The sequence below is a fragment of the Larkinella sp. C7 genome (genome assembly GCF_006149005.1).
Classification (GTDB): Bacteria; Bacteroidota; Bacteroidia; order Cytophagales; family Spirosomataceae; genus Larkinella.
This window is the reverse complement of the sequence record NZ_VBSL01000003.1, coordinates 346,030-403,700: the sequence shown is the minus strand read 5'-3', so window position 1 is coordinate 403,700 and position 57,671 is coordinate 346,030. Positions and strand designations below refer to the sequence as shown.

Genomic DNA, 57,671 nt, shown 5'->3' with positions numbered 1-57,671 from the left:
CCAGTTGTCGCCGTCGTTGAACGACACATACACACCGTGTTCCGTACCGGCATACAGCAAACCGGGCTTCGTAAGGTCTTCCCGAACCGTGTGGGCGTAATGCCCCGCACCAATGCCGGTCACGATTTTTTTCCAGGTTTTTCCGTAATCATCCGTTTTCCAGAGATACGGCGCGCGGTCGTCCATCTGATACCGTTTGGCAGCAATGTAGGCCGTTCCGGGCTTGTGCCGTGAGGCATCGATGATGCTGATCCGGGTGTGTTTCGGCAAATCTTTCGGCGTAATGTTCTGCCAGGTTTTGCCGTGATCGCGGGTGATGTGTACCAGACCATCGTCGGAACCGGCCCAGATCGTGTTGACATCATGGAACGAAGGCGCGAGCGCAAAAACCGTCGCGTAGATTTCCGGGCCGTTCATGTCCATCGTAATGACCCCGCCACTTTTTCCGAGGGAGGCCGTATCGGCCAGCGTCAGGTCCGGGCTGATTTTCTGCCACGACTGTCCTTCGTTGGTCGACATCCAGACGTGTTGCGAACAAACGTACAGGCGGTTCGGATCGACCGGCGAGAACACGATGGGGTACGTCCACTGCCAGCGTTCGGGCAACGCACTGGAGGGTTCGCCGGAGAAAAACCGGGGATACACCTGCACATCCCGCACCTGACCGGTGGCCCGGTTATAGCGGGTCAGCAACGCGCCCTGGCTACCGGCGTAGAAAATGTCCGGGTTTTTCGGGTCCTGGGCAATGTAGCCACTTTCCCCTCCCCCAACGTCGTAATACCGCTCCGATTTCTTGAGTGAATTGGACCGGGCCTGCATGTGATTCCAGCCTTCGCTGGCCACGGCCACAGTCGAGTTATCCTGCTGGGCACCCGCCACGTGGTACGGAAAATCATTGGTCACCGTGATGTGGTACAACTGCGCCGTCGGGAAGTTTTCGTCCGTCCAGGTTTTGCCGCCGTTGACCGAAACCGTTCCTCCGCCGTCGTTGGACGACACCATCCGCATCGGGTCAGTCGGGTCGATCCACAGATCGTGGTTGTCACCGTGGGGCACCGTAATCGTTTTGTCAAATTTCACCCCGCCGTCCGACGATTTGAAGAAACCGACATTCAGGCAGTATACGCCGTCTTTGTCTTTCGGATCGGCGTAGATGCGCGAGTAGTAGAACGCCCGCTGACGCAGTTTCCGCTCGGAGTTGACGTATTTCCAGGTCATCCCGGCATCGTCCGACCGGTACACCCCGCCGTCGTTGGCTTCCACAATGGCCCAGACGCGGTTGGGATCGACCGGCGAAACCGTCACGCCAATTTTACCGACCGGCCCTTTGGGCATCCCCGGTTTGTTGGTCAGTTCGGTCCAGGTGTCGCCCCCGTCCGTCGATTTGAACAACCCGCAGGCACCACCGCCCCCCCACATTTTGTAGGGCGTGCGATACACCTGCCAGATCGACGCGTAGATCACTTTCGGATTCGTGGGGTCGATGATGAGGTCGGCCGCACCGGCTTTGTCGCCTTTATACAGGACTTTTTTCCAGGTCGTACCGCCATCGGTTGTCCGGAAAACGCCCCGCTCTTCGTTCGGGCCGTAGGGGTGGCCCAGAGCCGCTACGTAAACCGTATTCGGGTCGGTGGGATGCACGCGAACCCGGGCAATGGCCTGCGTATTTTTCAGACCAATGTTCTTCCAGGTTTTGCCCGCGTCGGTGGTTTTGTAAACGCCATCACCCTGCATGATGTTGCCCCGGAACTGGGTTTCGCCGGTTCCGATGTAGACCACATCCGGGTTGGTTTCCGAAACGGCCACCGCCCCCACCGAGGAACTTTGCAGTTGACCATCGGTAACGGGTGCCCAGGTATTCCCGCCATCGACGGTTTTCCATAAGCCACCACCAACTGCGCCAAAATAGTATTCCTGTTTGCGCGAGGAACTCCCCGAAGACCCCAGGGAGCGCCCCCCCCGGTTAGGGCCAATGTTGCGCCAGGTCATTCCTTTAAAATGCAGGGAGTCGGTCGCCAGCACGGGCGAAGACGACTGAGCCGCGGCCGGCTCGGTCAGCAGAAGCCCCCCTAAAGCCGTCAGAATGAGACAGTGGTGTAATTTCATAGACTGTTTTTCAAAAAAGTATGTAGGGTTAATTTAACGCTTCATCAGGAGATCAGGATGGGTTATTTATCGAGCGTCCAATTCCGGGCCGATTCTCTAGCGGTAGCCTTCATTCTGATCCAGATTCTTATTGGAATCGATGTCTGCCAGGGGAATCGGGAAAACCTGCCGGCCCGCGTTCGTCAGCGTAATCGGCGGACCGTTTTTCCGGGCCACGGCCACCAGTTTGGTCAGGGCCTGGTTGGTCCGGACCAGATCAAAGAAGCGGTGGCCTTCAAACGCCAGCTCAATTTTCCGTTCCTGCCAGATGGCCTGCAAGGTCGGCTGCAAACCGGTGACCGTTGAAGCAGCCAGCCCGGCCCGCGTCCTGATGCGGTTCAGATCGGCCAAAGCACCGGTCAGATCCCCGGTCTGGGCCAGGGCTTCCGCCCGGTTCAGATACACCTCGGCAATCCGTAAAATATGAACGTTATCGATGTTACCGGCTTTCTGGTATTTCGTCGAGTAATACACGCCGACCACATTGTCACGGGCCGTCATTTTGCCCCGCACATCGTTCGGATTGGCAATCAGTTCAGCATAGAAACCTTCGTGAATGGCAATGTCGCCCCGGCCACCCAGGCTGGAAGGGAAATACCAGTTGCGAAGACCGCTCTGGTCCGTCGAACCAAACGCCAGTTCGAAGATGGATTCGGTGGAAAAAGCGCCCGAGAAAATCGATTCGTAGGAACCCAGCAGCGCATATTTGCTGTCGTTGATGACCAGGTTGGCATACTCGATCACTTTCTGTGGCTTGTTGGTATACAGATACAGGCGGGAAAGCAGCGCCCGGGCAGTTCCCTTCACGGCCTGCGAACGGGTGGTTGTGATGTTCGCGTGCGTTTCCGGCAATAGCTCAAGCGACTTCAGAAGATCGCTTTCGACCTGCGCATAGGACTCCACCAGCGTAGCCCGGCTCGGAAACAACGAATCGTCGACCTGTTTGGAAGGCTTCAGCACCAGCGGAATGCCCATCGTCCCTACCACACCCGGCACACCCCCATATGACCGGGTCAGATCAAAAAACGTCAGGCCCCGGATAAAATACGCCTGCCCCAGAATGGCGTTCTTGGTGGCATCCGGAATATCCGTCAGGGTCGGAACGGCTTCGATCAGCGTGTTGGCGATGTTGACCGCGCGGTAGGCCCGGGTCCACATGGCGGCATTTTCGCGGTTGGCCGGTGCGGTCACGTAGGTGTCCATTTCCCGGTAAAAATCCCAGGTTCCTACGCTCTGTGAAATGTCGGCTGCGACATCGCCCATCAGGACGAAGTTTCGCCCGTAATAGTTGCCGTCCTGGAGCTGGTTATACATCCCGGCCATGGCCGCCGTGGCACCTTTCAGGTTGGTAACGGCCACGCTTTCCGACACCTCGGCCTGCGGTTCCTGATCCAGCACATCACAGGCCGTCAATACACTGCACAAAGCAGTGGTCAGAAGAATATGATTCAGTCTTTTCATGGCGTCAATTTTAAATGGGTACATCCTATCAGTAGCGGTTGAGAACGGTTAAAAACTCACGTTGATACCAGCCATATACACCCGCGGTTGCGGCATTGTGTAGAACTCGATGCCCTGCGTGAGGTTGGTAGCCGCCGTTCCGGTCAGCTCCGGATCCAAACCGGTGTACTTCGTAAACGTCAGGACATTCTGACCGGACACGTAAACCCGCGCACTCGACAGCTTGATTTTGCTCAGCAGCGTAGCCGGCAGGCTGTAGCCGATCGAAAGGTTTTTCAGACGCATGTATGAACCATCTTCCAGAAAGCGCGAAGGGCGCAGGTTGCCGGAATAGTTTTCCGCCGTCATTTTCGGGATCATCGTTTCATCACCCGGTTTTTGCCAGCGATCCAGTTGGCTCGTCATGAAGTTGGTGTTCCGCGTACCTCCGTGTTCCTGGAAGAAGCGGTTCCAGTGCAACTGCATGTTTCCATAAGAATACTGGAAGAAGAACATCAGGTCGAAACCTTTGTAAGCCAGTGTGTTGGTGATCCCGCCGAAAAAGTCCGGGTTGGCGTTGCCCACGATCTTGCGATCGACGTTGGCGTCAAACTTGCCATCTGCATTCACATCGGTAAAGATGGGGGCTCCCGTTTCCCGGTTGACGCCGGTTTGCTCGTGGAAATAGAACGAATACATGGAGTAACCCTCTTCGTAGCGGTAAATATCCCGGTTGTAGACGGTGAACGGCGCGGCCAGCTTGGTCAGGCGGTTTCTGTTTGTGGCAATGTTAAAGTTCACATTCCAGTCGAGCTTATCCGCTCCACCGCGCATGACGTCGGCATTGATGCCCAGTTCGACCCCACTGTTCTGCACCGAACCGTAGTTCTGCACCAGCGTATTGAAACCGGACGTCCGGGGGACCGGAACGGCCAGCAACAGATCCCGCGTATTCTTGACGTAATAGTCGGCGGTGATTTTCAGACGGTTTTTCAGCAAACCCACATCAAGCCCAACGTTGGTTTGCTCCGTGGTTTCCCATTTCAGATTGGGGTTGGCCAACTGCACGGGTGCCGTTCCCGGCAAGTTCACGTAAGCCGAAGAACCGGACACATCGCCCAGGTCGTTCAGGTTGCCACCCCAGAGGCCCAGGGATTGAAAATTCGTAATCCCGCTCTGGTTCCCCGTAAAACCGTAGCTGGCCCGGAGTTTCAGGACATTGATTGCCGACACCGATTTCATGAACGACTCCTCGGAGAGCAGCCAGCCCACGGCCACCGACGGGAACGTTCCCCAGCGATTGGCCACCCCGAACCGGGAAGAACCATCGCGCCGGACATTCACCGTTGCCAGGTATTTGTTTTTGTAGTCGTATACAAACCGGCCAAATACCGAAGCGATTCCCCAACTGGAGCCTTCAGACGTACCGGTTTGAACAGCCGCCGAGATGATTTTGCGGAAGTCGTTGCTGGGAAACTGCTGGCCCGTAGCCGACGTCCGGCTGAAAACCGATTCCTGAACCGACGTTCCCACCAGCGCATTGATCGAGTGGTTGCCGAAACTCCGCTGAAACGTCAACACGTTCTCCTGCACCCAGTTATCATCCCGCGTGTTGACAGAACGGGCCGAGCCGTTGACTGCAGCACCGTTGTTCAGAAACGTGTCGTCGTAAAGATCTTCCTGGATGTTGCTGTAGTCCAGACTGAAGCTGGACCGCAGACTCAGACCCGGTATGATATCGTATTGGGCGTATACATTGGCCAGAAACCGGTTGGTCGACATCGTGATGTCGTTGTGTTCAACAGCCGCCAGTGGGCTTTCGAAGGTTCCGAACTTGGTATATGATCCATTGGCCTGGTAGAAAGGCAGGTTGGGCGGCAGAAAGAAGGAGCCTTCCAGCGCACCGGAAATGTTGTCGTCGTTCCGGACCCGGTTCCGGAAGTTGCGGGAGAACAGAACGCTGGTTCCGACTTTCACTTTGTTGATGGGCGTAAAGTCGAGGTTGACCCGACCGCTCGTCCGTTTGAAATCCGAGCCTTTGATGACGGCTTCCTGAAAGAAGTTGTTGACCGAAACCAGGTACTGGATTTTGTCGGTACCACCCGTAATCGACAGGTCGTGGTTGCGCAGGAGTCCGTTCTGAAAAACCGGCTCTCTCCAGTCGGTGTTGATGGTTCCGGCCGGGTTGGCATACGGAGCCTTCTGCCCGTTGTTGACCGACGCTTCGTTGATCAGCGTTTCGAAGGTCGTTCCGTCGACCACGGCGGGTTTACGCCACAGGTTCTGCGTACCGATGTAGGTACCGAAGCTGATTTTCGCTTTTTTGTTGGCACCGCGTTTGGTGGTAATCAGCACGACGCCATTGGCCGCCCGCGCGCCGTAAATCGCGGTGGCAGAGGCATCTTTCAGAATTTCCATGGAGGCAATATCAGCCGGGTTGATGTCGGCGATGGGGTTGGTAGTGCTTCCGCCCAGGCCAATCGCCGAAAGGCTCCCCGACTGAATCGGAATACCGTCGACGACGTAGAGCGGATCGCTGGAGCCATTGATGGAAGTCGTTCCCCGTACCCGGACCATCATGCCGCCCCCGGGCGTACCGGAGTTGGCGCTCACCTGCACCCCGGCGGCCCGGCCCTGCAGGAGTTGGTCGCTGCTCGGTGCCGGAATGTTTTCGATGGCTTTGCCGCTCACCGACGCAATGGAACCCGTGATGGTTTTCTGGGCCTGCGTTCCGTACCCGGTCACAATCACTTCCGATAAGATCTTGGTATCGGTCACCAGGGCCACATCGATTTTCGACTGGTTTCCGATGACCACTTCTTTATTCTGGAATCCAATGGACGAAAAAACCAACGTTCCGCCTTTGGTACTGATGCTGAGCTGATAGGCCCCATTGGCATCGGTGGTCGTGCCGATCGAAGTGCCTTTCAGCACCACATTCACGCCCGGTATGCCGGTATTTTCTTCCTGGCTGTTCACGATTCCTTTCAGGATGCGGTCCTGCGCATGCAGCAGATGGGCGGAAAAAATAAGAATAAGAACAGTAGCAATTTGCTTCATTTGATGAGTTGATTTTGGGTTACACAAACTCCGGTGGAGGTGGGCAACGGACGTAGCAGCCTTCCCGGATTTACTAGTCCGGTGATTGGGGTCGATTCATTTCCGTTTGCAAACAGGTTACGCTCTCGCCGGACACACGTGGCACACAGGCCAGCGTACCGGGCAGGCAGATCGGACGCCGTAGACGAGTCGGTATTCGTGTATTTGAAAAACCAGCGGCTGTTAGTGTGCCGGCCTGGCAGCGGTATGTAAGAAAGTAGTAGCCATGATAACTTGTGGTTAGAAATGGGAAACTCCGTCTGAATTGGTTCCAAACGGCTACTTTTCTTGCTTGACTGGAAGGGAATAAACAGAGTTGGCGGATGAAGCAAACCCTGAGAATGTGCTTGGAGAGCTACGAAGAATATTCTTTGGCAAATTTAGGAAAAAGCCAATTTTAATACAAAGAAAAAGATCAATAATATTTTCTTTTATTTCAACTTGAAACAGTGTTTTTTATTGTTAAAACAAAATTTAGCTTATTATTTTCTCCACCCATTGTCAAATAGACGGAATATATTGTACATCGAAACAATTGGATTGGTGAGCAGATATATTGGTTTTTCCCTGAATATCCAAAACAAAGCAAACCGAATTTTGCACTATTCTTTTATATTGTTTTTTCTATCTGCGAAAATCATTACTTGTCAAAATTAAAATACTATTAAACTTGACATCGGTTGGATTGCTTCTAATATTTGGGAGGAGTTTACGAAATATTTACAAGGCTTACCACCCGCTACCCGCTTCCAGCCGCACTCGAAGCCTGTAGCGAAACCAGCAGTTGAAATAACAACTGTATCGGGTTGTCATTGACAATCCAGATCATTCATCATTGCGTATTGTAACGGGTTTTTACAACCTGAACGGTTTTTCTGTGTGCATTGCCATTCTGGAAGGGGAGTTGCAGGAAGGCACGGAAAAACGGTTTGGGGTCTGTAGCAAAAAACCTGAAGATCTTGCTTGATTGGTATACCGGCCCGACTGTCTCCGACCGACGTGTTATGTGCGGCCTGACCCGGCGTGTTCGGAGCAGTCGTTGCCCGGTGTTTTACCAGAAAATACGTCCCACAGATGTCGTGCTCTTGGGCCTATGCCCGACTTGTACGGCCCTGCACAACTCTTATCTTTCGTTCATGAAAAATCATTTATCAGCATCTTTTTTGGGCAATCGGGCCTCAGCCGCCGTTGCGTGGGTCGTGCTGGGTTTGCTCCTGAGCCCCGACCTGGCCGTGGCCCAGCGAAAAGCCAAAACCGCTTCCCCCTCCCCCGCCGTTTCTCCACTTTCGGAAAGCCTTTTCAACGGCTTGCGGTGGCGTAACATCGGGCCGTTCCGGGGTGGGCGCTCCCTGGCGGCAGCCGGTCACGTCGACCAACCCCTTACTTACTACTTCGGAACTACCGGCGGTGGCGTCTGGAAAACCGTCGATGGCGGGGCCAACTGGCTTTCGATTTCCGACAGCACATTCAAATCCAGTTCGGTCGGTGCGATTGTTGTCGCCCCCTCCGATCCGAATATTATTTACGTCGGCATGGGCGAATCCGACATTCGCAGCAACATTTCGTACGGCGACGGCGTCTACAAATCGACCGATGCCGGCAAGACCTGGAAACACATGGGCCTGAAGATGGCCGACGCCATTGGTAACATCGAAGTCCATCCCCAAAACCCTGACATTGCCTACGTTGCGGCTCTGGGCAATCCGTTTGCACCCAACAAGGAACGCGGTGTTTTCCGGACGACCGACGGCGGCAAATCCTGGAAACACATTCTGGCCAAAAACGACAGCACGGGTGCCGCCGTGGTGGAACTCGACCCCAACAATCCGTCGATCGTTTACGCGTCGATGTGGCAGGCCTACCGCAATAGCTACATGATGAGCAGCGGTGGACCGGGTTGCGGTTTATACAAATCGACCGACGGCGGTGACACCTGGATCAGCCTGCACGACAAACCGGGTATGCCCAAAGGTCTGCTCGGAAAAATTGGCATCACGGTTTCGCCGGTCAACTCCAACCGCCTGTATGCGATGGTCGAAAATGCCAAAGGCGGTTTGTACCGTTCCGACGATGCGGGCATGACCTGGCAACTGATCAACGAAGACAAAAACCTGTGGCAACGCCCCTGGTATTACATGATGCTGGCGGCCGACCCGCAGAACGAAAACGGCCTGATCATCCTGAACGTGAATGCCTTAAAGTCGTACGATGGCGGTAAAACCTTCTCCCGGATTCCGGTTCACCACGGCGATACGCACGACATCTGGTGGAATCCGAAGAACCCGCAAAACTTCATCATTGCCGACGACGGCGGGGCTGAAGTGACCTACAACGGCGGGGCAACGTTCTCCGACATCGACATCCCGACGGCGCAGTTTTACCACGTTTCGCTCGATAACGACTTTCCGTATAACCTCTACGGTGCGCAGCAGGACAATTCGGCGATCCGGATTGCCAGCCGCACGACGGATTTCTCAATCGGTGCCGGAGCCTGGTATCAGGTGGCTGGTGGCGAGTCGGGCTACATTACGTCCGACCCCAACAATCCCGAAGTGACGTTCGGGGGAAGTTACGACGGTTTGATCACCCGCTACGACAAGGCGACCGATCAGAACCAGCGCATCAACGTCTACCCGGACTACAGCATGGGTGCGCCTTCCGCCGACCGGAAATACCGGTTTCAGTGGACGTTCCCGATTGTCTTTTCTCCGCACGACCCCAAAGCCCTGTATGTGACCTCGCAACACGTTCACCGCAGCTACGATTATGGACACACCTGGGAAGACCTCAGCCCGGATTTGACGCGCAACGACCCGAAAACGCAGGGTGATACGGGCGGGCCGATCACGAAAGACAATACCGGTGCCGAGACGTTTCCGACGGTTTTCACCTTTGCCGAATCGCCCATCGAGAAAAACGTATTCTGGGCAGGCTCCGACGACGGGTTGATGCACATCAGCCGCGACGGTGCCAAAAGCTGGCAGAAAATTACCCCGCCGACTTCGCAACTACCGGAATGGGCCATCATGAGCATGATTCACCCGTCCGAGCACACGACCGGTAAGGCGTATCTGGCGGCCAAACGCTACATGTCGGGCGACCGGAAACCGTATCTGTTCAAGACAACGGATTACGGCAAAACCTGGACGGCAATCACGGCGGGCATTCCGGCGGACGAATATTGCCATGTGGTTCGGGAAGATCCCAACAAAGCCGGTCTGTTGTATGCCGGTACTGAACGCGGTGTGTACGTGTCGTTCAACGATGGAACTTCCTGGCAGAAGCTGAATCTGAACCTGCCCATCACACCCATCCGCGACCTCCAGATTCACAAACGGGAGAAGGACCTGGTGGTGGCCACGCACGGCCGATCGTTCTGGATCATGGACGACATTACGCCCCTGCACGAGATCGCCGATCAGCAGGCCAAGGGAACGTTAGCGGGCAAATCGATCCATTTGTTCAAACCGCGCCCGGCCTACCGGATGGACGGCGGAACCGAAAACCTGCGCAGCGGTCCCTCGCTGGACGAAGGCGAAAACGCGCCCAACGGTGTTCTGGTGCGGTATTACCTGAAAAACAAACCAGCCAAAGAACTGAAGTTACTCTTCATGACCACGGCGGGAGACACGATCATCACGTATTCCAATACCAAAGACAAAAAGGGAGCCCCACTGAAAATCGCAAAGGAATTTTACGACGATGCGACGGCGAAAAGACCGGGAACGGCCCCGGCTTTAGCAGGCATGAACGCCTTTGTGTGGGACATGCGGTATCCGGATGTAACCCCGGTCGATGGCATCAACGTGATGTGGACCGGCCGTGGAACGGGCGCCAAAGTGGTGCCGGGACAATACAAAGTCCGGCTTTTGCTGGGTGATTCGCTGGTGGCCGAACAACCGTTCGAAATCCTGAAAGACCCCCGCCTGAAACTGACGGATGCGGATTACAAAGCGCAGTTTGACCTGTTGTCGAAGATTAACAACAAGCTGTCGGAAACACACAAGGGCATCAACCAGATTCGCCAGATCCGGAATCAGGTGAGCGGTTACATGAAGGACGTAAAAGACCCGGCGGTGGCGGCAAAATTCAAGAAAGTGACGCAGCCCATGCTCGAAACGCTGGACAAACTGGAGTCGGAGCTGATGCAGCCCAAATCAAAAGCGCAGCAGGATGCACTGGCGTATCCCATCCGGTTGAATGACAAACTGGCGGGCGTTAGTTCGGTCGTTTCGTCGGCTGATACCAAACCAACCAAATCGTCTTACACGGTTTATGAAGCCCTGGAAAAACAGGTCGACGGTTCGCTAACCAAACTGAAAGACATTATTAATCAGCAGGTTCCGGAGTTCAATCGACTGGTAACCGAGCAACGCATCCCGGCCATTACGCCATAATGATTTTGTGCGATGTGAGAAGAAAGACGGGAAAGAAAAGACCAGTTTTCCTATCTTTCACGACTTTCTTCTTTTTTCACACTTGTTTTAAAGCGGTTTCCTGACAAAACGCCCCCATTTCTCCTCTCTTGAGGTCGCCTGGCGACCCGTAAGTTCCGATTCTGACCAAGATTTGTTCACCGGAAATCATTCGTTTTATTGGATTTCTTCCTCAGGCATTTCCTGGCGAAAACCGCCTGAACGAACTCAAAAAACCAGTACCAGATCCTCTTTGTCCTGTTTCCGTTGAAACCGTTTGCTTTCTCCAGGAAGGACTTACCCAACGGTTTTGCATTCGCTTTGTCTACTCGATTACCCTCTCTTTACCGGCATTTTGACACGTTTTGCCGGGTCCTGCCCAATACGTCTAGAAAAAATTTCTGTCAGTCGGTAAGACCGAAAGCGAATTCAGATTATATTCCTGACAATTAAAATAAAATCAGCAATATTAATTGAGTTTTATCCATTATATAAGTTAAAATCGTTTATTATTTAGATTTGTAAAGAAAATTATCAAAAACATCTTGTCCTCTTTTTACGCTCGAACGACTTCATCAACAACCCTTTTTCAGCTTTCTGAGACCACACGTACATGAAGCGAGACACTATTTTACTGATCGGAGCCAACGGACAAATCGGTACGGCTCTGCTCCCCAGTCTGCAGGACTGTTTCGGAATCGACTCCGTGATAGCGTCGGATTTACGAATGCCGACCCTGCCGCAGGGGCCGTTTGAAATCCTGGATGCCACGCAACCGGACGAGCTGGCCCGGTTGGTCCGAAAATATAACATTACCCAGATTTACCACCTGGCTGCCGTTCTCTCGGCCAAAGGCGAATCCGACCCGATCAGTGCCTGGAACCTGAACATGCAAACCCTGCTGAACGTCTTTGAAGTAGGCCGGACCTATCAACTCGACAAAGTGTTCGTTCCCAGTTCCATTGCGGCTTTCGGCGATCATTCTCCCAAATACGAAACACCGCAAACCGCCTACATGGACCCCTCGACGGTGTACGGCATCAGCAAAGTGGCCGCCGAAAACTGGTCGATGTATTACCACAAACGATACGGGCTAGACATTCGCTCTCTGCGCTACCCCGGCGTCATCAGCTACCAGTCCATGCCCGGCGGAGGAACCACGGATTATGCCGTCGACATTTACCACAAGGCGGTTCAACACTTGCCGTTTGAGTGTTTTCTGGCCGAAAACACCCGGTTGCCTATGATCTATATGGACGATGCGATTCGGGCCACGATGGAACTGATGGAAGCGGATGCGGATCGGGTTCGGGTTCGGACGTCGTATAACCTGACCGGCATGAGTTTTACGCCCGCCGAACTGACGGCGTCCATTCAAACGTATTTTCCGGATTTTGTTGCCCGTTATAAACCGGATTTTCGGCAGGAAATCGCCGATTCGTGGCCCAAAACCATCGATGATTCGGCGGCCCGGCACGACTGGGGCTGGCAACCACACTACGATCTGCCCGCCATGACCCGCGAAATGATTGCCCAACTCACCCAAATTTACGATCCACAATCCCAATTGAACTAATATGATCCCTTACGAAACCACCCGCGAATCCTTTCAGCAGGAACTGGATGCCATCAAGGAAGCCGGTCTTTACAAGTCCGAGCGAATTATTGTCTCCCCGCAGTCGGCGATTATTGCCGTGAAAGACGGACAAAAAGTGTTGAATTTCTGTGCCAATAATTACCTGGGACTTTCCTCCCACCCCGACGTGATCGAAGCCGCTCACCAGGCCCTTGAGAGCCACGGTTTCGGCATGTCGTCGGTGCGGTTTATCTGCGGAACCCAGGACATTCACAAGGAACTGGAGCAAAAAACCGCCGAGTTCGTCGGTGCGGAAGACTGCATTTTATACGCGGCTGCCTTCGACGCCAACGGGGGCGTTTTTGAACCCTTGCTGAACGAAGAAGACGCCATCATCTCGGACGAGCTCAACCACGCGTCGATCATCGACGGAATCCGGTTGTGCAAGGCCAAACGGTTCCGGTATAAACACAACGACATGGCCGATCTGGAAGCTCAGCTACAGGCCGCATCCTCGTCACGCCGTAAACTGATTGTTACCGATGGCGCTTTTTCGATGGACGGAACCATTGCCCAACTGGATAAAATCTGCGATCTGGCCGACCAATATGGTGCCATGACGATGATCGACGAATGCCACGCCAGCGGTTTTCTGGGCCGGACGGGCCGTGGCACCGCCGAATACCGCAACGTTCTGGGGCGAATCGACATCATCACCGGCACCTACGGAAAAGCACTCGGCGGAGCTTCCGGCGGTTTTACGGCAGCCCGGAAAGAAATCGTCGAACTGCTCCGCCAGCGGTCGCGGCCTTATCTGTTTTCCAACACGCTGGCGCCATCGATTGTCGGCGCGTCGCTGAAGGTGCTGGAGTTGCTGAATGCATCGACGCACCTGCGGGACAAACTGGAAACCAACACCAGGTATTTCCGGGAAGCGATGACTGCGGCCGACTTCGACATCATCCCCGGCGAACACCCGATTGTCCCGATCATGCTCTACGACGCACCGCTGGCGCAGGAGTTTGCCGCCCGGTTGCTGAAAGAAGGCATCTACGTCATCGGTTTCTTCTACCCGGTTGTTCCCAAGGGCAAAGCCCGGATTCGGGTTCAGATTTCGGCGGGTCATGAGCCGGAGCACCTGGAAAAAGCGGTGGCCGCCTTCACCAAAATTGGTCAGGAACTGGGCGTGATTCCCGCCTGATCGAATTCATTCCCCTATCATACAGCCTGCGGCCGGTCGGAACATACCGGGTAGGGGGATTTGTGTTCATGTCATTGCGTTGCGTTTCGGCAGAAAGAATACAACCCACTGTAAATCAATGACAAAAGAAAGCAAAACCGTTATCCAGGCCATTGCGCTGGGATTGGTCAGTAACCTGTTCCTCTCCGTTGGACTGATTGTCAACAGTCTGATGGCTTTTTCCGGTTCACACTGGGCCTGGACGGCTTCCCTCCGGTATTGGCTCCTGCTTCCTTTTCTGTTGATCATCGTTGCCGGTAACCGTCAGTTAAAACCGCTGCTGGTGGCCATGAAACAGATGCCCGGCACGTTTCTGATCTGGGGCAACATCGGCTTCGGCATTTTCTACGCCTTTCTGACATTTGCCTCGCTTTTCGCACCCGGCTGGCTCGTAGCGGCCGGTTTTGAAATCACCATTCTGGCGGGTTTACTGCTGGCACCGTTCATTTATTCGGATCACCGGGCCATCATTCCCCGAAAAGCCCTGCTGCTTTCGGCCCTGCTCGTGGTCAGCATTGCGGTGATGCAGCTTGAGAAAATGAAATCTTTCCACCTGGGTGATTCAACCCTGATTAGCCTGGGCTTAACGCTGGTGGCCGCCTTCCTGTGGCCGCTCGGTAACCGCAAACTGATGCTGGATCTGGAACACCGAAACATTCACCTGAGCGCCTGGCAACGTGTTCTGGGCATGTGTCTGGGGAGTCTGCCGGTGTTGATCCTCCTGGCGATGTACGGTTTTTACGAATCCGGCCCGCCGGCCAAAGTGCAGGTGTTTTCGTCTTTGATGGCCGCCCTTTTTTCGGGGGTTCTGGGCAGCGTTTTATTCTTCAAAGCCATTCAACTGGTTCGGAAAAACCCCACGGCCCTGGCCACGGTCGAAGCGACGCAGGTCACCACCATCTTCTTTACGCTGATCGGTGAGATCCTTTTCAAAGGCGTCGGCTGGCCCGGTTTTTACGGCAATCTGGGTTTTCTCATCATGCTGCTCGGGCTGGGTTACTACGTCTTTCTGTCGGTCAAAAGCAACAAATCCAAAAAAATCCTGCAACCGGATCACGCTCTCTAACATTCCTGTACGGTTTTACCTACCCCGCCCAACGACAGAGCGGGGTAGGCGTCGTTGCCTTTATTGCCAGGTATTGGTAAATGTCACCGATTATTTGTTCGGATTCCCCTGTTGTTAACTCGCGTTCCTGCCCGCCGAATTTCCTGCCTAGTTTTACGCCATCGTTACGTTCTCCACACCATTTACTTTTGAACATCATGAAAAAATCTACGTTTATTCACCTCGTTCTGGGGTGCTGGCTCAGCCTGATTGGCACTTTTTCGGTTCAGGCCCAGCCCATTTCCCTTAAAAGCTTCCCGGGCGGCATTACCGAAATCATTCAGTACAATGGCGCCATTTATTTCAGCGCCAACGACGGCATCAACGGAGCCGAACTCTGGAAAAGTGACGGAACAGCCGCCGGAACCGTGTTGCTGAAAGACATCAATCCCGGCGCGGCCAGTTCGTCACCCGTGCGCATGATCGTGGTCAACAACACCCTGTTTTTTGCGGCCAATAACGGCACCAACGGCCAGGAACTGTGGAAAAGCAACGGAACAGCCGCCGGGACCGTGCTGGTGAAAGACATTCGCAGCGGTGGCTACGAGTCGATTCCAGCCTGGATGACCGATGTCAACGGTACGCTGTTTTTCCGGGCCAACAATGGCACCCATGGCAGTGAAATCTGGAAAAGCGACGGCACCGAAGCCGGAACGGTGTTGGTCAAAGACATCAACTACGGAGTCGCTGATGGCGACCCGCAGTACCTGGTCAACGTCAATGGAACGCTTTTTTTTAAAGCGAACAACGGCACCAACGGTTCCGAACTCTGGAAAAGCGACGGCACCTCCTTCGGTACGGTTCTGGTGAAAGATATTTATGCCGGTGCCAGTGGGTCCAACATTGCTTACTCGGCCAACATCAACGGCACCCTGTATTTTGCGGCCTGGACTTCGGCCACGGGCAGCGAACTCTGGAAAAGCGACGGCACAGCCGCCGGAACCGTGCTGGTGAAAGACATCCATCCCGGCCCCTCTCCTTCCGAAGTCTCCTTTCTGACCAACCTGAACGGTGTCGCTTATTTTAAAGCCTATGAACCGAATGCCGGGATCGAACTCTGGAAAAGCAATGGTTCGGCCCCCGGAACCACGCTGCTGAAAGACATTTTTCCCGGCGCACCAGGCGAAGCCAACGGCGTACCGGGTTTTCTGACGGTGGTCAACAACCAGATCTTCTTTACTGCCAATACATCAGGAAAGGGTCGGGAACTGTGGAAAACCGACGGCACGACGGCCGGAACCGTGCTGGTGAAAGACATCAACCCCGGTCAGGAAGCATCGGATGCAACCAGTTTCGCCGATATGGGCGGAGTGCTGTACATGAGTGCCAAAACCGCCACAACCGGTTTCGAACTCTGGAAAAGCGATGGCACCGAAGCCGGTACGCTCCCGATTGCCGACATCAATCCCGGCGTTCCCGATTCATCACCGTATGAATTAACGCCCCTCAATGGTGTGCTGTATTTTGCCGCTACGGGTTCAAACGGCACCAAGCAATTGTTCCGTCTCAATCCCTGCGCCAGTCCGCCCGCGCCGAACCTGGCTTCCGGTGGTCAAAACAAGGTAACCGTTACTCAAAATACCCCGGCGGTGGTTCTCACGGCGTCCAACTGTTCGGGACAATTGAACTGGAGCGGACCAAACAATGCGACCGGCACAGGCACCATCACCGTTCCGACCTCGGTCACCGGCACGTTCGTTTACACCGCCCAGTGCGTCGTCAGCGGCTGCATCAGCCCGCCGTCCAGCGCCACGGTCATCGTTCAGCCCGCCGTCAACAACCCCGGTCCCGGGCCGGTGGTAACGGGTAATTTCGAAGGGTATCTCGACAAGGTAGAGTGCGGTACGATGCGGGGCTGGGTTTGGGATAAAAACCTGCCAAATACAGTCATGAAAGTCGAATTCTTCGCCAATGGCAATTCCATCGGCACCATCGACGCCAACATTTTCCGGCAGGATCTGAAGGATTCGGGCAAAGGCAACGGGATTCACGCCTATAGTTTCCCAACCCCGGCAAGTATAAAAAACGGGCAAACCTACTCGATCAGCGCCAAGGTCTTCAACAGCAATTACGTGCTGAAATGGGCACCCAAAAACCTGAGCTGCCCGAACGGAAGCCGGATTGCTACCGAATCAGCCGAAACGCAAAAACCGCTCGACGTGGTCGTACTCGGCAATCCGATCCAGGGTGATCAGCTTACTTTCGAAGTCCGGGGGGCGGAAGGCGAACCTTTGCGGTGGCTGCTAACCGACGTGCAGGGCCGGGTGCTGGCCGAAAAAGAGGTTGTTCAGGCCGCTGCGGTGGAGCACCAAACGCTTTCCGTTCCTGCTACCGCTCCGGGAGTCCTTCTGCTCCGGGTTGCCAGCGCCCGCCAAGCCCAAACCATTAAAATACTGAAGGTTCAATAATTCTATCAGCAGTTGATACCGATCCGTCATAAAAACAAACCTGAAAGGCTTAACCCATTGCCCCGGGTATAACCCGGGGCAATGGGTTACCGGACCAAGGCGAGACTAAAGATGGTAAAATCAGATGACCAACTTCTTTAGTGAGCCGCCTGCAAAGCTTCCAGCGCCCCGGCCAGATACACCAGTGGAGCGTTCCAGTTGATTGCAATTTCGTTGGACGCGTAGGAACAGGACGCGTCGATAAACATCTCATCCGCCGACGTGGCCGTGTAGCCTTCGCATTTATCCTGTTTGGGTGCATTGCCATTGGGACCGCCCGACAACAGGCCCGGAACCGGGGCTTCGATGCCATCAGCTACCGAGGGCCGGTGGTGCGGATTCATCACCGGCTTGTCACCAAAACCGGTGACGAAGCAATAACCGGTGGCGTTCCGCCCCAGCAAATAATCGAAGTTGGTCAGGGCATTGCGCAGGTATTTTTTGTCGTTCGTCAAGCGATACGCCTGAACCAGCGCAATACCCTGATTGGCCGCGACCGCGCTGCTCCCCCAGATGTAATCCTGTGCCGACTTGCCCATGACCGTTTGGTACGCCTGCTGGTCAACGCCCTGAATCAGTTCATCGGCAAAACCGGTCAGCCGCTTTTTTAGTTGCGGGAGGTCTTTCTGACCCAGTGGCGTCAGGCTTTTTTCGAACCGGGCCAGGGTGTAATACCCCAGCAGCCGAACCTGCGCCCAGGAAGGCAACGGCATTTTTTCGTCCGGAAACAGGTTCACCGTCGTATAATAGGCGTCGTTCTTCGTGGTTACGTACAATTCGGCGGCCGCCCAGATCCACTCGTCGCTGGCGTCGCGGTCGCCATATTCGCCGGTCACCACATCCGGGTCAAACGCTTCATTCATCGCATTCTGGCGGTAGTATAGATTCGGGTTTTTCCTGGCCCACTCCCACGCCCGAACGGCAGCCGTCACGCAGGAATCCGATAAACCAAGCATTTCCCGGCTCAACGGTTTGAAAATCCGCCCGGCCTGCGCCATCACAGCCGCAAAATCGAGAGCAGCCGTCACGCTTTTCTGAACGACGTACCGTTCCTTCGTGGCTTTGTCGGGCATCACCATGCCGTCGAACCGGGCATTGGTCAGTTTGTGGTAGACCCCGCCATCGGCCGGGTCCTGCATGGTCAGCATCCAGCGGAGGTTCCAGAGTGACTCGTCCAGAAGGTCCGGTATCTTGTTCTGGCTTTCGGGAATTGCGGTTTTGAAGGTCTGGCAAAACTGGGGAAAGTCTTCGTAAAGGGCCAGCAGCGTTCCCGTCGTGATGCCCGAATTGACAATGTATTTGTTGTAATCTCCGGCATCATACCACCCGCCCGGCGACGACAAGACCGTACCCGCCGGACGCCCTTCCGAAACCGCCGACGGATGCACCAGCACCTGGGTATCTTCCCTCACATGACCCGCCGGACGGCGCCACTGTCCGGCGTATCGGGCGGGCAAATCCGTCGAAACCCGCTGGTAATAAAAGCCTTTCAGCGAACCGGTGGCCACGGCGCGGTGAACGTTGGGTTTGATTTCGAAAGGATAGGAATGCCCCAGACCGGGAATCAGGACGACAAACGTACCGGTGGTTTTCAGTGCGGAGAAATCCGCCGACCGGGCGGTTTTTCCCGAAATGGCATTTTGGCGGGCTTTGCTCAGCGTGCCTTTAAAAACCGTTTTCTTCAAATCCGGCGTGGTAATCCGGAATTCTCCCGAAGCATCGCCAACGACTACAGCGACTTTGGCGGCAGTCGGGTAAAAACCGACCTGATTCAGGCGGATGTTGGTAGAAAGCGGCTGGGTTTGGGCAAAACCGGCGTTCAGCACCAGCAAAAAAGACAGTAAAAAAGAAAGTTGGGCAGGTTTGGGGAATCGCATGGACGTAGATTTTAGTCAAATCTACAACGATTCCGGGCGTTTAGGGTTTCTTCAGGTCCAAAATTGGATGAAAAAGCAGGCTGTGAACCCGATTCTTATCTATTCTTTAAACCGCCCCTACATAGTCTTTCAAATGACACCGGAGCGTTCGCAGCGATTGCATGATGTGGTATTCGACGGTTCGTTCCGGAATGCAAAGCTGAAGCGAAATTTCACGAACGGAGTGGTTTTCCATCCGGTTCAGCCGGAAGATCTGCCGGGTTTTGTCGGGCAGATGCGCAATGCCCAGTTCAAGAGCCTTGGTTAGATCGTCGTAAGCCAGCAAATTTTCGGTATGGCAATCGTGGTCGGACAGGCTGGCAATCTTGAAATTTTCGTATTTCTGCCGGATCAGCACAGCTTTGATCTGATTCAGTATTTTGTATTTGACCGCTCCGAATAAATAATTCTTCAGATCATCGATCTGAATGGTTTGTCGCCGTTCCCACAAATCCACGAAAAGATCCTGAATCAGCTCTTCAGCGTTCTCCTGCGAGTACAATTTTTTCCGGGCTACGGCAAAAAGCGGATGCCAATACTTGCGGTAAATCGCCTGAAAAGCCTCTTCGTCCCCAGTTTGGAAGAGTTTTACCAAAACGGCATCACATAAAACCGAGTAGTCCATAGAAGATAGCGATAGTGGGTCTGCCTTGACGTTTTTGTGGAGAACACTCCCCGAAAAGAATAAATTATTATTCTAAGATTCCCATTTTATGCCTACACGCTATCCTGTACTTACCTGTGTTTACGTACCCGTAAAGTAGGCCACAATAAGTCAACTCTTAGATTAGTCCTATTTTAACCCCGCACGCCTTGAAGGGCTGTCCGTGGCTTACGTTTACCTATAACAAAACAAAGAATTTTTAGAAATTATCCACACAATAATATAAATATTTAATTATTTAACAGTACGATTTGCGGTTTATCTTCTCAGGATTGACGTACCGGTATAGTCAATTCCTTTCCCTATACTGACGATTCCGGATTTGTGACTGAGAATGCAAACGAATCACAAAAACTTTTTGGAACTGCTCCAGCGCTACATGGATGGCGTCTGCTCATCTGAGGAAAAACAGATGATGGACTACTGGTATAGCTTGCTGGATCAGGATCAGGAAGAAAAAACCGGTAAGCTCTCCAGACAACAACTGGAAGAACGGTTATGGACAAAAATTCAGCACCGAGTTCAGCGGGAAAATGAATCCGAAAATCACACAATCCATTTCAAATGGTGGCAGCACGATGGATAATGTGCCATGGCCCAGGACCTATCTTTTTTCACTAAACCCAAGACTGATGCGTAAAATTCTCTACCGATGCTCCCGAAAGTGGCCGAACCGATCCTGATCGGCACTGCCATGATTTGAGGTTAGCCCGTCTGGGCAACCACCCCGCTGCCACACAATCAGGCAGCGTGTAAACCGCAAAAAAAGTATCCATTGTTCTACTTCCTTAACAAAAAAGCAATGAAAAAACGCTTACAATTCATACCCATACCGGGTACTTTCATTCGGGCTTCGTTCCTGCTGTGCCTGCTGATGCTGGCCGTAACGAGTCTGTATGCGAATGAAAATGTCCCGCTCGACCGGACCGTTACCGGCACCGTTAAAGATGAAAAAGGTGAAGGTCTGCCGGGTGTCAGCGTCGTGCTGAAAGGCTCCACCAAAGGAACCTCTACCAACGCCGATGGCAGCTACCGTCTGGATGTTCCGGAAAACAACGCGACCCTGATTTTCTCCTTTGTGGGGTATCTGTCGCAGGAAGTGGCCGTCGGCAACCGGACCCGGGTCGATGTGCAACTTTCCGTAGGCGACCGCTCCCTCGATGAAGTGGTCGTGGTGGGGTACGGTTCGCAGCGGAAACAGGATATTACCTCCGCCGTATCGGTCATCAACATGAAAGACATCGGCGAACAGCCTGCTAACAACATGAACCAGATGTTGCAGGGCCGGGCCGCCGGGGTCGTTGTGAAGCAGAAAAGCGGAACACCCGGCGGCACCTTCGAGGTGCGCGTACGGGGGGTGGGTTCGCTGGGTGCGGGCAGTAATCCCCTGTATGTTGTCGACGGATTTGCCGTTGGAACGGACATTGGACCGAACCTGAACCCCAACGATATTGAAAGCATATCGGTGTTGAAAGATGCCGCATCGACGGCCATTTACGGAGCCCGGGGATCGAATGGGGTGGTTTTGATTACGACCAAAAATGCCAAAGAGGGAAAAACCAATATCAATTTTTCACTGGATTACGGGATTCAGACCCTGCCCGACTCCCGGCGGGTGAAAATGCTGAATGGCGTAGAATTTGCCCAGTTTAAAAAGGAAATCTTTGAAGATCAGATTCGTATCCTGCAGAAACGGGAGCCAACACTGGAAGAAGTGCCGATCGGTTTCCGCTATCCGGAACAGACGAAATACTCAACCGACTGGTATGGCCTGATCCTGAACAACAACGCGCCCTACACCGATGCCAACCTGACGATTTCCTCCGGTCAGGGTCCCCTCAAGGCACTGTTGTCGGTCGGCTATTACAAGGAAGATGGCGTCGTGAAGAAAACGGATTACGACCGGATCTCGGTGCGCTCCAACCTGGGCGGACAGGTCAACAAGTTCATCAATGTAGGTTTGAACATCAACGGAACCTATACCCGGCAAAACCAGGCGAACACGAATGGCCGGAGTGCCTTGCTGGGCGGTGCGCTGCTGATGGACCCGCGGGATACACCCTACAATGCCGACGGGAGTCTAAAACCGTATAGCAACGGCGTCGATGGTGTTTTTGGCTTTCCGAACCCGCTGTATGTGCTGGAAAACGTACTTCGCAGAAGAAGCATTGCCGACCTGCTGACCAACGCGTTTGTCGAGGTATCGTTTCTGAAAAATTTCAAGTTCAGAACCTCGGCCAACGTCAAACTGAATAACAACACGTACAAGGAATATATTCCGTCCACCATTGGCCTTTCCGTAGCATCCGGTACGGCTGGCGCCCCTCCGCGGATTGCCACCTCAACCAATACGACCGAAGAACTGGTCAACTACTCGCTGGATCAGTTGCTTACGTATAACCCCCAAATTGGCGATCAGCATTCCCTTGACTTTCTGGTCGGCTATACGGCTCAGCAGGAGCGGGTGCGCGGGTTTTCCGGCACCGGAAATACGTTCCCCGATGACCTGGTTCCCTACCTGGGCGCGGCCTCCATCCGGTCTTCCAATTCGTACGAATTCGGCTGGGTCAACCTGGCCGCACTGGCCCGGGCCAACTACTCGTTCAAAGACAAATACCTGTTCTCGGCTTCGTTTCGCCGGGAAGGTAGCTCACGGTTTGGGGCGAAAAACAAGTACGGAACCTTCCCGGCCGCTTCGATCGGCTGGCGGGTAACGGAGGAATCGTTCATGCCGAAAACCGACTGGTTAACCGACCTGAAACTGCGCGCCAGCTTTGGGGTGACGGGAAACAACGACATCGGTAACTACCCGAGCCTGGCGTTCGTAGGAGCCAATAACTACATTTTGGGCAACTCCTTCGCAGCCGGTAAAGTGGTAAGTTCGTTTGCCAACTCCGAACTGAAGTGGGAAAAATCGAACCAGTTGGACATCGGGATGGACCTGGCCCTGTTTAACAACAAGCTGACGTTGAATCTCGAATACTACAAGAAGATTACCAACGACATGCTGCTGCCGATCTCGATTCCGGCCGTATCCGGTTTTACCACCAGTTTGGCCAACATCGGGAAAGTACAGAACAAAGGGGTTGAAATCGGGGCTGATTTCCGGACCAACATCGGGGCGGTTAATTTCCGCACCAATGCCAACATTACGTTCAACCGCAGTAAAATCCTGGAGATCAAAGGCGCGAACGACATGCTCTGGTATGGTGGTTTCTACGGTGGCTACAACGTTCAGAAAGTGGGCCGCCCCATCGGGATGATTTATGGCTACCGGAAGTTGGGCATCTTCAACACGCAGGCCGAAATCGACGCAGCACCGAAACAGGATGGGGCCATTCCGGGCGCCATGAAGTTCTTCGATGCCACCGGCGATGGCGTGATTTCTTACGACACCCAGGACATGGTGGAAATCGGCAACCCGAATCCGGCCTTCAACTGGGCCTGGACCGTGGCAGCAGACTACAAACGGTTTGACGTGAACGTTCTCTTTGTCGGTGCCCACGACTTCGATGTGTATCGGAATATCGAGGCTTCGACCATGAACATGGACGGCGTTTTCAACGTGCTCGACAAAGCGAAAGATCGCTGGCGGTCACCCGAAAATCCGGGTTCTAACCCGAACGCGAAAAACTCGCAGGGTGGTACCAGTTACTTCAAATGGTCGCGGGAGAGCAGCGAACGGTATGTTTACGACGGCAGCTATGTCTGGCTGAAAACCGTCACGCTGGGTTACACCCTGCCCAAAGTCAAATCGGTGCTGAGCGACGCCCGGATTTTCGTGACGGCGAACAACCTGTTCCTGTTTACCAAATACCCTGGTAACAACCCGGATGCCGGGGTTCGGGGCGGAACCGAACTCAACAACGACGATGAGTCGTATCCGATTCCGAGAACGTTTGCCGCTGGTCTCAAACTGAACTTTTAATTGACACAGACATGAAAAAAATAACGGTTATAGGTACAATTCTGCTTAGCATAGCCCAGTTTTCGTGCTCGGATGATATGCTGGTAACGACCGATCCCACCCGGATTGGTGCCGACCTTTTTTACAAAGACGAAACACAGTTGCAACAGGCCCTGAATGGCGTATACGGTCAATTACAGACCATTACCAGTACGGCCTACATCTTTCAGGAATTTCCGTCCGACAACACCACCCTCGACTTCAACCCGCTCGATCGCGGGGGCGCGGCTGGCTGGGAAGCCTTCGAGTTTTCGACCGTCAACCAGGGAAATGGTGAAATTTCCAACGTCTGGAACCAGTACTATTCCATGATGTACAACATCAACTATGCGCTGGAGAAAATCGCGGGAAGTACAGTCGATGCCGCCATCAAAGCCCCCATCGAAGGCCAGTTGAAGTTTATCAGAGCCTACGGCTACTTCAATCTGGTGCAGTATTTTGGCGATGTCGTGCTGGTTACCCAGACACTGGCCAACCCGGATGCAGCCTTTGATCTGACGCGTTCTCCGCAGGCCGAAGTCTGGGCGCAGATTGAAAAAGACCTGAAAGAAGCCGTTGCGGTTCTACCGGCGACCTACCCGGCGGCTCAACTGGGGCGGGTGACAAAAGGGGCTGCCCTGAGTCTGTTGGGCAAATCGTATCTGACCCAAAAGAAATACGCCGATGCCGTCACGACACTGAAACAGGTGACCGGTTACACGTTAAACCCGCTGTATGCCGACAATTTCAATCCGGCCCGAAAAAACGGTCCTGAATCCATTTTCGAGATTCAGTACCAGGGCGGAAATGACCTCGGCGAGTGGAGCAACTTTGCCTATGTCTTTGCCCCCCGGCTGTCGGCTGGTGCTGTGACCGGTTTTGCCAATACGCCCCCCTCAGGTCGGAACATTCCGACCAACGACATGATTGCAGCCTACGAAACCGGCGACTTGCGCAAAGATGTTTCGCTGAAAACCAGCTACACCTTGAATGGCACCGTGGTTCCAATCCCGTACGTCATCAAGTTTACGCATCCCCACACGATTACGGGCCGGACAGACAACAACTGGCCGGTGTTGCGGTATGCCGACGTGCTGCTGATGCTGGCCGAGTCGATCAACGAAGCCACCGGACCTTCGGCGGAAGCGTTCGATTACCTGAACCAGGTGCGCAAACGGGCGGGTCTGGCGGCCAAAACCGGTCTGGACAAAGTAGCCCTCCGCGATGCGATCATGAAAGAGCGCCGGGTGGAACTGGCGTTTGAAAACCACCGCTGGTTCGATTTGCGGAGAACGAAAACGCCCGCCGAACTGACCGCCTTCATGAACGCTTATGGTGCGAAAGAAAAAGCAAAACCGACGGTCGACCGGGGCGGTATTGCGTTCAACGCGCTGGATTATGTGTTTGCCGACAACGAGTATTACCTCCCGATTCCGGCCCCACAAATTCTGATCAGCAGCAAACTGACTCAAAATCCGGGGTACTAAAGGAAAGTGCAGGATAGTTAATCGTAAAAAATGCACCTTATTGGACGGAATACTGTTAAAGTAGGATTGATCCGTGCAGTAAGGTGCATTTCCTATAAAACCCTCAACTAATCCCTATTACAAAGTGACCATTTTGACAGAATCCTTTTGGCTTTGGCAATTTCTGGGTCGTCTGCATCCGCTGATCGTCCACTTTCCGGTTGGTTTGCTCTGCGTGGCCCTGTTGCTGGAAATCATTGGCTGGTCCCGCAAGTCCAACGACCTGCGGTCCGGTATTACGGCCCTGGTCTGGATCGGTGCCATCAGTTCGGTAGTGGCCGCGGTCTTTGGGCTCATTTTGATTAACCAGGAAGAATACGGCGGAGACACCGTCACCATCCACCAGTGGTCGGGCCTCACGACCATGGCCCTGGCCCTTGTCACCGGGTTTGCGCTCCGTTCGGGTCGGCTGGCGTTGTACCGGAGCCTGCTGTTTCTGACGGTTTTCGGCGTTAGCATTGCCGGCCATTACGGCGCCTTGCTGACCCACGGCGAAGACTATTTGACCAGCGTTTTGCCCTTCGGCAAGGACGCGAAAGCGCCCTCGACGACGGATCCGAATCTGGCCTTCATCAGCAACACCAATCAACCGCTCACCGACAAGCAGATCGAGGACCTGAACCTGGAAGTCCGGTCGATTCTCGCCCACAATTGCTACAGTTGCCACAGTGCGACCAAAACCAAAGGAGAACTGCGGCTGGATAAGAAAGAATTGCTCTTCAAAGGGGGCGAAAACGGCGTTATTCTGAAAGCCGGTCACCCCGAAGACAGCGACATGATCCGGCGGGTCAAGCTCCCGGCGGGTCACGACGACGCCATGCCCACCAAAGGCAAGCGACTGACGGACAAAGAAATAGCGATTCTTGAATTCTGGATCAAACAAGGCGCACCCTGGCCCAGCGGTGCCGAAAAAAGCATTTACCGCGTGGCCGCTCTGGAACCCCGCATGCCCGCGATTCCGGCCGCTACCGGCGATCTGACCAACCCGGTCGACCGGTTTGTCAACGTCTATTTCCAGAAGAATAAAGTGGCCTGGAAAACCGTCGTCGACGACCGCACCTACCTGCGCCGGGTATATCTGGACGTAGTGGGATTACTGCCAACACCCGACAAAATTGCCTCCTTCACGGCGGATACCCGCCCGAACAAGCGGGAAATTCTGGTGACCGAACTGCTGAACCGCAACGAAGACTACGCCCAGCACTGGCTCACGTTCTGGAATGATGCGCTGCGCAATGACTACTCCGGAACCGGTTACATCACCAAAGGACGCTTCGACATTACGAAGTGGCTCTACAATTCCCTCAAAACGAATAAACCGTACAACCAGTTTGTACGCGAGCTGATCAGCCCGACCGAAGAATCGGCCGGCTTTATCAAAGGCATCAAATGGCGCGGAACGATCAACTCGAGCCAGAGCACTGAAATGCAGGCCGCCCAGAACGTGTCGCAGGTGTTGCTGGGCCTGAACCTGAAGTGCGCTTCGTGCCACGACAGTTTCATCAGCGACTGGAAATTGGCCGACGCCTATGCCTTCGCCAACGTGTTCTCCGATACGACACTGGAAATTCACCGCTGCGACAAACCGACGGGCAAAATGGCCGGCACGGGCATTCTGTTCAAAGAACTGGGAACCATCAACGGAAAAGCCCCCACCGAACAACGGCTCCGCGAACTGGCCGAGTTTATGGTGCAACCGAAAGATGGTCGGCTCTACCGGACGCTCGTGAACCGGATTTGGGCGCAGTTGATGGGCCGCGGTCTGGTCGAACCGGTCGATATGATGGACAACGAACCCTGGAGTCAGGATTTGCTGGACTGGCTGGCGTCTGATTTTGCGGCCAATGGCTACGACATCAAGCGGTTGATGACCACCATACTGACCTCGAAAACCTACCAGTTGCCATCCATCAGCGTGAAAGATCCGGCCCTGCTCACCGCTCCGACCTTCGTGTTCGAAGGCATGGTGCGCCGTCGGCTGTCGGCCGAGCAGTTTGCCGACGCCGTCAGCATTGCCTTCAACCCGGTTTACGGGGATTCTTCCCTGGCTACCAAGCTTTTACCGGAAACCATCAAGCAGGAAATTCCCTTCCCGCGGGCGTCGCTGGTGAAGAACGACCCCTTCCTGACCGCTTTGGGACGACCCAACCGCGAAACCGTCAGCACCAGCCGAACCTCGCAGGCCAACCTGCTGCAGGCCCTGGAGTTGACCAACGGGGCCAAGTTCAACGACGCCCTGAAAAAAGGCGCGCAGATCTGGAAAGCCAAATATCCGTCGTCGGACCAGATCGTTAAAGAACTATACCGAAACGCCCTGGGGCGCGAACCACAACCGAAAGAACTGGCGGTTGCCGAAAAAATTGTGGGTAAAACCCCGAGCATCGAAGGCATCCAGGATCTGGTCTGGGCCATTAGCTTACACCCTGAATTTCAGTTAATTAATTGATCAATACGACCATGAAGAATAGTTGGAACAGACGGGAATTTCTGCAACGCGCCAGTGCGGCAACCATGGCAGCTCTGGCGGCAGGCGCTCCCATGGCAAGCCTCCTGTCAGGCTGTAAAACCAAGAAAATCGGCCAGACCGACGGAACCGCCGACACGGTTATCCTGCTTTGGATGGCTGGTGGCATGGCCCACACCGAAACATTCGACCCGAAGCGGTATACGCCTTACGAAAAAGACATGGAAGGCAACCGGGTGCTAAGCACGTTCAAATCGGTTCCTACGGTTTTGGACGGTATTCATTTTTCGGAAGGACTTCAATCCATTGGCAAGGTGATGGACAAAGGGACGCTGATTCGCTCGTATGTTTCGGCCGACCTGGGACACATTCTGCACTCGCGTCACCAGTACCACTGGCATACCTGCTACGAACCGCCCCAAACCGTGGCGGCTCCGCACATTGGCTCCTGGATTGCCAAGGAACTGGGGCCTAAAAACCCGGTGATTCCGGCCTTTATCGACATCGGCCAGCGGTTTACGGTGGGTGAAGCGGAAGAACTGAAGGCGTTTCATACCGCCGGTTTTCTGGGAAATGAGTTCGGTCCGTTCTTCATTCCCGACCCCAGCCAGGGACTGGAAAGCGTTCGACCACCGGTGGGGATGAACGCCAGCCGGTTCGAGCGTCGCAACCAGCTCTACAACGACCTGGTGAGCAACAGCCCGATTGGGGAGTTTGGCAGTGATTACCAGAAAGAATCGCTCAAACGGTCGATGGAACAGGCGTATATGTTGCTGAATTCGCCGGAAGCCAAGGCGTTCGACCTCAGCACCGAGCCGAAGGAAAGTTATGACATTTACAACACGGGCAAGTTTGGGCTGGGGTGTCTGCTGGCGCGTCGGCTGACGGAACAAGGAGCCCGGTTTATCAGTGTAACCACTGAATACGAACCGTTTAAAGGATTCGATACGCACGAAAACGGCCACACCCGGATGGTCGATATGAAAAAGTTGATCGATGGTCCCATTGCTCAACTTATCAAGGATCTGGACAAAACCGGGCATCTGGACCGGACGATGGTAATTCTGGCCAGCGAGTTCAGCCGTGATATGATGGTGGAAGGCCGCCCCGGCGAAAAAGTGAAGGAGCAGGTCAACCAGCCGGATATTCTCTCCGACATGAAATTTTACGGGATGCACCGCCATTTTACCGACGGGGCCTCCGTGCTCATGTTTGGTGGCGGCATCAAAAAAGGGTTTGTATACGGAAAAACCGCCGACGAACGGCCCTGCAAAAGCATCGAGAATCCGGTCAAAATCGATGGCATTCACCAGACCATCTACCACGCCCTGGGCATTGCACCGGATACCCAGTACGAAATCGAAAAACGACCGTTCTACACGACCCCCGACGGAAAAGGGAAAGCCGTCATGGAGTTACTCGCCTGATACCCGGCGTTCTTTTACGCGAATCCTGAGGCTTCGGGATTCGCGTAAAAAATCCCTTCAGCTAAAAAAACAGGCTTTTTTACTCAAAACAGTAGAGTAAAGGATAGTCATTGGCCTGTCTTTTTGTTAATTGAACTAATTTTATAAATACTTGCAATTTGCTCATTCAATTTATTGGATGATAGTGATTTTTCCGCGTCATTTAATCACGCTATGTCAAGACCATCCTTATAACCTGAAATGTACATTCAACCACTTACTACCATGTCCTAATCAAAACCCGTTAGAAAAACCCATGATCCGGAATCGCAGTGGTTTCAGCGACCGGACCGATGCCAGACAAACGTAATTTTTTGAACCCTGGGACTTTGAGACCCCTAAACCTTCCAACATCTCTATTATGAAAAAATGCATTACCTCATTGGGCAATTCCCAACGCTATGCAAAACAGCTCCTGGTACCGTGCCTGTTTGCCAGCTTATTCACCACGCCCGCCTGGGCTAATCCCGACGGCAACAAGCATGGCCCGGAAAGCCGGTCGACGATAAACCGGGACGTTCTTCTGGCCGATGTTACCGGTACGGTAACCGATGAAGCCGGCACCGGTTTACCGGGTGTCAACGTCGTGGTAAAAGGTTCCAGCTCCGGAACGACCACCGATGCCGAAGGCCGGTTTAAAATCTCCGTACCCAACGAAAGAGCCGTTCTGGTGTTCAGTTCGGTGGGGTATCTGAAACAGGAAATCACCGTTGGAAGCCAGACCAGCCTGACCATTAAACTGGTTCCGGATGATCAGACACTGTCGGAAGTCGTTGTCGTGGGCTACGGTAGCCAGTTGAAAAAAGAAGTAACCGGTGCCGTTCAGACCGTTACGGCCAAAGAATTGAAGGACATTCCGGTTTCGCAGGTGACCCAAAAATTGCAGGGTCGTCTGGCGGGGGTTCAGATCAACCAGGCCACCGGTAAACCGGGGCAGGGAATGTCGGTTCGGATTCGGGGCCAATTGTCGGTTTCGGCCGGTAGCGAACCCCTGTATGTGGTCGACGGCTTCCCCATTACCGGGAGTATTGGTGCCATCAACCCGGATGAAATTGAAGATATTTCCGTTCTGAAAGACGCGTCATCGACTTCGCTATACGGTTCGCGGGCGGCCAACGGCGTGGTGCTGATCACAACCAAACGCGGAAAAGTCGGCCAGACCAACATCAGCTTCAACGCTTTTGCCGGCGTGCAGCAGGTGCCGGAACGGGGTCGGATCAAAATGCTGAATGCCGTTGAATTTGCGCAGTTCAAAAAGGAATTCTACGAAGACATGAACCAAGCGGTTCCGGTTGAATTCCAGAACCCTTCGCAATATGAAGGCAAAGACAACGACTGGTACGGTGCCTTGCTGCGGACCGCACCCGTTCAGAGCTACAACCTTACCATTACGTCCAATACGGAAAAATCCAGAACCGCCATTGTGGGTGGGATTTTCAACCAGGAAGGGGTCGTTCTGAATAACAAGTACCTGCGGTATTCGCTGCGGATGAATACGGATTACGACATCTCCCAGAAAGTACGCGTCGGGTTCAACATCGCTCCGCAGTACGTTTTTGACAACACGCCCCGCACCGATGGTGACCGCGGAACCGGGATTCTGTTCAACGCCCTGCACACCTGGCCGGTGATGCCCATTCGGGATGCCAACGGCGAACTGACCAAGTTCAACCAGTTTCCGGGCAGCACGGGGAACATCTTTGCCTATCCGAACTGGGTACGCGCTGCGGAAGAGCTGGTCAACGAAACCAAACAGACCAAGTTGCTGAGCAATGCGTATGTTCAGTACAGCCCGATCAAAGGGTTGAACCTGAAATCGACCATCAACATCGAATATGAAAACAACAAGTTCTTCTTCTTCAACCCGTCGACGGCCACCAGCGCCATCAACGTACCGATTCCGACCACGGCGGTTTCGATCCGGCAAAGCCTGGAAAACATCGGCTGGCTGAACGAAAACACGGCGACGTATTCGCGGGCGTTCGGCGATCATAACTTCGAGGTGCTGGGTGGTTTTACCAATCAGCGCTACCGTCAGGAATTCTCCCGGATCCAGGCCGACACCTACGCGGATGACCGGCTGCCAACGATCCAGGGCGCGCTCAACATCAACCGGGGCGGCACCCAAAACGGGATCAACGAATGGACGCTGACCTCGCTGCTGTCGCGGTTGAACTACAACTACAAAGGCAAATACCTGTTTACAGCCGCGATCCGTCGGGATGGTTCGTCGCGATTCGGTGCAAACAACCGCTGGGGTACGTTCCCATCCGTTTCGGCGGGATGGGTCATTTCGGATGAAGACTTCCTGAAAAGCACCCCACAAATTTCGTTTGCCAAACTGCGGGCCAGCTACGGGGTAATCGGGAACAACAACATCGGTAACTACACCCAGTATGCCCTGGTCAACAACACCGTCAACGCCGTATTTGGCAATACCGTTGCTACCGGTGCCGTCGTTACCTCACTGGCAAACGCAAATCTGGGCTGGGAAACCACCAAGCAGTTGGATTTAGGGCTGGACCTGGGCCTGTTCAACGACCGGATTCAGTTTACGTATGACTACTATCAGAAGAACACCACCAACCTGCTGTACAGCGTTCAGATTCCGCAGGAAGCCGGCTTCGGGAACTTCTTTGACAACATTGGTGAAATTAAATTCTGGGGTCACGAATTTGCGCTGAACACCCGCAACACCGAGGGCAAACTGAAATGGACGACCAACGCCAACATCTCCTTCAACCGCAATGAGGTTGTCGCCCTGGCTCCGGGCATCGACCGGGTCTATGGAACCTTCCACATTACGCAGGTGGGGCAACCCTTCGGTCAGTTCTATGGACTGCAAAAAGAAGGATTTTACCGGAGTGCCGAAGAACTCGCCAATTCGCCGATCATTCCGGGCCGCTCGGCCATCGGAACCATCAAAATGAAAGACGTCAATGGCGATGGGGTTATTACCTACGGTGGTGATGCCGACGACCGGACCATCATCGGTACGCCGTTCCCGAAATTCACCTACGGTATTGTCAACAACCTGACCTATGGCAACTGGGATCTGGCGGTCGTTGGTTCCGGCTCGTATGGCAATCAGCTTTGGATTCGTCACCTCTACAGCACGGCCAACCTGGACGGTGTTTTCAACATGGTAGCGGGTGTGAAAGACCGTTTCCGGGTTAAAAATGTGACGAATGCCGCTGGTCAGGGCGTGGCTACAACCGTGATCACGGAAGGAAACGGCATGTTTGGCGCGACGAACAATGGCGGGAACTTCACCGGAGTTGAACGCGACTGGAACAGTTCGCACTTCCTGGCCGATGCCTCGTTCTTCACGATCAAGAACATCACGCTGGGCTACAACATGGGCGCGGTCAATAAATTTTTCAAATCCGCCCGGATCTATGCCTCCGTTCAGCAGGTGTATGTCTTCACGAAATACTGGGGTGGCCCAAACCCGGAAACCAGTGCGCAGGGGGATGGCAACGGCGATGGCGGAAACCTCAGCCAGGGTGTCGATCTTTCGAACTACCCGGTTCCGCGTACCTATACACTGGGTGTTAACCTGAATTTTTAAAAGACAAAATTCAGATCAACTTTCGACCATCTTTATCGCCTTTACCGGAATGAAAAAAACAATCATACTCTTTGGTCTTCTGGGGCTTCTATCGACGGGCTGCCAGGACGATTTTCTATCGGTCGTTCCCGAAACAAGTCTGAGTTCGGCCACCTTCTTCAAATCACAGGCCGATTTTCAGCAGGCTGTTAATGCGGCCTACGTGCCGCTGCGGCAAATCAACAACGAACGGGCCTGGGTGTTGGAAGAAATGCACTCCGACAACACGTATTACGCCCGGAATATCCTGTTTGGCGCGGTGGACAATACCGAAAACGTGGCCGACTTCGCGATCCCAACGGCCAATGGCGTGACTGCCAATGACAACGTACTCCAGATTTACCGGCTTTATTTTCAGATCGTTGCCCGCGCCAACCAGATTCTGACCCTGATCGATGGTGTGGAATTCGATGCGGCCGTTAAAAAGAATCTGAAAGGACAGGCGCTGTTTCTGAGATCGTACGCGTATTTTGAACTGGCCCGCCTGTTTGGGAAAGTGCCGCTGCATTTAACGCCGGTTACGAACCGCGAAGAAGCCGCCCTGCCCCTGGCTACGACCGACCAGCTCTACGCCCAGGTGGAAAAAGATGCGACGGAAGCCGGGAGCCTGCTGCCGAACAAAGCCACTCAGGAAGCCGGCCGGGCCACTTCCGGAGCGGCCAAAACGGTTCTGGCCAACCTCTACATCGTTCAGAAGAAATGGGCACAAGCCGAAACCGTGCTGCGGGATGTTGTCACCAACGGTGGTTACGCCCTCGTTCCGGATTATGCCAACACCGTTTCTACGACCACGGCCAACAAGAATAACTCGGAGTCGATCTTTGAAGTGCAGTATATGGAAGGAGCTTCGGGTTTCAATGGCAACCAAATTTACCGCTTTATTCCTGCGCCCATTACGATCGCCGAGTTGGCTCCGATAACCGGCACCTCGAATCCACAGGCGATTTCGGGCGAAAACAACAACATTCCGACCCCCGACCTCATTGCGGCTTACGAAACCGGCGACAAACGGAAGGATCTTTCCATCGGTTATGTTACCCTGAGCCAGAGTGCCCGCGAAAACAAGGTGTATCCGTACATCAAAAAGTACGCAAAAACGCATTCGGTTCACAACAACACCGGCCAGAACTGGCCCGTTTACCGGTACGCTGAAGTGATCCTGTTTATGGCAGAAGTATTGAACGAACAGGGGAAAACCGCCGAAGCGGCTCCCTTCCTGAACCAGATCCGGACGCGGGCGGGGCTCCCCGCAACCACAGCCGCTAACCAGACGGCCATGCGGGAAGCTATTTTCAAGGAACGCCGGGTCGAACTGGCGTTTGAAAACAAACGCTGGTTCGATCTGGTCCGGACGGGCCGGGTGAAAGAAATCATCGGTGCGTATGGCGCCCGGGTGAAAGCCAATCCGCTGGATTATTATTTTCCGAAAGGGGCCGTTCCTCCGCCAAATGCCTTCACGGTTTTGGACGATTACTATCCCCTTCCGGCCGTTGAAGCGGCTTTGACTCCGCACTTTTAAGATTGGTTATTCTGCCGGTTTCGCTTCTGAAACCGGCAGAATAGTTCATCGTACGCTTGACCTGAATGTTGTTGGTGCTTTCTTTTTTATTCAATCAGTAAGAAGGCTTTTCTTTTACCTTATTACACCACGGCTTAGCCACCGGGGAATACGTTCAACGCCAAACCCGAAATAATTCGGAGCCGCGAGGCCCATTTTATCAAGTCATCAGTACCGTATAGAATTGAACCATCTCGAAGAACTGATACCCTACTCAACGGCTTTGCCCGACGTCCGGGTCGACAAGCATTTTTTTACTGTATAAACCCTAATTACTTATGTTTTCTACGTACAGATCGGTCAAGTTAATGCTATCGGTCTCGGCACTTGCTTTAGTAGGCGCTTCGTGGGTCGGTTTAAACTACCCGGAAACGAACCGGCAGGGGGCCGAAAGTCCGAAGGTCGACAAACTAAAACTACTGCCCGGTTTCAAGGCAGAACATTTGTACAGCCCTTCCGAAAATAACCAGGGTTCCTGGGTTTCGATGACATTCGACGACAAAGGTCGTATGATCACTTCCGATCAATATGGTGGACTTTTCCGGCTTAAAATTCCGGCAATCGGTTCCGGTTCGACCAAACCAACTGTCGAAAAACTCAGCGTTGGCAAGGATACATTAGGAATGGGTTACGCGCAGGGGCTGCTGTATGCGTTCAATAGCCTCTATGTCATGGTGAACAACCGGTCGAATCCCCGGTTTCCCAAATCGAGCGGTTTATACCGCCTGCAGGATACCGACAACGACGATCAGTTCGACAAGGTAACCTTGCTGAGAGAATTGAAAGGGGAAGGCGAACACGGTCCGCACAGCATCGTGTTGTCACCCGATAAAAAATCGCTGATTGTGGTGGCGGGTAACCACACCGACGTACCACCGATGGACGCGTATCGGCTTCCTTCCAACTGGAAAGAGGACAATCTGTTTCCGCTCATCAAAGACCCACGCGGCCACGCAAACGACCGGATGGCCCCCGGCGGCTGGGTCGCTACAACCGACCCCGAAGGGAAGCGCTGGGAACTGCTCGGAGCCGGTTTCCGGAACGAGTTCGATGTTGCCTTCAACGAAGCAGGCGATATGTTTACCTATGATTCGGACATGGAGTGGGATTTTGGCACGCCCTGGTACCGCCCGACCCGGATCTGCCACGTTCCCAGTGGGGCCGAATTTGGCTGGCGCACCGGGAACAGCAAATGGTTACCCGGCAATCCGGACAACTTACCACCCTTGCTGAACATTGGGCAGGGTTCGCCGACCAACGTGTTCTACGGAGCGAATGCGAAGTTTCCCCAAAAATACCGCCAGTCCCTGTATGCGTTCGACTGGAGTTTCGGAATCATCTATTCCATCCATCTGAAACCGAAAGGTGCAACCTACGAGGGCGAACGGGAAGAATTTATCTCGGGTTCACCGCTCCCGCTCACGGATGGCTCGATTGGCCCCGACGGTGCCATGTATTTTTTGGTGGGCGGTCGCCGGCTGGAGTCCGATCTGTACCGGGTTTATTACAACGGTTCTGAATCTACTTCAACCACCCCGCTAACAACAACCATTACGGCTGAGCATAAACTCCGGACCAGTCTGGAACAATACCACCTGGAGCCCAACCCGGCAGCACTGGCAGCCGCCTGGCCCCACCTGAGCCACCCTGACCGGTTTGTTCGCTATGCGGCCCGGATTGCGGTCGAACACCAGCCCGTTGCACAATGGCAGGATAAGGCACTGAGCGAAACCAATCCGCAACGGGCCACACAAGCCATTGTTGCCCTGGCCCGGCAAGGCAGTGAATCTGCCAAAAGTGGAGCCATCAATACCTTGCTGAAAATTAACTTCGCTCAGCTTCCGGAGTCGCAGCAATTTGATGTTCTGCGGGCCTTTGAATTGATTTTCCTGCGGATGGGTGCTCCGGCCGATGCCGACAAAGCCAAAGTCATTGCGTATCTGAATCCTCATTATCCGGCCAAAACCGCGTTGATGAACCGGGGTTTGAGTAAGGTATTGATCTACCTGGAAGCGCCGGGCGTAGTTGCCAAAACCCTGGCGTTGATGGACAAAAAAGACGAGCCCGGTATGGCCGACCTCAATCTGACCCCTGCGACGGCCTCTTCGGACCTCATTCTGCGCAACCCCCAGTACGGACTGGATATTGCCAAAATGCTGGAAAAAGTACCACCGCTGCAACAGACCTATTATGCCGTCATGTTGAGCCGCCAGGAAACCGGCTGGACACCTGAACTGCGGAACAAATACTTTACGTGGTTTGGCAATGCCTTCAAATACCAGGGCGGTCGCAGCTATGTAGGCTTTATCGACCGGGCCCGGAAACTGGCGCTGGCACATGTTCCCAAAGATCAGTTTGAGAAATACAACAAAATGTCGGGAGCGGATTTGCTAACGACGAACGGAAATGATCTGGCAATGGGCTACGCTCCCAAGGGACCGGGTCGGCGCTGGCAGCTCGACGACGCCGTTGCGGCTGTTGGAACGGAATTGACGGGACGTAACTTCGAAGAAGGCAAAAAAATCTACGGGGCCGTTCTGTGCAGCCGGTGCCATTCGATTCAGGGTTCGGGCGGTGACATCGGCCCGGATCTGACGCAACTCGGCACCCGGTTTTCGAACAAGGACATGCTGGAAGCGATCATCAACCCAAATAAAGCGGTTTCCGATCAGTATGCGTCCACGATCTATTACCTGAAAAACGGACAGTCGGTACTGGGTCGGCAGCTTTCGGAAGACAAGACAAGCTACACCATTTCGCAGAATCCGTTTGCGCCGGATCAAACCCGGAAAATTCTGAAGAAAGACGTAACCTCCACCAAGTATTCCACCGAATCGGTCATGTTACCGGGTCTGATCAACAGCCTGAACCCCGAGGAACTGAAAGACTTGATGGCGTATCTGAAAGCCGGTGGCAATCCCGAAAATCCCGTCTACAAGGGCGGAACCGGAGCCGCAAAAGGAGATAAGTAACCGCTTAACGCCCCTCGATCCTGATGCATCGGGACCGAGGGGCATTATTCTTTCAAGTGTAAAAATTAAAAATGCGATGTTGAAAAAAGCAAAGTATAAATTCCTTCCAGTTGGATTTCTCCTGGCGGCCGTCCTAACCGGCGGTTTGACCACCGGCTGCGTAGGGCAAACGAAGAAAGAAAAGAAAGAGGGTTTCGTAAAAATATTCGACGGAAAATCCCTGAAAGGCTGGGATGGCGACCCGGTTTACTGGAAAGCTGAAAACGGCAATCTGGTGGGTGAAATCACGCCAACCACCCTTCTGAAAACCAACTCCTTCATCATCTGGAAAGGTGGCCAACCGGCAGACTTTGAACTGAAAGGCGAGTTTAACATCACCGAAAGTGGCAACTCCGGCATCAATTACCGCAGTGAACAACTGACCGACATTCCGTTTGCCCTCCGGGGCTATCAGGCCGACATCGACGGTGCCAACCGCTACACCGGTCAGAATTACGAAGAACGCAAACGGACAACGCTGGCGTATCGCGGTCAAAAAACCACCATCAAACCGTATACCGGTCCCGCAACCCCGGAAGGAATTCGGTCCAACGTCAGCAAAAATGCCTGGAATGGCCTGACCGTAACCGGTTCACTGGGTAGTTCCGACTCCTTGAAGACTTTAATTAAGAAGGAAGACTGGAACACGTTTCACCTGATTGTGAAAGGAAATAAGCTGCAGCATTACGTCAACGGGGTTTTGATGAGCGAAGTGACGGACGAAGATACCGTCAACGGAGCCACCAAAGGTCTGCTGGGTGTCCAGGTACACGTCGGGCCGCCCATGAAGGTGCAATACCGCAACCTGATGCTGAAGCAGTTGTAGATTTTATGGTATTCGGTTTACGGTTTACGGTTTACGGTGGCTAACGCATGCTTTTCTCTCGCGTCAGCCACCGTAAACCGTAAACTGTAAACCGTAAACAATTTGTAATTTTGACATCACCAAACTGGCATAAAAAACTTTCTCATCCGGCCCAATGGGGAGGCATCGAAACCGCCGTGCTCGACAACGGCGCCGGACGAGGCACCCGAATCGCCTGGATCAATACCGGCACGGGACTCCGTTACAAAGTGGTGATCGACCGGGCAATGGACATCGCCGACGCGTTTTACAACCAGCACGGTCTGGCCTGGCTGAGTCATTCCGGGATCACCCCCCCGCAACCGTTTTCGGACAAAGGCATCGACTGGCTCCGCACGTTCAACGGCGGACTGCTCACCACCTGCGGCCTTACGCACGTGGGCGGTCCCGAATCGGATGCCTACGGCGAACGCGGCCTGCACGGTGAAATCAGCAACATTCCCGCCGAAATTGTCTCCATCATTCAGCCCGACCCCGCCCTGGGGAAGCTGGACATGAGCATAACGGGCATCATCCGGCAGACCCGGGTTTTCGGCCCCAGTCTCGAACTCCGGCGCACGATTTCGGGCACGCTCGGCCAGCCGACGATCCGGATTCACGACGAAGTGATCAACCGGGCCAACACCCCGGCCCCGCACATGCTGCTGTACCATTTCAACTTCGGCTGGCCGCTGGTCGATGAAGGAACGGAACTGGTGTGGCAGGGGCCGTGGCAACCCCGCCACCCGGATCAGGAATACAAAATTTTCGTAGCAGGAAACGACTTCAAAAAATGCCCGGCCCCGCTGGACGACCACAGCGGTTTTGGTGAGGAAGTCGCCATCATCGACCCCATGCCGGACGCCGACGGCTGGTGTACCGCCGGGCTCTACAACGCCCAACTCGGTTTTGCCCTGTCGATGCGGTTTCAGAAGGCGCAATTGCCCTGGCTGACCAACTGGCAACACTGGGGTGCGGGCGAATACGTAACGGGCATCGAACCGGGAACCCACGCGCCCATGGGACAGGCCAAAGCCCGGGAATTGAACGAACTGATCTTTCTGGCACCGGGCGAAAGCCGCCAGTATGAAGTCGAACTGTCCATTTTGACCGAACCGGACCCCATCACGCGTTTTTTAGGAAAATAAGTTTAGGTAGATTAAAAAGTGACCCTTTCATGGAAACAACCGAAAAAGTGAGTGTAGCTCAAAAAGCATTAGAACAGGGACAAGGCATTCTGCGGCTGGCTCCGACCTGGGTGCCCCGCTCCTTCTGCGTACCCGGACGCCGGATCAAGTTGCACCCCGATGATTATTACGTGCTGGGCGGTGAACGTGGTGGCATCGACGAACGCTGGCTGTCTTCGACAACCCCCGCCAAAAATGGCCCGCTGACCGGCGAAAACGAAGGCTTGAGCCAGGTGGTGTATTCGGATGGAACCACCGAAGAGAAAATCTTGCTGAAAGACGCCATCGACGAGCTGAAAGGCGAATTGATCGGCGACCGGCTGTGGGACGAATACGGTGCGTGGCCGATGTATTCCAAGTTTTTCGATAACATGGGGCCACTCCCCCACCACCTCCACCACAACGACGAGCAGGCTGCGCTGATCGGTCAGTTGGGCAAACCGGAGGCCTATTATTTCCCCCCGCAACTGAACAACCACGGCGGTGATTTTCCGTATACATTCATCGGTATTGCCCCCGGCACCAGCAAGGAGCAGATCAAGGAATGCCTCCAGAACTTCACCAAAGGCGATAATAAAATCACGAATTATTCGATGGCCTACCGGCTCGAACCGGGAACCGGCTGGGATGTTCCGCCCGGACTGCTCCACGCACCGGGCAGTTTGTGTACCTACGAACCGCAGAAAGCATCGGACGTTTTCGCGATGTATCAGTCGCTGGTCAACGAAGCCATCATTCCGGAAGAACTGCTCTGGAACGGCACCCCGAAAGACCGCATCGGCGACTACGACCAACTGATGGAAGCCATCGACTGGGACCTGAACGTCGATCCGCAGATGATGGCCAACCGGTATATGGTTCCGAAACCGGTGAAAGATACCGCCGAAATGGAAGCCGAAGGCTACCGCGAAGTCTGGGTTTGCTACAAATCGGACGCATTCAGTGCCAAGGAATTGACGGTGTTTCCGGGCCAAACCGTGACCATCAAAGACAGCGCGGCTTATGGCATTATCGTGATGCAGGGACACGGTAAAATGGGCGTTTGGGACATCGAAACCCCGGCCCTGATCCGCTACGGCCAATTGACCAACGACGAATTTTTTATCAGCGAAAAAGCGGCTACAGAAGGTGTTACGATTGTTAACCCCTCATCAACCGACCCCATCGTCATGCTGAAACACTTCGGCCCGGCGAATCCTGATTTAGTTTTATAAGTTTCTAAACCCAACTTTATTCATGAGCACGAATAATTATCCTAAACTCCACAACGCCACCTGGCCTGGTGTTGTCGGAAAAGGACCGGATTCTGAACCACTGATTCCAATCGACACGATGCTTGAACTGACAGCGGCTGCGGAAGTAGACGGGGTAAAGTTCGATGGCGTCGATGTCGGTCTTTTCGATCCCAGCATCGACATCAATGACCCGAAAGAAGGTGCCAAAAAACTAGCTGATAAAGTAGCCGCACACGGTCTGGTGATCGGTTCGCTGGTGGCTCCCATCTGGGGAGGCCCGGTTTTGGGTACGAAAGAAGACCGCGCCGTTTTTGTTGATATGGTTCGCAAAGCCTGCCAATACGGTCAATACCTGAAAGAAATCGGCATTCGGCCCTACGGCGTCATTCGCATCGACTCCGCCAGCTCACCCGAAGCCTGGGCGGCCGATCCGGTTGGAAACACCAAAATCATTGCCGAAACGTTCCGCGAAGCCTGCGATGTAGCGGCCGAATACGGCGAAAAACTGGCCGCCGAGGGTGAAATTTGCTGGGGTGGTATGCACAGCTGGCGGGCCATGCTCGACACGCTCGAAGCCGTTGACCGGCCAAACATGGGCTTTCAGGCGGATATGTCACACACCTTCCTGTACCTGTTAGGCTATAACAGCCCGCAGGACCGGATTTTGCCCGCCGATTTTGAGTGGAGCGACCGGGCCACGCTGGAAGAAGGTCTGAAAAAACTGACCAACGCCCTGCGCCCCTGGACCATCGACTTCCACGTTGCGCAAAACGACGGAACCGTTCACGGAACCGGCTCGCACGACAAAACCGGTCGTCACTGTCTGGCCACCGACCCCAACGGCAAACTCGACATCGCCCACGACGCGGGCTACTGGCTGCGCGACGATACCGGCCAACTGACCAAGGCCTTCAAACACATCTGCTGGGACGGTTGTATGTTCCCGAATGAGGTTATGTATAAACAACAGACCTGGAACGACATCCTCGCGGCTTTGATCAAAGTCCGTAATCAGCACGGCTGGAGTGAATAAAAAAGTTTAAGGTTTAAAGTTTGAGGTTTAAAGTTTGCTCATGCCTGTGTTTTAGCGGACTTTAAACCTAGGCTTTAAACCTTAAACGCTACACCTTAAATCATTAACGTTTAAATGGCAACGAAAAAAGAACTCAGAATTGGATTGATCGGGACCGGTTTCATGGGCCGGACGCACTCCAATGGTTATAATCGCGTACCCAATTTTTTTCCTGAACTGGAATACAAGCCGGTTTTGAAAGCGGTTTGCTCGCGCAACGCCGAAAAAGTGCAGGCTTTTGCCGATCAGTGGGGCTACGAATCCATCGAAACGGACTGGAAAGCCCTGATTGCCCGGGACGATATCGATGCCGTGGACATCTGTACCCCGAACGACACGCACGCCGAAATCGCCATTGCTGCGGCTGCTGCCGGGAAAATGATCCTGTGTGAAAAACCGCTTGCCCGCAGCCTGGCTGAAGGCGAGAAAATGGTGGAAGCCGTTGACAAAGCGGGCGTTGCCAACACGGTTTGGTACAATTACCGCCGTCTGCCGGCGGTTTCACTGGCGAAGCAGATTGTGGCTTCCGGGAAACTGGGCCGGATTTTCCACTACCGCGCCAACTTTTTGCAGGACTGGACCATCAATGCCGACGTTCCGCAGGGCGGCACCGGCACCTGGCGCATGGACCTGGAAGCCGCGGGTTCGGGCGTAACGGGTGATTTGCTGGCGCACTGCATCGACACGGCCATGTGGATCAACGGCGGCATCACGGATGTGTCGGCGGTGACCGAGACGTTTGTGAAAGAGCGGATGCACGCCCTGACCGGGAAAGTGCAACCGGTCGGCATCGACGACGCCTGTATTTTTCACTGCCACTTCGAAAACGGTTCGCTGGGTTTGTTTGAATCGACCCGCTATGCCCGTGGCCATAAGGCGTTGTATACGCTTGAAATCAACGGTGAGCACGCGTCGATCCGCTGGGATCTGCACGACCTGAACCGCCTGGAATACTTTGATCACTCCGACGAGTCGATTGTGCGCGGCTGGCGTTCCATCCACGTCACGGACGGCGACCAACCCTACATGGACAAGTGGTGGGTTCCGGGTCTGGGCATTGGCTACGAACACGGTTTTGTGCACCAGGTAGCCGATTTCCTGAAAAGTCTGGAAACCGGTGAGCCCTGCAATCCTACGTTCAAAGACGCGCTGGAAACCCAGAAAGTGTGCGAAGCGGTGATCAATTCCGCCAAATCGCGAAGCTGGCAGGATACCGGCGTTGAATGGACGGAGAAATAACACGTATTTATAACAGCCCCCGGTTTTAACCGGGGGACCAATCACCGAATCATACCGTACAAACCAAACCGTTTTAACGGTTTCCGAATCATACCGGAAAACCGTTAAAACGGTTTTGATTTAGCCATTGTTTATCCCTCATTCCCACGGTTTAAACCGTGGGCTGTTCGTTATGAATCCCGATTACATTCTCACTGTACGCGGATTGACCAAAACCTTTTCGGGTGTCAAAGCGCTGGATCAGGTGCAGTTGGACCTGCGCAAAGGCGAGGTTCATGCGCTGATGGGCGAAAATGGAGCCGGGAAATCCACCTTCATGAAGATTCTGATTGGGCTTCATACACCCGATTCCGGGGAAATCATCTTCGAAGGCAGTGTCCTGAAAGCCAGCGATGTGAACGAGATTCTGAAAAAAGGAATCTCCATGATTCACCAGGAAATCCTGATCGTTCCGGAACTGACCGTTGCCCAGAACATCTTTCTGGGCCGGGAGTCGAACCGGGGCTTCTTTAGCTGGATCGACGAAAAAAAACTGAATCAAAAAGCCGGTATTCTGCTGGAGCAGATGGGCGTCACGATTTCGCCCACAACTCCCATGAAATACCTGAGCGTTGCCGAAATGCAAATGGTGGAAATCGCCAAAGCCATTTCCAACGACGCCAAAGTGATTATCATGGACGAGCCGACCTCCGCGCTGTCCGACAAAGAAGTGGCTACCCTCTTCGGCATCATCCGGGATCTGAAGAAAAAAGGCGTCGCCATCATTTACATCTCCCACAAAATGGACGAAATATTTGAAATCTCCGACACCATTACGGTTTTGCGGGATGGCAAATACATCGACACCAAACCGGCCGCCGAACTGGACACGCCGACGCTGATCAAACTGATGGTGGGCCGGGAAATTGACAGCCTGTTTCCGGTTTCGGTTGTGCAGAAAGGTGCTGAAATTCTGTCAGTTAAAAACCTCAGCCGGGCTGGAAAGTTTTCTGATATTACGTTTGCGGTTCACGCCGGGGAAGTGCTGGGTATCGCCGGTTTGATGGGCGCGGGCCGCACCGAAATTGCCCGTGCCATTTTTGGCCTGGACTCCGTTGACAGTGGTGAAGTATATTTAAAAGGAAAACAACTTATTATCAAGACTCCACAGGATGCCATTCGATCCGGTATTGGGTATGTTAGCGAAGATCGGAAAAAACTGGGGTTTATTCCCGGCATGTCGGTGAAGCACAACATGACGCTGGCGAGTCTGCCGAACCACGCCAAAGGCCTGTTTATTCAGGACAAAAGCGAGACGGCAACGACGGCCCAAATGATCGCCGACCTGCGGATCAAAACCGCCGGGGCGGATCAAAAAGTAACGTTTCTGAGTGGTGGAAACCAGCAGAAAGTTGTGATCGGAAAGGTATTACTGGCGTCACCGGACCTGGTTATTCTGGATGAACCGACGCGCGGAATCGACGTGGGGGCCAAATTTGAAATTTATAAACTCATTAATCGGCTGGTTTCCGACGGCATTGCCGTGATCATGATTTCGTCCGAATTACCCGAAATTCTGGGCCTGAGTGACCGAATTCTGGTGCTGTCGAAAGGAAAACAAACCGCTTTATTAACCAAGGCGGAAGCGACGCAGGAGACCATCATGCAGTACGCCGTGCATTGAATCATTACGCATCCTAAACCCGAATGGAAAACCCTGTTCAAACCGACCGAAAACCGGTTGGGATATCGACCAAAAACCGCATCCGGGGCATCGGCCAATACGGCATTTTCATTGCCTTTATCCTGATTTGCCTGGTTCTTTCGGTCGTCACGCCCAAGTTTCTGACGGTTTCCAACCTGACGATCGTCGTCACGCAGGTGTCGATCAACGCCTTGCTGGCCTTTGGCGTTACGTTTGTGATCATTACGGGCGGCATTGATTTGTCCATCGGTTCGACCGTGGCCGTTACGAGTGTGGTAGCCGCGTCCTTCGCCCACCCGGACACGTATCCCGTTGTCGTACCCATTCTGACCGGTTTAGCCGCTGGTTTGATCCTCGGTGCTTTCAACGGTTTGGTCATTACCAAAAGCAAGGTTCCGCCGTTTATCGTCACGCTGGGAACGATGACCATCGGCCGTGGGCTGGCGCTGATTCTGAGCAAAGGTCGCCCGGTGTCCAACCTCTCCGATTCCTTTAATTTCATCGGCGGAGGGCAACTGCTGGGCATTCCGACCCCGATTCTCATCCTGATTGTGTTCTTTATCCTCTGTTCGGTGGTGCTCAAAAAAACCGTTTTAGGCCGGTACATGTACGCAGTTGGTGGCAATGAACAGGCCGCTCAGGCATCGGGCATTCAACTGAATAAAGTCAAAATGGTGGTATACACGCTCTGCGGAGGACTCGCGGCTCTGGCCGGTATCTTGCTGACGTCGCGCATTACTACGGGGCAGCCCAACGCCGGTGTCGGTTTCGAACTGGACGCGATTGCGGCCGCCATCATCGGCGGAACCAGTACCTCGGGTGGAACCGGCACCATGACCGGAACGCTGATCGGGGCGTTGCTGATCGGCGTCATCAGCAACGGGCTGGATTTGATGAATGTTACCTCGTATTACCAGCAGGTCGTGATGGGCGTTATCATCATCGGAGCCGTGGTTCTGGACAGTTTGAATCAACCGAAAAGCTAATAGTTTAAAATCCCGGAGGGGTTCAATGTTAATAACCAATTGAAAAAGTTCATGTTCAAAACCCCGGCAGGGACGTACTGAAGGCAAGTCCATTTTTAGGACGCCCCCGCCGGGGCTGTGAGATTTATGGAAAACGTTCTATTGACATTGAACCCCGCCGGGGTCTAAACTGAATCAGTTTAACAGAAATCAACTTTACAAACCTTCCAGGGAATAGGAACAATAAAACAAGATGAAACAAATTACCTTCTTTTCTATTTTTGTTATCTTCTTCACTACCAGCCTGCTAACCGGTTGCAACCAATCTTCATCGGGCGAAAAAACCGGCGAAACCGGCGCTAAAAAACTGACCGTGGGCGTGACGATGCTCAGCATGCAGAACGAGTTCATCGTCAATGTCAGCGACGAGATTGAGAAGAAAGCGCAGGAATCGGATGTGGAGTTGATCACCGTCGACGCCGAGCGTTCGGCTTTGAAACAGATCGAGCAGGTGGAGAGCTTCATTGCGCAGAAAGTCGATGTGATCATCATGAATCCCTGCGAAGTGGAAGCCAGTTCGCCCGCCGTGACGAAGGCGTTGGCCGCGAACATTCCCATCATCAATGTCAACTCCGAAACCACCGCCAAACCGTCGGCATTCATCGGTTCCGACGACGTGGAATCGGCCCGGATTGCGATGAAATTTATCGCCGAAAAACTGGGTGGAAAAGGCAATGTGGTGATGATGCACGGCTACATGGGCCAGGCTGCTCAGATCAAACGCGAACAGGGCGCGCGGGAAATTCTGAAACAGTATCCAAACCTGAAACTGATTGCCCACCAGACCGGCGAATGGGACCGCGCCAAAGCCATGTCACTGATGGAAAACTGGATTCAATCGTACGGCACGACCATCAACGCGGTTTTTGCCCAGAACGATGAAATGGGCATGGGCGCCGTCAAGGCATTAACCGACGCCGGATTGAAAGACAAAGTGATCGTGGTCAGTATCGATGCCATTCCCGATGCGTTGCAGGCTGTCAAGAAAGGAACACTGGATGCGACGGTTTTTCAGAATGCCGAACAGCAGGGCGCCAAAGCCATCGAAACCGCCATCAAAATTGCGAAAGGGGAAGCGTATGAGAAGGAAACGTTGATTCCATTCCAGTTGGTAACCAAAGAGAACTTGGCTAAATTTATGAAATAATATCACTATGGCACCAAATTGTATCATCTATTGTTACATTATTTCACGAAATTGGACGCGTTTTTAGCGTAACACCAACGCTTTACATCTTCCTAAACCAGTAGGATTCTTCAACTACTACCGAACTAATTTATTTCCTATGCTTAAGCAGTCCTTTTATTTGATCGGTGTTTTGGCAAGTGTTCTCGGGGTGATCCAGGCCTGCAATACGGGTTCAACGCATGGCGTTGAGGACGAAAAATTGCCGGATGTCGTCAGTTATAATTTCGATATTCGCCCCATTTTATCGGACAAATGCCTGGCCTGCCACGGCCCGGATGCCAACAAACGGGAAGCCGGCTTGCGGCTTGATGTCGCCGAAAGTGCCTTCAAGGCCCTGGCTGAAAACCCGTCGGCCCACGCCCTGGTAGCCGGGAAACCCGAATTATCGGCGGCTTTTCTGCGCATCACTACGCAGGACACGTCCCTGCTGATGCCGCCACCGTCGTCGAACCTGAAGCTCTCCACCCGCGAAATCAACCTGATCGAAAAGTGGATCAAGCAGGGAGCGAAATACGAAAAACACTGGGCGTTTGTAGCCCCTAAAAAACCGGCCATTCCGGAAGTTGACCAGACCGACTGGCCCAAAAATGAGATCGATCATTTCATCCTCCACAAGCAGGAACAGAAGGGATTGGCGCCCAATGAAGAGGCTGATAAAGAACGGTTACTGAAACGGTTGAGCCTGGATTTGACCGGTTTGCCGCCGTCGCTGCCCCTGATGGATCAGTTTCTGGCCGACAACAGTCCGAATGCCTACGAAAAAGCCGTCGATCAGTTGCTGAAAAATCCGGCCTACGGCGAGAAAATGGCCCTGCACTGGCTCGATCTGGCCCGCTACGCCGATTCGCATGGTTATCAGGATGATGGCTACCGGACGCAGTGGCCCTGGCGCGATTGGGTGATCCACGCGTTCAACAAAAACATGCATTACAACGATTTCGTCACCTGGCAATTGGCCGGGGATCTGTTGCCCAATGCCTCGAAAGAGCAACTGCTGGCGACCGGTTTTAACCGGAATCATAAAATCACCGAAGAAGGCGGGGTTATTCCGGAAGAATACCGGATCATGTACGTCACCGACCGGACCGATCTGTTCGGAAAAGGACTCATGGGCGTGACGATGGAATGTGCGCACTGCCACGACCATAAATATGACCCCTTCTCCCAGAAAGAATACTACCAGCTTTTTGCGTTCTTTAATAACGTGAAAGAAGTGGGGATCGAGTCGGTGATTGGTGGCCCCGAAACCTACGCCAAGAAACCATTGATGGAAATCAGTGATGACGAAGTCAAAAACATCCTGACGTTTGTCAACAAACCGGATACCAACCGCCTGATTGTGTCGGTCATGGGCGATATGGACCCCGATACAATGCGCAAAACGTACATCCTCAAACGGGGTGTCTACGACGCGCCGGGCGATGAAGTGGAACCCGGAACGCCGTCGTCCATTCTGCCTTTCAACAAAAACTATCCTAAAAACCGCCTGGGCCTTTCGCAATGGCTGTTCGACAAAAAGAATCCGCTGACGGCCCGCGTGTATGTCAACCTGCTGTGGCAGGAATTCTTCGGGAAAGGCATCGTGAAAACCTCCAGCGATTTCGGGATGCAGGGCGATCTGCCGTCGCATCCGGAATTGCTGGACTGGCTGGCCGTCGATTTTATGGAACACAACTGGGACATCAAACGGCTGGTGAAACAGATGGTGACGTCGGCTACCTACCGCCAGTCGGCGGTGGTGACGCCCGAAAAGTTGAAAAACGACCCTGATAATGTCTTGCTGGCGCGTGGCCCCCGCTACCGGATTCCCGCCGAATTTATCAAAGACCTGGTGTTGTCGAGCAGCGGTTTGCTGAACAAGAAAATTGGTGGCCCCAGCGTAAAACCGTATCAGCCACCCGGCTTGTGGGAAGGCGCGACCTCGGGCCGCGGGCTGCTGTCGACCTACAACCAGGATCACGGGCCGAGTCTGTACCGCCGGGGCATGTACACGCTCATCAAGCGAACCGTCCCGCCCCCATCGATGGCTATTTTCGACGCCAGCAACCGGGATTTGTGTGAGGTGAAACGGCTGAAAACCAACACGCCTTTGCAGGCTTTGGTGATGATGAACGACCCCACGGTGCTGGAAGCCTCCCGCGTGCTGGCGGCCAACCTGCTGCAGGAAAACAGCGCGTCAAAGGATAAAATCAGCAAGGCTTTCCGCCTGATTGTGGGTCGAAAACCGAAAGAAAAGGAAATCGACATGCTGACGGCCTATTACGAAAAAGGGCTGAAGGAAATTAAAAAACCGGTCGCGGAAAAGGCCCTTGCGGTGGGCGAATATCCGATTCCGGAGAAAGTGGACAAGACGAAACTGGCCGCGATGATGCGGGTGATTTCGACAATTTATAACCTGGAAGAAACCATTACAAAGACGTAGTGATCATGGAAAAGGAAATCTTAGAACACGGCTTTAATTTCAACCGGCGTCGCTTCTTATCCCGATTGAGTTTAGGACTGGGCAGTGCGGCTTTAGGATCGCTGATGATCCCCGATCTGTTTGGCGGCAATAATACGGATGAAGAAGGGCTTACGCCCGGCATCCCGCATTTTGCACCCAAAGCCAAACGCGTTATTTACCTGTTCCAGAATGGCGCACCGTCGCAGCAGGAATTGTTTGATTACAAACCCAAGCTCCGGGAAATGCTGGGGCAGGAAATTCCGCCGTCGGTGCGGGGAACGCAGCGGCTGACCGGGATGACGGCCAACCAGGCGTCGTTTCCGCTGGTGGGTTCGTTCGTCAATTTCAAGCAGTATGGGCAGTCGCGGGCGTGGGTGAGCGATTTGTTTCCGTATACGGCTAAAATCGTGGATGATCTGTGCATTGTGAAATCCATGTACACGGAAGCCATCAACCACGATCCGGCGCTCACGTTTTTGCAAACCGGTTCGCAGCAGGGCAACCGCCCGAGCATGGGCTCGTGGCTGAGCTACGGACTGGGCAATGAAAACAAAAACCTGCCGAATTTTACGGTGCTGCTGTCACGCGGCATCGGCAACGGGCAGGGGGTGTATTCCAAGCTGTGGTCGAACGGTTTTCTGGATTCGATTCACCAGGGGGTGCAGTTCAGCAAGGGCGAAGATCCGGTGCTATACCTGCGCGATCCGGAAGGCATGGACCGGCACGCGCGCCGGGATATGCTGGACAATCTGGCGGAACTCAACGATCTGGCGTACCAGGAGTTTGGCGATCCCGAAATTACGGCCAAGGTGAAACAATACGAAATGGCGTACCGGATGCAAACCGCTGTGCCGGAAGTGATGGACCTGTCGAAAGAGCCGGACGACATCATCAAGCTCTACGGCCCGGACTGTCTGGTGCCCGGCACGTTTGCCGCCAACTGCCTGCTGGCCCGGAAGTTGTCCGAAAACGGCGTGCGGTTTGTGCAGTTGTATCATCAGGGCTGGGATCAGCACGGCAACCTGCCGTTCGAAATTGCCAAGCAGGCCAAGGACGTCGATCAGGCGTCGGCGGCTCTGGTGACCGACCTCAAACAACGTGGTTTGCTGGACGAAACGCTGGTGATCTGGGGCGGTGAATTTGGGCGAACCAGCTACACGCAGGGCAAGCTGACGGCCGACAACTACGGCCGCGACCACCACCCGCGCTGCTTCACGATCTGGATGGCCGGGGGCGGTATCAAACCCGGAATGGTGTACGGCGAAACGGATGAACTGGGCTATAACATCGCGCAGAATCCGGTTCACGTCCACGATTTTCAGGCGACGGTTTTGCACCAGTTGGGCCTGAATCACGAAAAATTGATTTTCAAGCACCTGGGCCGCCGGTACCGTTTGACGGATGTTTCCGGCAAAGTGGTCCGGGATATTCTGGCCTGATCAGTACCCTACTATTCCTAACCCACTGGATTCCTTGTTGTGATGACTAAAAAGGTCAAAAGTCTGGCCGAGCAGGCGTTGTTTGCTTCAGCCATTTTTATTCTGTTTCTTCTGCTTTTCGAGAGTAAAATTGTGGTGCCGACCTGGGTGCAGCCCATCGGGCGGATGCACCCGCTTTTCCTCCATTTCCCCATCGTTATCCTGTTGCTGGCGATGGCGATGGAACTGTTTCGGTTCAACGCTTCCTATGCCGCTAACGAATTTTACCGCGGTTTTTTATCCAACTTGCTCCTAGTTGGCGTCCTATCGGCCGGTATTACGGTCATCATGGGTCTGTTTCTGTCCAAAGAAGACGGTTATTCCGGGGAAGTGTTGCAGTGGCACAAATGGTCGGGCATCGGCCTGTTCTACCTCTCCTGCCTGATTTACTGGAGCCGCAACCGGGATTGGTACCAGGCCACGGTGGCCCGATCGGGGGCCATTCTGGCCGTTGTTTTCCTGATTGGCGCGGGGCATTACGGGGCGGTTTTAACGCACGGCGACAACTTCATTACCGGCCCGATCAGCAACCCGAGCGTTGAACCGGTGGCACTCGATCAGGCGCTGGTATTCGATCACGTCATTCAACCCATTTTTCAGCAAAAGTGCATCAGTTGCCACAATCCCGAGAAGCTGAAAGGCGAACTGAACATGGCCGACGTCGATGCCCTGCTGAAAGGCGGCAAATCCGGCAAACTGTTCAAAGCCGGTTTTCCCGACCAGAGCCTGTTGCTCCAGCGTATTCACCTGCCGCTGGAAGAGAAAAAACACATGCCGCCGACGGGTAAAACACAGTTGACGGCCGACGAAATGACGCTGCTGGCCCTCTGGGTGAAAAGCAAACCGGATTTCAAGAAAAGGGTCATCGATTTACCGCCCACCGATTCATTACGGCGCATTGCTGCCACCCTGCTCAAACCCGCCGAACAGCAGGAAGTGGTCTATGAATTCGATGCGGCTGATGAAGAGACGGTTCAGAAACTCAACAACGATTACCGGACGATTGCTCCCCTGGCCCGGGAGTCACCGGCCCTGGCGGTCAACCTCTACAACCGGAACACCTATTCCGTGGATAAACTGAAGGAACTGAGTGACATCAAACAACAGGTGGTTTCGCTGAGCCTGAACAAACTACCGGTGAAAGATGCGGATCTGAAAACGATTGCCCAGTTTGAAAACCTGCAAAAGCTGGATTTGAATTTCACCGACATCACCGGCAAAGACCTGAAAGAACTGGCGGCCCTGAAGCACCTCAACACCCTGACCTTGTCGGGCACCAAAGTGACTTACGCCGACTTGCAGAAACAGATCGGCGATTTCAAAAGCCTGAAAACCGTCTCGCTCTGGGAAACCAAACTGTCGGGTCCGGAGATTCAGCAATTGCAGAAAGCCAATCGAAACATCGCGTTTATTGCCGGGTTTAAAGACGACGGCAAAAACCCGATTACGCTGAACCCACCGCAGATTAAAAACAGTTCGACGATCTTCGATAAACCAACGGCCCTGCAACTGAAGCACCCGATCAAAGGCGTTGAGATTCGCTTCACCACCGATGGCACCGAGCCCGACAGCGTCAACTCACCGGTTTTCAACAACCAGACGGTGCTAACGGACCGGGCAACCATCAAGGCCCGGGCGTTCAAAGATGGCTGGTTTGGCAGCAGTACGGCCACCTTCGATTTTTACAAAAGTGCCTACAAACCCGACAGTGTCAATCTGTTGCTGCCGCTCAACCGCGTTCACCAGGCCGAGGGAGCCAAATCGCTGTTTGACCACAAGCTCGGTACGTTCAACGCCAACAGCCCGGCCTGGGCCAACAACTGGACGGGCGTCCGCAACAACGACATGGTGCTGGTGGCCGAATATAAAAAACCGGTCACGGTTTCCTCCGTGGCCCTGCGCATCATGGTGGAAGAAGCCACCGGTATTTTTCCGCCGGGCACCGTCGAAATCTGGGGGGGCGACAGCCGCGACAAGATGAAACTGCTTACGACGGTAAAGCCGAAAATGCCCGTCAAAGGCGAAACGCCCTCGATCCCGAATGTAACCTGCACCTTCAAACCGCAACCGCTGGCCTACATCAAAGTGGTCGCCAAACCGTGTACGCTGCCGGAATGGCACGGCGGCAAAGGCAAACCGGGGCTGGTGCTGGTGGATGAGATGTTTGTGAATTGAAAACAGGCCAGTAGAGACACGCACATTTTCAAGTGTTTAGAACCGCATGTTAATGGGTAATGGCATATGGATCAGAAGAAACACCCCTTCAATCGACCCGCAGAACTTGTTGTATGGCAACAGTTTCTGTCTGGCGATACCGTGGCTTTTGCCTATCTGATGTCTTCTCATTTTCAGGTTCTGTTTCGGTATGGCAGTAAATTTTCGAAAGACAAGGAGTTTGTCAAGGACTGCATCCAGGACCTGTTTCTGATCATTTGGGAACGTCGTGACCGACTCAGTGCGGAGGTTGCGGTGAAGCCCTACCTGATGGCCTCGCTCCGTCGGCTGATGAACCGCAGCGGACAATCCCGAACTGGTTTATCGACTGAAATTCCCAGCGAAAACCAGGAGGGCTTTGACATTGAATATTCGGTTGAAGAGGAGTACATCGAACAGGAAAGCGTCCGGGTCGTTACCCAACGTTTCAAAAAGCTGCTGGATGAACTTCCCAAACGGCAGAAGGAAGTTATTTATCTAAAATTCTTTCAGGAAATGGACCGTAACCAGATTTCGGAGGTGATGGACATTTCTCCCCAAACGGTATCCAATCTGCTTCAGATTGCCATCAGACAACTAAAGGAATACTGGAAAGTCGAATTCTTAACGCTGCTTCTGGTCCATTTTTACGCATAACCGGACCAGGCCAATTGGCAACATTCTATTTTTTTTCAAAATAATTCTACTTCTTTTGGTATCGCGGCTGTGATTTCGTCTATCGTAGGGTATAGAAGATGCACAGGCAGGTATGAATCAATTCAAAAGTTACGAAACCGGCGATTTTGTCTGGGATCCTTTTTTCCGGCAGTGGGTTCTTTCGCCCACCAGCGAGACGGATTTCTTCTGGCATCAATGGATGCAGGAAAACCCGGACCGCGCCGACCGGATTCACGAAGCCCGAGCCGTTGTGCTGTCTCTTCAGGTAAACGAACCTGCGTTGCCGGCGCACGAAATTGAACAGGTTGTCAAATCGACGATTTCCAGAATACATCAACCGACCTCAGCAATCCCGGAGTATCAGCAACGCCCTTTACCGGTTTATAAACGCCGTTGGTTTCAGGTGGCCGCATCGGTCAGTGTTGTTTTGCTGGCTGCGTGGCTGACACACTCCTATTTCCGTTCCGGGCAGCCATCCACCCGGCTGGATGCGCCCTTCGCGATTGCCAACAATCAGACATCGGCCATTACCGATACCGCGAATACATCATCCCAACCGGTCGTGATCCACCTCGAAGATGGCAGTACCGTTACCCTCGCGCCCGCCAGCCGGATTCACTACGCCAAAAACTTTTCAACCCCCAAACGGGAAGTCTACCTCAACGGAGAAGCTTTTTTTGAAGTCGCCAAAGATCCGGCCCATCCTTTTTTGGTTTATGCAAATGGACTGGTTACCAAAGTCTTAGGAACCAGTTTTACGGTGAAAGCCTACGAAAGTTCGCGGGAAGTTATCGTTGAAGTGAAAACCGGACGCGTTTCGGTATTTGCCCAGTCGGACCCCAAAGCCAGGGAAAAAGCCATCAACCGCGAGCTGGACGGGGTCGTTCTTTCTCCCAATCAAAAAATTGTGTACAAAACGGACGAGGTACGAATGCGAAAGACCCTGGTGGAAAAACCCGTGTTGCTCAAGACCGTTGTTCAGCCTTCGTTCCACTTTGAAGACAAACCCGCGAACGAAGTTTTCGCTGCGCTCGAAAAAGCCTACGGTGTTCCGATCATTTATGACAGAGACCTGATGATGGACTGCCCTTTAACGGCTTCCCTGGACAGTATGGCATTATATGATCAGCTAACCATCATCTGTAAAGCCATAGAGGCTCGGTATGAGCTGGTGGAAGGGCAAATTGTTATTCACGGCAAGGGATGTAAAACGAATTAAAGCGTACCTGTCAAGCGGGTTTATAAACTGGCTGAATTCTTTTTCTGATCGAAATAACCTAAACCCTTAAAACTTTATGCGGTATGATGACCCCAAAAACCTGCAATCTGAAAAGGTGCCGGGCTGAGTTCGTTCGGTCCGGTTAAATCCCAACGCTTCCCTGCAAAACCGCTTTTAATGCTACTCCCCGAAAAAGGGAGCGAGGAAAACTATTGCCTGTTTAAACTCCTATACCCTTAACTTTTATGAAAAAACCCATACAGATTCAACCGTTCGTCTGTCGAATCTTCTGCCGAACCCTGGGTCTCACTGCGATTCAGACCCTGTTCGCTTTTTGCTTTGCCGGACTGGGCTACGCCAGCGACGGCGTAGCCCAGTCGCTTCTTAATCAGAAAATCACGGTCAGGGCGCAGGAAATGGAGATAAAAAAGGTACTGAGCCAGGTGGAACGGCAGATAGACGTCCGCTTTGTGTTTAGCTCGAAGCTGATTCAATCCAGCCGAAAAATCACCCTTTCTGCCGAGAACAAACCGCTTCAGCAGGTATTGGACCACATCCTGAGCCCGCTGGGATTGCAGTATGAACTGACCGGAAAAGTCATTATTATCAGACGCGAAGAAGCGGCACCGGTACAACTCCCGCCGGTGGGACAGGTAGCCCCCAAGCGTACGGTTTCCGGAAAAGTGCTCGATGAAACCGGGAAAGGATTACCCGGTGTCAGTGTCGTTGTGAAGGGAACGCAGCGGGGTACGATTACGAACGGAGAGGGCGACTTTCAGATGGAAACGGAAGACAATGCCACCCTCGTTTTTAGCTTCGTTGGCTACAAGAGCCAGGAAATGACCGTGGGCAACCAGAGCACCTTTTCCATTGCACTTGCTCCGGAAGACCGGGCGCTGGAAGAAATCGTGGTGGTAGGCTACGGAACGCAGAAACAGCGGGAAGTTACCGGTTCCATCGCATCACTGCCTGCGGCCCAACTGGAAGACCAGCCGGTGGGTCAGTTGGCTCAGAAGCTTCAGGGACGAATCGCCGGTGTGCAGATCAACCAGGCTTCGGGCACACCCGGCAGCGGAATGGCCATCCGGATTCGCGGGGCGGCTTCCATCAATGCCGGAAACACGCCCCTGTATGTGGTCGACGGGTTTCCGATTGTGGGCGGGATCAACAACATCAACCCCAACGAAATCGAAAACTTCTCCGTCCTGAAAGGCGCTTCGGCGGCTGCTTTATACGGATCGCGGGCGGCCAACGGGGTGATTCTGATTACCACGAAACAGGCCAAAGAAGGCCGGACCACCATCCAGTTCAGCGCCACCTACGGCATTGCCCAGGTTCCGCAGCGGGGGCGGGCCAAGCTCATGAATGCGAAGGAGTTTTTACAGGACCGGAAAGAAATTTTTGAAGACAAAATTAAATACGAAGGCTACACCGGCGGTATCCCGGAGCTGTATCAGAACCCCGAAGCCTACACCGGAAAAAGCACCGACTGGTATAACGAACTCTTGCAGACGGGCGGGCAGAACAGCTATAACCTTTCCATTTTATCAAACAAAAACAATTTCAGTTCGGCCACCACCCTGGGCTATTACAAAGAGAAAGGGGTGGTCTTGAACACCAACTACGAGCGGTTTTCCCTGCGGTCCAACAATCAGTACAAGATCAACGATTTTGCCCGGGTCGGCATCAACATTGCCCCAACCTATCAGCGCAGTCTGAATCAGGAAACCGACGGTTTTTACAGCACGCTCTATTCGGCCATCATTACGCCCCCCATCTTTTCGCCCGATGACAAAAACCCCGACGGTTCTGTCAAACTCAGTTTTACCGGACCGGGGCTTTTCACGTTTCCGAACTGGAAAAAAACCTTGCTGGAAACCACCAACCGGACCAACTCAACCCGGATTTTGAGCAATGCCTACGCCGAAATCGACTTTCTGAAGAATTTCCGGTTCAAAAGCTCCCTCTCGCTGGATCTGGAAAGCCGCAAACAGCGCATTTTCAACCCGTCGACGGCGGGCGGCATTTTTTCGCCCCCACCCAAGCTGGCCACCGGATCGTACGAAACGAATGAATATACCTCGTGGCTGACCGAGAATACCCTCAATTACAGCAAATCCTTTGCGACAGACCACCATGTCGAAGCCCTTGTGGGGTATTCGGCCCAGCAGTTCCGGCAGGAAACCAACCGGCTCACGGGCACCAGCTTTCCAGACGATGCCGTTACCTGGATCGACGCGGCTGCCATCAAAAATGGGAACAGCAACTCAACGGAATGGTCGTTGCTCTCGATGTTTAGCCGTGTGAATTACAACTACAAAGGAAAATACCTGTTGGCCGCTTCCATTCGCCGGGATGGTTCCTCCCGGTTTGGGTCGGCAAACCGCTGGGGTTCTTTCCCCTCCATATCGGCGGGCTGGATTATTTCGGACGAAAGTTTTGCTCAAAAATGGAGCAGCGTGAGCTACCTGAAATTACGGGCCGAATACGGAGATGCCGGTAATTTTAACATTGGGAATTACAGCCAGTTTGGCAACATCGTCTCCACCAACTACCT

Annotated in this window: 33 protein-coding genes (2 of these 33 only partly in view); 28 read left to right on the top strand and 5 right to left on the bottom strand. The window is 53.6% G+C overall.

Features of this window, described 5'->3' with window-relative positions:
- The 3 genes from FH871_RS09910 to FH871_RS09900 all read right to left on the bottom strand — a co-directional run.
- Positions 1-2,106: the 5' portion of a glycosyl hydrolase gene (locus FH871_RS09910; RefSeq protein ID WP_138991279.1), read on the bottom strand. 966 nt of this gene lie to the left of the window's left edge; only the first 2,106 of its 3,072 coding nucleotides appear in the window; the start codon lies at positions 2,104-2,106; its stop codon lies off the left edge, out of view.
- A gap of 96 nt (positions 2,107-2,202) precedes the next feature.
- On the bottom strand, positions 2,203-3,606 hold the full coding sequence (locus tag FH871_RS09905) for a RagB/SusD family nutrient uptake outer membrane protein (protein WP_138991278.1): 1,404 nt from the start codon (positions 3,604-3,606) through the stop codon (positions 2,203-2,205).
- Positions 3,607-3,654: 48 nt separating this feature from the next.
- Positions 3,655-6,645 (bottom strand): TonB-dependent receptor, encoded by a 2,991-nt coding sequence (locus FH871_RS09900; protein ID WP_138991277.1) that lies wholly within the window; start codon positions 6,643-6,645, stop codon positions 3,655-3,657.
- 874 nt (positions 6,646-7,519) lie between these two features.
- Here FH871_RS09900 and FH871_RS33980 point away from each other — a divergent pair.
- The 6 genes from FH871_RS33980 (at position 7,520) to FH871_RS09875 (ending at position 17,428) form a co-directional block, all read left to right on the top strand.
- A complete protein-coding gene (locus FH871_RS33980) occupies positions 7,520-7,651 on the top strand; it encodes a hypothetical protein (RefSeq protein WP_255516900.1) in 132 nt (43 codons plus the stop codon).
- A gap of 169 nt (positions 7,652-7,820) precedes the next feature.
- Positions 7,821-11,081: a glycosyl hydrolase gene (locus FH871_RS09895; RefSeq protein ID WP_138991276.1), complete on the top strand. Its 3,261-nt coding sequence runs from the start codon at positions 7,821-7,823 to the stop codon at positions 11,079-11,081.
- 631 nt (positions 11,082-11,712) lie between these two features.
- Positions 11,713-12,675: an NAD-dependent epimerase/dehydratase family protein gene (locus FH871_RS09890; protein ID WP_138991275.1), complete on the top strand. Its 963-nt coding sequence runs from the start codon at positions 11,713-11,715 to the stop codon at positions 12,673-12,675.
- Between the two features lies 1 nt (position 12,676).
- A complete protein-coding gene (gene kbl, locus FH871_RS09885) occupies positions 12,677-13,876 on the top strand; it encodes a glycine C-acetyltransferase (protein WP_138991274.1) in 1,200 nt (399 codons plus the stop codon).
- 118 nt (positions 13,877-13,994) lie between these two features.
- Positions 13,995-14,981 carry a multidrug resistance efflux transporter family protein gene (locus FH871_RS09880; protein WP_138991273.1) on the top strand — a complete coding sequence of 329 codons (987 nt, stop codon included), beginning with the start codon at positions 13,995-13,997 and terminating at the stop codon, positions 14,979-14,981.
- 197 nt (positions 14,982-15,178) lie between these two features.
- Positions 15,179-17,428 carry an ELWxxDGT repeat protein gene (locus FH871_RS09875; RefSeq protein ID WP_171062812.1) on the top strand — a complete coding sequence of 750 codons (2,250 nt, stop codon included), beginning with the start codon at positions 15,179-15,181 and terminating at the stop codon, positions 17,426-17,428.
- 137 nt (positions 17,429-17,565) lie between these two features.
- On the opposite strand, the gene FH871_RS09870 is transcribed toward FH871_RS09875, so the two are convergent.
- Positions 17,566-19,344, bottom strand: coding sequence for a glycoside hydrolase family 9 protein (locus FH871_RS09870; RefSeq protein ID WP_138991271.1), 1,779 nt, complete (start codon positions 19,342-19,344; stop codon positions 17,566-17,568).
- A gap of 106 nt (positions 19,345-19,450) precedes the next feature.
- Positions 19,451-20,008 (bottom strand): sigma-70 family RNA polymerase sigma factor, encoded by a 558-nt coding sequence (locus tag FH871_RS09865; RefSeq protein WP_138991270.1) that lies wholly within the window; start codon positions 20,006-20,008, stop codon positions 19,451-19,453.
- A gap of 373 nt (positions 20,009-20,381) precedes the next feature.
- Here FH871_RS09865 and FH871_RS09860 point away from each other — a divergent pair, with 373 nt between their 5' ends.
- The 22 genes from FH871_RS09860 to FH871_RS09755 form a co-directional block, all read left to right on the top strand.
- Positions 20,382-20,633: a hypothetical protein gene (locus tag FH871_RS09860; protein ID WP_138991269.1), complete on the top strand. Its 252-nt coding sequence runs from the start codon at positions 20,382-20,384 to the stop codon at positions 20,631-20,633.
- 288 nt (positions 20,634-20,921) lie between these two features.
- On the top strand, positions 20,922-23,975 hold the full coding sequence (locus tag FH871_RS09855; RefSeq protein ID WP_138991471.1) for a TonB-dependent receptor: 3,054 nt from the start codon (positions 20,922-20,924) through the stop codon (positions 23,973-23,975).
- Between the two features lie 11 nt (positions 23,976-23,986).
- Positions 23,987-25,480: a RagB/SusD family nutrient uptake outer membrane protein gene (locus FH871_RS09850; protein ID WP_138991268.1), complete on the top strand. Its 1,494-nt coding sequence runs from the start codon at positions 23,987-23,989 to the stop codon at positions 25,478-25,480.
- 124 nt (positions 25,481-25,604) lie between these two features.
- Positions 25,605-27,965, top strand: coding sequence for a DUF1549 domain-containing protein (locus tag FH871_RS09845; protein ID WP_171062811.1), 2,361 nt, complete (start codon positions 25,605-25,607; stop codon positions 27,963-27,965).
- A gap of 11 nt (positions 27,966-27,976) precedes the next feature.
- Entirely contained in the window at positions 27,977-29,410 is a 1,434-nt protein-coding gene (locus tag FH871_RS09840) for a DUF1501 domain-containing protein (protein ID WP_114407363.1), read from the top strand.
- Positions 29,411-29,810: 400 nt separating this feature from the next.
- Positions 29,811-33,020 carry a TonB-dependent receptor gene (locus FH871_RS09835; protein ID WP_138991267.1) on the top strand — a complete coding sequence of 1,070 codons (3,210 nt, stop codon included), beginning with the start codon at positions 29,811-29,813 and terminating at the stop codon, positions 33,018-33,020.
- A gap of 49 nt (positions 33,021-33,069) precedes the next feature.
- The gene (locus FH871_RS09830; protein ID WP_138991266.1) at positions 33,070-34,578 is read left to right on the top strand and encodes a RagB/SusD family nutrient uptake outer membrane protein; all 1,509 of its coding nucleotides are present in this window, start codon (positions 33,070-33,072) and stop codon (positions 34,576-34,578) included.
- Positions 34,579-34,895: 317 nt separating this feature from the next.
- Positions 34,896-37,589, top strand: coding sequence for a c-type cytochrome (locus tag FH871_RS09825; RefSeq protein WP_138991265.1), 2,694 nt, complete (start codon positions 34,896-34,898; stop codon positions 37,587-37,589).
- Between the two features lie 76 nt (positions 37,590-37,665).
- Positions 37,666-38,454, top strand: coding sequence for a DUF1080 domain-containing protein (locus FH871_RS09820; RefSeq protein WP_138991264.1), 789 nt, complete (start codon positions 37,666-37,668; stop codon positions 38,452-38,454).
- A 110-nt stretch (positions 38,455-38,564) separates the two neighbouring features.
- Entirely contained in the window at positions 38,565-39,620 is a 1,056-nt protein-coding gene (locus FH871_RS09815) for an aldose 1-epimerase family protein (protein WP_138991263.1), read from the top strand.
- 29 nt (positions 39,621-39,649) lie between these two features.
- A complete protein-coding gene (locus FH871_RS09810) occupies positions 39,650-40,873 on the top strand; it encodes a class I mannose-6-phosphate isomerase (RefSeq protein ID WP_138991262.1) in 1,224 nt (407 codons plus the stop codon).
- Positions 40,874-40,895: 22 nt separating this feature from the next.
- Positions 40,896-41,927 (top strand): sugar phosphate isomerase/epimerase, encoded by a 1,032-nt coding sequence (locus FH871_RS09805; protein WP_138991261.1) that lies wholly within the window; start codon positions 40,896-40,898, stop codon positions 41,925-41,927.
- A gap of 114 nt (positions 41,928-42,041) precedes the next feature.
- On the top strand, positions 42,042-43,205 hold the full coding sequence (locus FH871_RS09800; RefSeq protein WP_138991260.1) for a Gfo/Idh/MocA family protein: 1,164 nt from the start codon (positions 42,042-42,044) through the stop codon (positions 43,203-43,205).
- A gap of 172 nt (positions 43,206-43,377) precedes the next feature.
- The gene (locus FH871_RS09795) at positions 43,378-44,868 is read left to right on the top strand and encodes a sugar ABC transporter ATP-binding protein (protein WP_138991259.1); all 1,491 of its coding nucleotides are present in this window, start codon (positions 43,378-43,380) and stop codon (positions 44,866-44,868) included.
- Between the two features lie 23 nt (positions 44,869-44,891).
- Positions 44,892-45,875, top strand: coding sequence for an ABC transporter permease (locus FH871_RS09790; protein ID WP_138991258.1), 984 nt, complete (start codon positions 44,892-44,894; stop codon positions 45,873-45,875).
- Between the two features lie 232 nt (positions 45,876-46,107).
- A complete protein-coding gene (locus tag FH871_RS09785; RefSeq protein ID WP_138991257.1) occupies positions 46,108-47,061 on the top strand; it encodes a sugar ABC transporter substrate-binding protein in 954 nt (317 codons plus the stop codon).
- A gap of 139 nt (positions 47,062-47,200) precedes the next feature.
- Positions 47,201-49,525 (top strand): PSD1 and planctomycete cytochrome C domain-containing protein, encoded by a 2,325-nt coding sequence (locus FH871_RS09780; protein ID WP_138991256.1) that lies wholly within the window; start codon positions 47,201-47,203, stop codon positions 49,523-49,525.
- Between the two features lie 5 nt (positions 49,526-49,530).
- Positions 49,531-50,985: a DUF1501 domain-containing protein gene (locus FH871_RS09775; protein ID WP_138991255.1), complete on the top strand. Its 1,455-nt coding sequence runs from the start codon at positions 49,531-49,533 to the stop codon at positions 50,983-50,985.
- 42 nt (positions 50,986-51,027) lie between these two features.
- Positions 51,028-53,199 (top strand): c-type cytochrome domain-containing protein, encoded by a 2,172-nt coding sequence (locus tag FH871_RS09770; protein ID WP_138991254.1) that lies wholly within the window; start codon positions 51,028-51,030, stop codon positions 53,197-53,199.
- 66 nt (positions 53,200-53,265) lie between these two features.
- Complete coding sequence (locus FH871_RS09765) at positions 53,266-53,874, top strand: RNA polymerase sigma factor (protein WP_138991253.1); 609 nt, start codon at positions 53,266-53,268, stop codon at positions 53,872-53,874.
- A 112-nt stretch (positions 53,875-53,986) separates the two neighbouring features.
- A complete protein-coding gene (locus FH871_RS09760) occupies positions 53,987-55,114 on the top strand; it encodes a FecR family protein (RefSeq protein ID WP_138991252.1) in 1,128 nt (375 codons plus the stop codon).
- 245 nt (positions 55,115-55,359) lie between these two features.
- Positions 55,360-57,671, top strand: the 5' portion of a protein-coding gene (locus FH871_RS09755) for a TonB-dependent receptor (RefSeq protein WP_229317180.1). Its footprint extends 1,078 nt past the window's final position; only the first 2,312 of its 3,390 coding nucleotides appear in the window; the start codon lies at positions 55,360-55,362; the stop codon falls past the right edge of the window.

Bases quoted from the DNA above. Each gene is read 5' to 3' on its own strand.
- FH871_RS09905 (WP_138991278.1), bottom strand. From the start codon at position 3,606: ATGAAAAGACTGAATCATATTCTTCTGACCACTGCTTTGTGCAGTGTA.
- FH871_RS09835 (WP_138991267.1), top strand. From the start codon at position 29,811: ATGAAAAAATGCATTACCTCATTGGGCAATTCCCAACGCTATGCAAAA.
- FH871_RS09825 (WP_138991265.1), top strand. From the start codon at position 34,896: ATGTTTTCTACGTACAGATCGGTCAAGTTAATGCTATCGGTCTCGGCA.
- FH871_RS09765 (WP_138991253.1), top strand. From the start codon at position 53,266: ATGGATCAGAAGAAACACCCCTTCAATCGACCCGCAGAACTTGTTGTA.
- FH871_RS09770 (WP_138991254.1), top strand. From the start codon at position 51,028: ATGACTAAAAAGGTCAAAAGTCTGGCCGAGCAGGCGTTGTTTGCTTCA.
- FH871_RS09785 (WP_138991257.1), top strand. From the start codon at position 46,108: ATGAAACAAATTACCTTCTTTTCTATTTTTGTTATCTTCTTCACTACC.
- FH871_RS09790 (WP_138991258.1), top strand. From the start codon at position 44,892: ATGGAAAACCCTGTTCAAACCGACCGAAAACCGGTTGGGATATCGACC.
- FH871_RS09855 (WP_138991471.1), top strand. From the start codon at position 20,922: ATGCTGGCCGTAACGAGTCTGTATGCGAATGAAAATGTCCCGCTCGAC.
- FH871_RS09775 (WP_138991255.1), top strand. From the start codon at position 49,531: ATGGAAAAGGAAATCTTAGAACACGGCTTTAATTTCAACCGGCGTCGC.
- FH871_RS09895 (WP_138991276.1), top strand. From the start codon at position 7,821: ATGAAAAATCATTTATCAGCATCTTTTTTGGGCAATCGGGCCTCAGCC.
- FH871_RS09870 (WP_138991271.1), bottom strand. From the start codon at position 19,344: ATGCGATTCCCCAAACCTGCCCAACTTTCTTTTTTACTGTCTTTTTTG.
- FH871_RS09850 (WP_138991268.1), top strand. From the start codon at position 23,987: ATGAAAAAAATAACGGTTATAGGTACAATTCTGCTTAGCATAGCCCAG.
- FH871_RS09900 (WP_138991277.1), bottom strand. From the start codon at position 6,645: ATGAAGCAAATTGCTACTGTTCTTATTCTTATTTTTTCCGCCCATCTG.
- FH871_RS09820 (WP_138991264.1), top strand. From the start codon at position 37,666: ATGTTGAAAAAAGCAAAGTATAAATTCCTTCCAGTTGGATTTCTCCTG.
- FH871_RS09865 (WP_138991270.1), bottom strand. From the start codon at position 20,008: ATGGACTACTCGGTTTTATGTGATGCCGTTTTGGTAAAACTCTTCCAA.
- FH871_RS09780 (WP_138991256.1), top strand. From the start codon at position 47,201: ATGCTTAAGCAGTCCTTTTATTTGATCGGTGTTTTGGCAAGTGTTCTC.
- FH871_RS09800 (WP_138991260.1), top strand. From the start codon at position 42,042: ATGGCAACGAAAAAAGAACTCAGAATTGGATTGATCGGGACCGGTTTC.
- FH871_RS09805 (WP_138991261.1), top strand. From the start codon at position 40,896: ATGAGCACGAATAATTATCCTAAACTCCACAACGCCACCTGGCCTGGT.
- FH871_RS09760 (WP_138991252.1), top strand. From the start codon at position 53,987: ATGAATCAATTCAAAAGTTACGAAACCGGCGATTTTGTCTGGGATCCT.
- FH871_RS09840 (WP_114407363.1), top strand. From the start codon at position 27,977: ATGAAGAATAGTTGGAACAGACGGGAATTTCTGCAACGCGCCAGTGCG.
- kbl (WP_138991274.1), top strand. From the start codon at position 12,677: ATGATCCCTTACGAAACCACCCGCGAATCCTTTCAGCAGGAACTGGAT.
- FH871_RS09875 (WP_171062812.1), top strand. From the start codon at position 15,179: ATGAAAAAATCTACGTTTATTCACCTCGTTCTGGGGTGCTGGCTCAGC.
- FH871_RS09880 (WP_138991273.1), top strand. From the start codon at position 13,995: ATGACAAAAGAAAGCAAAACCGTTATCCAGGCCATTGCGCTGGGATTG.
- FH871_RS09860 (WP_138991269.1), top strand. From the start codon at position 20,382: ATGCAAACGAATCACAAAAACTTTTTGGAACTGCTCCAGCGCTACATG.
- FH871_RS09810 (WP_138991262.1), top strand. From the start codon at position 39,650: ATGGAAACAACCGAAAAAGTGAGTGTAGCTCAAAAAGCATTAGAACAG.
- FH871_RS09795 (WP_138991259.1), top strand. From the start codon at position 43,378: ATGAATCCCGATTACATTCTCACTGTACGCGGATTGACCAAAACCTTT.
- FH871_RS09890 (WP_138991275.1), top strand. From the start codon at position 11,713: ATGAAGCGAGACACTATTTTACTGATCGGAGCCAACGGACAAATCGGT.
- FH871_RS09830 (WP_138991266.1), top strand. From the start codon at position 33,070: ATGAAAAAAACAATCATACTCTTTGGTCTTCTGGGGCTTCTATCGACG.